At 53.4% G+C, this 55,840-nt stretch carries 64 protein-coding genes (2 of these 64 only partly in view); 44 read left to right on the forward strand and 20 right to left on the reverse strand.

Going from position 1 to position 55,840, the window contains the following annotated elements; all coding sequences use genetic code 11:
- The 10 genes from ruvX to BW941_RS13185 all read left to right on the forward strand — a co-directional run.
- Positions 1 to 366, forward strand: the 3' portion of a protein-coding gene (gene ruvX, locus BW941_RS13140; RefSeq protein WP_076516793.1) for a Holliday junction resolvase RuvX. It extends 93 nt beyond the left edge of the window; 366 of the gene's 459 nt are visible here — the last part of the coding sequence; the start codon falls outside the window, past its left edge; it ends in the stop codon at positions 364 to 366.
- Entirely contained in the window at positions 366 to 860 is a 495-nt protein-coding gene (gene pyrR / locus BW941_RS13145; protein WP_076516795.1) for a bifunctional pyr operon transcriptional regulator/uracil phosphoribosyltransferase PyrR, read from the forward strand. Before ruvX ends, pyrR begins: the two co-directional genes overlap by 1 nt.
- Before the next feature lie 13 nt (positions 861 to 873).
- Entirely contained in the window at positions 874 to 1,863 is a 990-nt protein-coding gene (locus BW941_RS13150; RefSeq protein ID WP_076516797.1) for an aspartate carbamoyltransferase catalytic subunit, read from the forward strand.
- Positions 1,863 to 3,128: a dihydroorotase gene (locus tag BW941_RS13155; protein WP_076516799.1), complete on the forward strand. Its 1,266-nt coding sequence runs from the start codon at positions 1,863 to 1,865 to the stop codon at positions 3,126 to 3,128. The genes BW941_RS13150 and BW941_RS13155 overlap by 1 nt, the downstream gene beginning before the upstream one ends.
- 78 nt (positions 3,129 to 3,206) lie before the next feature.
- Positions 3,207 to 5,987 carry a class I adenylate cyclase gene (locus BW941_RS13160; RefSeq protein WP_076516801.1) on the forward strand — a complete coding sequence of 927 codons (2,781 nt, stop codon included), beginning with the start codon at positions 3,207 to 3,209 and terminating at the stop codon, positions 5,985 to 5,987.
- A gap of 51 nt (positions 5,988 to 6,038) precedes the next feature.
- Positions 6,039 to 6,152, forward strand: coding sequence for an LPS translocon maturation chaperone LptM (lptM, locus tag BW941_RS13165; RefSeq protein ID WP_414716211.1), 114 nt, complete (start codon positions 6,039 to 6,041; stop codon positions 6,150 to 6,152).
- A 4-nt stretch (positions 6,153 to 6,156) separates the two neighbouring features.
- On the forward strand, positions 6,157 to 7,407 hold the full coding sequence (gene lysA / locus BW941_RS13170; RefSeq protein ID WP_076516803.1) for a diaminopimelate decarboxylase: 1,251 nt from the start codon (positions 6,157 to 6,159) through the stop codon (positions 7,405 to 7,407).
- Positions 7,408 to 7,433: 26 nt separating this feature from the next.
- Positions 7,434 to 8,264 (forward strand): diaminopimelate epimerase, encoded by an 831-nt coding sequence (dapF, locus tag BW941_RS13175; RefSeq protein ID WP_076516805.1) that lies wholly within the window; start codon positions 7,434 to 7,436, stop codon positions 8,262 to 8,264.
- 20 nt (positions 8,265 to 8,284) lie between these two features.
- On the forward strand, positions 8,285 to 8,956 hold the full coding sequence (locus BW941_RS13180; RefSeq protein WP_068442994.1) for a DUF484 family protein: 672 nt from the start codon (positions 8,285 to 8,287) through the stop codon (positions 8,954 to 8,956).
- Between the two features lie 2 nt (positions 8,957 to 8,958).
- Positions 8,959 to 9,666 (forward strand): HAD family hydrolase, encoded by a 708-nt coding sequence (locus tag BW941_RS13185; protein ID WP_076516807.1) that lies wholly within the window; start codon positions 8,959 to 8,961, stop codon positions 9,664 to 9,666.
- Here the strand turns inward: BW941_RS13185 and BW941_RS13190 are convergent.
- The 3 genes from BW941_RS13190 to BW941_RS13200 all read right to left on the reverse strand — a co-directional run bounded on the left by BW941_RS13190 (position 9,614) and on the right by BW941_RS13200 (position 11,352).
- Positions 9,614 to 10,303 carry a DUF3047 domain-containing protein gene (locus BW941_RS13190; protein ID WP_076516809.1) on the reverse strand — a complete coding sequence of 230 codons (690 nt, stop codon included), beginning with the start codon at positions 10,301 to 10,303 and terminating at the stop codon, positions 9,614 to 9,616. The genes BW941_RS13185 and BW941_RS13190 overlap by 53 nt on opposite strands.
- A 127-nt stretch (positions 10,304 to 10,430) precedes the next feature.
- Positions 10,431 to 10,706: a hypothetical protein gene (locus BW941_RS13195; RefSeq protein ID WP_076516811.1), complete on the reverse strand. Its 276-nt coding sequence runs from the start codon at positions 10,704 to 10,706 to the stop codon at positions 10,431 to 10,433.
- A 244-nt stretch (positions 10,707 to 10,950) separates the two neighbouring features.
- On the reverse strand, positions 10,951 to 11,352 hold the full coding sequence (locus BW941_RS13200) for a c-type cytochrome (protein ID WP_076516955.1): 402 nt from the start codon (positions 11,350 to 11,352) through the stop codon (positions 10,951 to 10,953).
- 232 nt (positions 11,353 to 11,584) lie between these two features.
- On the opposite strand from BW941_RS13200, the gene BW941_RS13205 reads away from it, so the two are divergent.
- The 4 genes from BW941_RS13205 to BW941_RS13220 are packed head-to-tail and all read left to right on the forward strand — an operon-like array spanning position 11,585 to position 14,673.
- Positions 11,585 to 11,764, forward strand: a complete 180-nt coding sequence (locus tag BW941_RS13205) for a YnbE family lipoprotein (protein WP_068440156.1) — start codon at positions 11,585 to 11,587, stop codon at positions 11,762 to 11,764.
- 14 nt (positions 11,765 to 11,778) lie between these two features.
- A complete protein-coding gene (locus BW941_RS13210) occupies positions 11,779 to 12,105 on the forward strand; it encodes a YdbL family probable chaperone protein (protein ID WP_076516813.1) in 327 nt (108 codons plus the stop codon).
- Between the two features lie 31 nt (positions 12,106 to 12,136).
- A complete protein-coding gene (locus BW941_RS13215; RefSeq protein ID WP_068440161.1) occupies positions 12,137 to 12,733 on the forward strand; it encodes a LemA family protein in 597 nt (198 codons plus the stop codon).
- 14 nt (positions 12,734 to 12,747) lie between these two features.
- Positions 12,748 to 14,673 (forward strand): M48 family metallopeptidase, encoded by a 1,926-nt coding sequence (locus tag BW941_RS13220; protein WP_076516815.1) that lies wholly within the window; start codon positions 12,748 to 12,750, stop codon positions 14,671 to 14,673.
- 30 nt (positions 14,674 to 14,703) lie between these two features.
- Here BW941_RS13220 and BW941_RS13225 read toward each other — a convergent pair whose 3' ends face one another.
- Both BW941_RS13225 and BW941_RS13230 read right to left on the reverse strand, forming a co-directional pair.
- The gene (locus BW941_RS13225; protein WP_076516817.1) at positions 14,704 to 17,202 is read right to left on the reverse strand and encodes an ABC transporter permease; all 2,499 of its coding nucleotides are present in this window, start codon (positions 17,200 to 17,202) and stop codon (positions 14,704 to 14,706) included.
- A complete protein-coding gene (locus BW941_RS13230) occupies positions 17,202 to 17,891 on the reverse strand; it encodes an ABC transporter ATP-binding protein (RefSeq protein WP_076516819.1) in 690 nt (229 codons plus the stop codon). Before BW941_RS13230 ends, BW941_RS13225 begins: the two co-directional genes overlap by 1 nt.
- On the opposite strand from BW941_RS13230, the gene BW941_RS13235 reads away from it, so the two are divergent.
- A complete protein-coding gene (locus BW941_RS13235; RefSeq protein ID WP_245820106.1) occupies positions 17,878 to 18,561 on the forward strand; it encodes an arylesterase in 684 nt (227 codons plus the stop codon). The two genes, BW941_RS13230 and BW941_RS13235, sit on opposite strands and share 14 nt — an antisense overlap.
- Here BW941_RS13235 and BW941_RS13240 read toward each other — a convergent pair.
- The 3 genes from BW941_RS13240 to BW941_RS13250 all read right to left on the reverse strand — a co-directional run bounded on the left by BW941_RS13240 (position 18,533) and on the right by BW941_RS13250 (position 20,943).
- On the reverse strand, positions 18,533 to 19,072 hold the full coding sequence (locus BW941_RS13240) for a lipocalin family protein (RefSeq protein WP_076516822.1): 540 nt from the start codon (positions 19,070 to 19,072) through the stop codon (positions 18,533 to 18,535). The two genes, BW941_RS13235 and BW941_RS13240, sit on opposite strands and share 29 nt — an antisense overlap.
- A gap of 87 nt (positions 19,073 to 19,159) precedes the next feature.
- Positions 19,160 to 19,756 (reverse strand): response regulator transcription factor, encoded by a 597-nt coding sequence (locus BW941_RS13245; protein WP_084188952.1) that lies wholly within the window; start codon positions 19,754 to 19,756, stop codon positions 19,160 to 19,162.
- On the reverse strand, positions 19,753 to 20,943 hold the full coding sequence (locus BW941_RS13250; RefSeq protein WP_084188954.1) for a sensor histidine kinase: 1,191 nt from the start codon (positions 20,941 to 20,943) through the stop codon (positions 19,753 to 19,755). The genes BW941_RS13245 and BW941_RS13250 overlap by 4 nt, the downstream gene beginning before the upstream one ends.
- Before the next feature lie 248 nt (positions 20,944 to 21,191).
- On the opposite strand from BW941_RS13250, the gene BW941_RS13255 reads away from it, so the two are divergent.
- On the forward strand, positions 21,192 to 22,274 hold the full coding sequence (locus BW941_RS13255; RefSeq protein WP_076516826.1) for an OmpA family protein: 1,083 nt from the start codon (positions 21,192 to 21,194) through the stop codon (positions 22,272 to 22,274).
- A 76-nt stretch (positions 22,275 to 22,350) separates the two neighbouring features.
- On the opposite strand, the gene BW941_RS13260 is transcribed toward BW941_RS13255, so the two are convergent.
- Entirely contained in the window at positions 22,351 to 22,602 is a 252-nt protein-coding gene (locus BW941_RS13260) for a DUF1145 domain-containing protein (RefSeq protein ID WP_068440183.1), read from the reverse strand.
- A gap of 178 nt (positions 22,603 to 22,780) precedes the next feature.
- On the opposite strand from BW941_RS13260, the gene ubiE reads away from it, so the two are divergent.
- From ubiE to tatC, 8 genes are all read left to right on the forward strand, one after another.
- Positions 22,781 to 23,530 (forward strand): bifunctional demethylmenaquinone methyltransferase/2-methoxy-6-polyprenyl-1,4-benzoquinol methylase UbiE, encoded by a 750-nt coding sequence (gene ubiE, locus BW941_RS13265; RefSeq protein WP_076516828.1) that lies wholly within the window; start codon positions 22,781 to 22,783, stop codon positions 23,528 to 23,530.
- Complete coding sequence (locus tag BW941_RS13270) at positions 23,530 to 24,156, forward strand: ubiquinone biosynthesis accessory factor UbiJ (RefSeq protein WP_076516830.1); 627 nt, start codon at positions 23,530 to 23,532, stop codon at positions 24,154 to 24,156. Before ubiE ends, BW941_RS13270 begins: the two co-directional genes overlap by 1 nt.
- Before the next feature lie 2 nt (positions 24,157 to 24,158).
- Positions 24,159 to 25,811 (forward strand): ubiquinone biosynthesis regulatory protein kinase UbiB, encoded by a 1,653-nt coding sequence (gene ubiB / locus BW941_RS13275; RefSeq protein ID WP_076516832.1) that lies wholly within the window; start codon positions 24,159 to 24,161, stop codon positions 25,809 to 25,811.
- 92 nt (positions 25,812 to 25,903) lie between these two features.
- On the forward strand, positions 25,904 to 26,281 hold the full coding sequence (gene hisI, locus BW941_RS13280) for a phosphoribosyl-AMP cyclohydrolase (protein ID WP_217693605.1): 378 nt from the start codon (positions 25,904 to 25,906) through the stop codon (positions 26,279 to 26,281).
- Positions 26,282 to 26,288: 7 nt separating this feature from the next.
- Positions 26,289 to 26,621, forward strand: coding sequence for a phosphoribosyl-ATP diphosphatase (locus tag BW941_RS13285; RefSeq protein WP_076516836.1), 333 nt, complete (start codon positions 26,289 to 26,291; stop codon positions 26,619 to 26,621).
- Positions 26,622 to 26,633: 12 nt separating this feature from the next.
- Positions 26,634 to 26,897, forward strand: coding sequence for a Sec-independent protein translocase subunit TatA (gene tatA, locus BW941_RS13290; RefSeq protein ID WP_068440200.1), 264 nt, complete (start codon positions 26,634 to 26,636; stop codon positions 26,895 to 26,897).
- Positions 26,897 to 27,280 (forward strand): Sec-independent protein translocase protein TatB, encoded by a 384-nt coding sequence (gene tatB, locus BW941_RS13295; protein WP_076516838.1) that lies wholly within the window; start codon positions 26,897 to 26,899, stop codon positions 27,278 to 27,280. Before tatA ends, tatB begins: the two co-directional genes overlap by 1 nt.
- Entirely contained in the window at positions 27,277 to 28,017 is a 741-nt protein-coding gene (gene tatC, locus BW941_RS13300) for a twin-arginine translocase subunit TatC (RefSeq protein WP_076516840.1), read from the forward strand. Before tatB ends, tatC begins: the two co-directional genes overlap by 4 nt.
- Positions 28,018 to 28,028: 11 nt before the next feature.
- Here tatC and BW941_RS13305 read toward each other — a convergent pair whose 3' ends face one another.
- From BW941_RS13305 to BW941_RS13325, 5 genes are read right to left on the reverse strand one after another with little or no spacing between them, the layout of a single operon-like run.
- The gene (locus BW941_RS13305; RefSeq protein ID WP_076516842.1) at positions 28,029 to 28,922 is read right to left on the reverse strand and encodes a prenyltransferase; all 894 of its coding nucleotides are present in this window, start codon (positions 28,920 to 28,922) and stop codon (positions 28,029 to 28,031) included.
- A gap of 17 nt (positions 28,923 to 28,939) precedes the next feature.
- Positions 28,940 to 29,278 (reverse strand): hypothetical protein, encoded by a 339-nt coding sequence (locus tag BW941_RS13310; RefSeq protein ID WP_076516844.1) that lies wholly within the window; start codon positions 29,276 to 29,278, stop codon positions 28,940 to 28,942.
- A 12-nt stretch (positions 29,279 to 29,290) separates the two neighbouring features.
- Entirely contained in the window at positions 29,291 to 30,085 is a 795-nt protein-coding gene (locus BW941_RS13315; RefSeq protein WP_076516846.1) for a S1/P1 nuclease, read from the reverse strand.
- Positions 30,086 to 30,110: 25 nt separating this feature from the next.
- Complete coding sequence (locus BW941_RS13320; RefSeq protein WP_076516848.1) at positions 30,111 to 31,172, reverse strand: DUF3080 family protein; 1,062 nt, start codon at positions 31,170 to 31,172, stop codon at positions 30,111 to 30,113.
- Positions 31,169 to 31,828, reverse strand: coding sequence for a TetR/AcrR family transcriptional regulator (locus tag BW941_RS13325; protein WP_076516850.1), 660 nt, complete (start codon positions 31,826 to 31,828; stop codon positions 31,169 to 31,171). Before BW941_RS13325 ends, BW941_RS13320 begins: the two co-directional genes overlap by 4 nt.
- Before the next feature lie 151 nt (positions 31,829 to 31,979).
- On the opposite strand from BW941_RS13325, the gene BW941_RS13330 reads away from it, so the two are divergent.
- The 15 genes from BW941_RS13330 (at position 31,980) to ggt (ending at position 47,086) form a co-directional block, all read left to right on the forward strand.
- Positions 31,980 to 33,422, forward strand: a complete 1,443-nt coding sequence (locus BW941_RS13330) for a coniferyl aldehyde dehydrogenase (RefSeq protein WP_076516852.1) — start codon at positions 31,980 to 31,982, stop codon at positions 33,420 to 33,422.
- Between the two features lie 10 nt (positions 33,423 to 33,432).
- Positions 33,433 to 33,990, forward strand: coding sequence for a twin-arginine translocation signal domain-containing protein (locus tag BW941_RS13335; protein WP_076516854.1), 558 nt, complete (start codon positions 33,433 to 33,435; stop codon positions 33,988 to 33,990).
- A 28-nt stretch (positions 33,991 to 34,018) separates the two neighbouring features.
- Positions 34,019 to 35,641 carry a GMC family oxidoreductase gene (locus BW941_RS13340; protein WP_217693604.1) on the forward strand — a complete coding sequence of 541 codons (1,623 nt, stop codon included), beginning with the start codon at positions 34,019 to 34,021 and terminating at the stop codon, positions 35,639 to 35,641.
- Positions 35,642 to 35,746: 105 nt separating this feature from the next.
- Positions 35,747 to 36,328, forward strand: a complete 582-nt coding sequence (locus BW941_RS13345; protein WP_076516856.1) for a hypothetical protein — start codon at positions 35,747 to 35,749, stop codon at positions 36,326 to 36,328.
- A gap of 139 nt (positions 36,329 to 36,467) precedes the next feature.
- The gene (locus BW941_RS13350; RefSeq protein WP_076516858.1) at positions 36,468 to 37,655 is read left to right on the forward strand and encodes a hypothetical protein; all 1,188 of its coding nucleotides are present in this window, start codon (positions 36,468 to 36,470) and stop codon (positions 37,653 to 37,655) included.
- The gene (locus BW941_RS13355; RefSeq protein WP_076516860.1) at positions 37,655 to 38,695 is read left to right on the forward strand and encodes a hypothetical protein; all 1,041 of its coding nucleotides are present in this window, start codon (positions 37,655 to 37,657) and stop codon (positions 38,693 to 38,695) included. Before BW941_RS13350 ends, BW941_RS13355 begins: the two co-directional genes overlap by 1 nt.
- Positions 38,695 to 39,714, forward strand: a complete 1,020-nt coding sequence (locus BW941_RS13360) for a hypothetical protein (protein WP_076516862.1) — start codon at positions 38,695 to 38,697, stop codon at positions 39,712 to 39,714. Before BW941_RS13355 ends, BW941_RS13360 begins: the two co-directional genes overlap by 1 nt.
- Positions 39,715 to 39,952: 238 nt before the next feature.
- Complete coding sequence (locus BW941_RS13365) at positions 39,953 to 41,341, forward strand: succinylglutamate desuccinylase/aspartoacylase family protein (RefSeq protein ID WP_245820107.1); 1,389 nt, start codon at positions 39,953 to 39,955, stop codon at positions 41,339 to 41,341.
- Between the two features lie 119 nt (positions 41,342 to 41,460).
- On the forward strand, positions 41,461 to 41,685 hold the full coding sequence (locus BW941_RS13370; protein WP_068436954.1) for a DUF4266 domain-containing protein: 225 nt from the start codon (positions 41,461 to 41,463) through the stop codon (positions 41,683 to 41,685).
- Positions 41,676 to 42,845 carry a DUF3570 domain-containing protein gene (locus BW941_RS13375; RefSeq protein ID WP_076516864.1) on the forward strand — a complete coding sequence of 390 codons (1,170 nt, stop codon included), beginning with the start codon at positions 41,676 to 41,678 and terminating at the stop codon, positions 42,843 to 42,845. The genes BW941_RS13370 and BW941_RS13375 overlap by 10 nt, the downstream gene beginning before the upstream one ends.
- A complete protein-coding gene (locus tag BW941_RS13380) occupies positions 42,842 to 43,297 on the forward strand; it encodes a TlpA family protein disulfide reductase (protein WP_076516866.1) in 456 nt (151 codons plus the stop codon). Before BW941_RS13375 ends, BW941_RS13380 begins: the two co-directional genes overlap by 4 nt.
- 4 nt (positions 43,298 to 43,301) lie before the next feature.
- Complete coding sequence (locus BW941_RS13385; RefSeq protein WP_175607913.1) at positions 43,302 to 44,366, forward strand: FAD:protein FMN transferase; 1,065 nt, start codon at positions 43,302 to 43,304, stop codon at positions 44,364 to 44,366.
- A 142-nt stretch (positions 44,367 to 44,508) separates the two neighbouring features.
- Complete coding sequence (gene coaD, locus BW941_RS13390) at positions 44,509 to 44,991, forward strand: pantetheine-phosphate adenylyltransferase (RefSeq protein ID WP_068436960.1); 483 nt, start codon at positions 44,509 to 44,511, stop codon at positions 44,989 to 44,991.
- Between the two features lie 52 nt (positions 44,992 to 45,043).
- Complete coding sequence (locus BW941_RS13395) at positions 45,044 to 45,301, forward strand: YfhL family 4Fe-4S dicluster ferredoxin (RefSeq protein ID WP_068435219.1); 258 nt, start codon at positions 45,044 to 45,046, stop codon at positions 45,299 to 45,301.
- Positions 45,302 to 45,373: 72 nt separating this feature from the next.
- Positions 45,374 to 47,086 carry a gamma-glutamyltransferase gene (ggt, locus tag BW941_RS13400; protein ID WP_076516869.1) on the forward strand — a complete coding sequence of 571 codons (1,713 nt, stop codon included), beginning with the start codon at positions 45,374 to 45,376 and terminating at the stop codon, positions 47,084 to 47,086.
- 24 nt (positions 47,087 to 47,110) lie between these two features.
- On the opposite strand, the gene BW941_RS13405 is transcribed toward ggt, so the two are convergent.
- Positions 47,111 to 48,700: an alkaline phosphatase D family protein gene (locus BW941_RS13405; RefSeq protein WP_076516872.1), complete on the reverse strand. Its 1,590-nt coding sequence runs from the start codon at positions 48,698 to 48,700 to the stop codon at positions 47,111 to 47,113.
- A 92-nt stretch (positions 48,701 to 48,792) separates the two neighbouring features.
- Between BW941_RS13405 and BW941_RS13410 the strand changes: the two genes are divergently transcribed.
- Together BW941_RS13410 and BW941_RS13415 are read left to right on the forward strand one after the other, a co-directional pair.
- The gene (locus BW941_RS13410) at positions 48,793 to 49,551 is read left to right on the forward strand and encodes an ElyC/SanA/YdcF family protein (RefSeq protein ID WP_084188966.1); all 759 of its coding nucleotides are present in this window, start codon (positions 48,793 to 48,795) and stop codon (positions 49,549 to 49,551) included.
- 100 nt (positions 49,552 to 49,651) lie between these two features.
- Positions 49,652 to 50,083 (forward strand): OsmC family protein, encoded by a 432-nt coding sequence (locus BW941_RS13415; RefSeq protein ID WP_076516965.1) that lies wholly within the window; start codon positions 49,652 to 49,654, stop codon positions 50,081 to 50,083.
- 32 nt (positions 50,084 to 50,115) lie between these two features.
- On the opposite strand, the gene BW941_RS13420 is transcribed toward BW941_RS13415, so the two are convergent.
- From BW941_RS13420 to radC, 5 genes are all read right to left on the reverse strand, one after another.
- On the reverse strand, positions 50,116 to 50,631 hold the full coding sequence (locus BW941_RS13420; protein ID WP_076516874.1) for a 3'-5' exonuclease: 516 nt from the start codon (positions 50,629 to 50,631) through the stop codon (positions 50,116 to 50,118).
- A 152-nt stretch (positions 50,632 to 50,783) separates the two neighbouring features.
- Positions 50,784 to 51,593 carry a bifunctional DNA-formamidopyrimidine glycosylase/DNA-(apurinic or apyrimidinic site) lyase gene (gene mutM / locus BW941_RS13425; protein WP_076516876.1) on the reverse strand — a complete coding sequence of 270 codons (810 nt, stop codon included), beginning with the start codon at positions 51,591 to 51,593 and terminating at the stop codon, positions 50,784 to 50,786.
- 120 nt (positions 51,594 to 51,713) lie between these two features.
- Positions 51,714 to 51,872 (reverse strand): 50S ribosomal protein L33, encoded by a 159-nt coding sequence (rpmG, locus tag BW941_RS13430; RefSeq protein WP_068438531.1) that lies wholly within the window; start codon positions 51,870 to 51,872, stop codon positions 51,714 to 51,716.
- Between the two features lie 11 nt (positions 51,873 to 51,883).
- A complete protein-coding gene (rpmB, locus tag BW941_RS13435; protein ID WP_068438718.1) occupies positions 51,884 to 52,120 on the reverse strand; it encodes a 50S ribosomal protein L28 in 237 nt (78 codons plus the stop codon).
- Between the two features lie 200 nt (positions 52,121 to 52,320).
- Positions 52,321 to 52,995 (reverse strand): RadC family protein, encoded by a 675-nt coding sequence (gene radC / locus BW941_RS13440; RefSeq protein ID WP_076516878.1) that lies wholly within the window; start codon positions 52,993 to 52,995, stop codon positions 52,321 to 52,323.
- Positions 52,996 to 53,079: 84 nt separating this feature from the next.
- Between radC and coaBC the strand changes: the two genes are divergently transcribed.
- The 3 genes from coaBC to BW941_RS13455 form a co-directional block, all read left to right on the forward strand.
- Positions 53,080 to 54,288: a bifunctional phosphopantothenoylcysteine decarboxylase/phosphopantothenate--cysteine ligase CoaBC gene (gene coaBC, locus BW941_RS13445; RefSeq protein WP_076516967.1), complete on the forward strand. Its 1,209-nt coding sequence runs from the start codon at positions 53,080 to 53,082 to the stop codon at positions 54,286 to 54,288.
- Positions 54,289 to 54,345: 57 nt separating this feature from the next.
- A complete protein-coding gene (gene dut, locus BW941_RS13450; protein WP_139325849.1) occupies positions 54,346 to 54,801 on the forward strand; it encodes a dUTP diphosphatase in 456 nt (151 codons plus the stop codon).
- Between the two features lie 67 nt (positions 54,802 to 54,868).
- Positions 54,869 to 55,840, forward strand: partial view of a phosphomannomutase/phosphoglucomutase gene (locus BW941_RS13455; protein ID WP_076516884.1) — the 5' portion only. The gene runs 1,527 nt beyond the window's last position; 972 of the gene's 2,499 nt are visible here — the first part of the coding sequence; it begins with the start codon at positions 54,869 to 54,871; the stop codon falls past the right edge of the window.

Raw genomic sequence — 55,840 nt, forward strand, 5'->3', positions numbered from 1 at the left:
CTGACCGACAGTGCCAATGCGCTCGAACCGATCAAAGCGAAAGACGGAGTGCCCGACTGGGACGCGCTGGAACGCATCATTACTGAATGGCAACCTGACGCCTTTGTCACTGGCCTGCCACTGAATATGGACGGCACCCCTTCAGAAATGAGTCGAAGAGCGGCAAAATTTTCCCGCCGTCTGGAAGGACGTTTCCATCGTCCTTCGTACACTCAGGACGAGCGCCTGACCAGTTACGAAGCAAAAGGTATGGTCATCGAAGAATCCGGACACCAGAACTTCGGTGATTACTCGGTAGACGGCCTTGCTGCCTGCCTGATTCTGGAAAGCTGGATGTCAGAACACCCGAAAGCAGGAGAGCAATGATGAATCTGCCGGATATAGAACAAATCACTCAAGACCTTGCTGAGCAGGTCACGGAGCTAATGAACGAACGCCAACTCGATGATCCATTACTGGTTGGCATCCGAACAGGTGGTGTCTGGGTAGCCGAGCGCCTCAACGACACGCTGAAATGTACCGACGATGTCGCCTCGCTCGATATCAGCTTCTACCGTGATGACTTCACCCGCCACGGCCTGCACCCGAAAGTTCAGGGGTCAGAGTTGCCGGATTCGATTGAAGACCGACACATCATTCTCATCGACGACGTCATTATGAGCGGTCGCACCATACGCGCAGCCATGAATGAGCTTTTTGATTATGGCCGCCCAGCCAGTATTACCCTGGTATGCCTGCTGGATATTGGCCGACGCGAATTACCGATTCAGCCAGACCTCTGTGGAGCAACTCTGGCATTAAACGATGGCCAGCTGGTCAAGCTGACCGGCCCGCGCCCCTTAGTTCTGACTCTGGCCTGAACAGGAACACCACATGACTGATCCCAACACAGTCCAGCTCACCGAAGACGGACGCCTGAAGCACTTTCTGACGACCGAAGGCCTGAGCCGCGAGCTACTTACCGAGATACTGGACACCGCCGATTCCTTTATCAGTACACAGGAACGTGCCGTAAAAACCGTTCCGTTGCTGCGCGGTAAAACCGTTGTGAACCTGTTTTTCGAAAACAGCACCCGGACCCGTTCAACGTTTGAACTCGCAGCAAAACGTCTGTCTGCCGATATCCTCAATCTCGATATCGCGCGCTCGGCGACTTCTAAGGGTGAAACTTTGATGGACACCCTCTGGAACCTCGAGGCTATGTACAGCGACATGTTCGTCGTTCGTCACTCAGACTCAGGGGCTGCGCATTTTATTGCCGAACAGGTAACGCCGAACGTCGCCATTATCAATGCCGGTGACGGGCGCCACGCGCACCCGACTCAGGCCATGCTTGATATGCTCACCATCCGCCGCCACAAAGGCGATATCGAGGGCAAAATCGTCGCCATCGTCGGTGATATTCTGCACTCACGGGTTGCCCGCTCGCAGATTCATGCGCTGCGCACATTAGGGGCCGCAGAAGTCCGGGTCATTGGCCCGGGAACACTTCTGCCTTCGGATATCGAAAGCATGGGCGCTGTTCCTTATTACGACATGAGAGCCGGCCTTGCCGACTGCGACGTTGTGATCATGCTGCGCTTGCAGAAAGAACGTATGCAAAATGCACTCCTGCCGTCAGAAGGTGAATTTTTCAAACTCTACGGTCTGACGAAAGAAAAACTGGCATTCGCCAAGCCGGATGCCATCGTGATGCACCCGGGCCCGATCAACCGAGGTGTTGAAATTGAATCCGCCGTCGCCGACGGCGACCAGTCCGTCATCCTGAATCAGGTCAGCTACGGCATTGCCGTTCGTATGGCCGTGATGGCGATGGCCATGAGCGGCCAGCAAACACCCGTGAACAGTGAGGAGCCTGCCTGATGAGATATCTGCATATTGCGAATGCGCGGGTAATCAATCCTCAGACCCAGACAGATGAGATCACCGATGTCTTTGTCGCTGATGGCCGCATCGCGACACTCGGTCGCCGACCGGATGCCGGTGAGATTGAACACACAATCGACGCCACGGGTCAGTGGCTGATCCCGGGGCTGATCGACCTGGGCGGCCATTTGCCAGAGCCCGGTTACAGCCAGAAAGGCAGCATTGCCAGCGAAACAGAAGCAGCCGCCCGCGGTGGCTTCACTCATATCTGCAGCTTACCGGACACTAAACCCGTCGCGGACACCTCCGCCGTGGTCAAACTGATTCTGGAAAAAGCCAGTAAAGCCGGTTTCAGCCGCGTACTGCCGCTGGGCGCCATGACACAAGATCTGGCCGGCGAGCAACTGGCCAGCATGTACACATTGTCAGAAGCTGGCGCTGTTGCTATGAGCAATGCCCGCCGTCCGGTCAGAAACAGCTATGTACTGCGCCGCCTGATGGAATACGCAGCGACGTACGATATTCCTCTCTTCCTCAATGCCAATGATCTCAGCCTGTCCGATGGCGGCTGCATGCACGAAGGCCCTGTGGCGACCCGCATGGGCTTGCCGGGGATACCTGAAACGGCAGAAACCATCGCCCTCGCGCAGATTCTTCTCCTGGTAGAGCAGACCGGCGTACGCGCTCATATCAGCCAGATTACCTGCCGCCGCAGTGTCAGCATGCTGCAGCAAGCACTGGAAAACGGTTTACGCGTTACCGCAGACACGCCTCTGGCCAATCTGCTCTATACCCACGAAGCAGTCACCGGCTACGATAGCCTGTACAACGTGCAGCCGCCGTTACGCAGTGAGCGGGACCGCGAGGCATTGGTGCAGGCCGTAGCACGTGGTGAACTGGCCATCAGCTCAAACCATAGTCCTCATGAAATTGCCGCTAAAAAAGCGCCGTTTTCAGATGCTGAGCCGGGCATGAGCCAGTATGACGCCTTCCTGCCGCAAGCCATGACGCTTGTCAGCCGTGAAGAGCTAACAGTCGAACAGCTTGTACGTGCTCTGTCCGCTACACCGGCCAATGTTCTCGGGCTGTCACAATCCCTGACGGAAGGGGCGGATTTTAATGCCGTCCTGTACGACCCACGAGACGAGTACACACTCACTGCATCAGAAATGGCCTCCGGAGGCCACAACCACCCCCTTCTGAACCGAACTGTCGCGGGTAAAGTCGCGCAGGTATTTCTGGAAGGCTGCCGTATCTGCTGATTCTGACAGAAACAGTAAAACGGCGAAAAACGCCGGGCCATCTATACTGAAACACACACCCACTTTGTGCAGTAAGTGATGAACCCGGCCAACTCTATTCCGGACCAGAGCACTCTGAATCGCTGGCGTCAGAACTTTCTCGACCTCAACGCTCAGAAGCTGGCGTCCGCGCGAGAACAACTCTCTCCCCGACAGCAGGCCGTGCTGGATGTTCTGCCGCTCCTGCTGCACTGCAATGGTTCCCGCTTACCCGGCTATGTCGCGCCTCACACTCCGTGCGGAATCACAGGTTACACTCCGACACTTGAGCACCATTCAGCATTGCACCAGTTTGCCCGTGGCGCTCAGATCCCCAGAGACCCCGGGCAACGCTGCATTGAAGGCGTATTCCTCATGGGTAGCCTGGGTAGTGTTGCCCAAAGCCGCAACAGCGACCTTGATGTGTGGTTATGTCACGACGAATTAATGACAGATCATCAGGTCAGCGCACTTCAGGAAAAGTGCACACGTATTGAAAAGTGGGCCGATGCACAAGGCACGGAAGTCCACTTCTTTCTGATGAACCTTAAAGACTTCCGCGACGGTCAGAGCCAGTCGGCCGACGGTGAAGACTGTGGCAGCAGCCAGCATCTGCTGTTGTTGGATGAGTTCTACCGCAGCGCCCTCTGGCTCGCAGGAAAAACCCCACGCTGGTGGTTAACGCCCGAAGCACTGGAATATCAGGCCGACAGCTACTGGGCGAAACTCACAGAAAACCATCTCATCGATGTCGCCGACTGGCTGGATGTCGGCAGCCTGCCAACCATACCCGCCGGTGAGTTCGTCGGCGCCGGGCTATGGCAACTCAATAAGGGGCTCAGCAATCCATACAAATCTCTGCTGAAACTCCTTCTGAATCGCGAATATGCCTCGGCATACCCGGACATCCGGCCTCTGGCCTGGGATTTCCGTAAACAGGTTCAGGAGGGAAACGCCGACCTCTTAAATACCGACCCCTACCTTCTTATGTTGCGCCGGCTTGAGTCTCACCTGAGCGAAGACGAGGGCGATCTGCGTGATCTCATGCGCAGGGCCTTCTACTTCAAATCAGGCGTTCAGTTGACGCGACTGGTAGGCAACCAGCGCCAACAGCGCCGGGTGAAAGCGCTTGAAGAACAGATCAAAGAATGGGGATGGACCTACACTTACCTGGACGAGCTGGACAGTCGCCAAAGCTGGCCAGCACGTAAGGTCATGAATGAGCGTAATGCACTGGTAACGCAGATGCTGAACAGCTATCGGGCGCTCGCGACCTTCTCGCAGGAACACGCACAATCCCTGCACATTAAAGAACGCGACCTCAGGGTACTCGGCAATCAACTGTTTGCTGCGTTCAGGGCCGAGCCGGGGAAGATCATCGACATCAACCCTAAAATCCGCAGCGACATGGAAGAGGAGAAACTCACCCTCAACCTCAAAGAAGGCATCTGGCAACTGATACCAGGCAGCTGGCGCCCCGGAGACGACAGCGCCGTACTGATGCAGACGCCTTCGATCATCGAAGCCCTGGTATTTGCCCGGCGTAACGGCATGCTCACCAGTCACTCCCATGTCGCACTGTATCCGGCGCATAACCCAGTGACCCAATACGAGCTCAGATCTCTGCTGCAGGACATTATGGAAATCCCCCTGCCGGGCAAAAAGAGCATCGACTTCACCAGTGACCAGACGCCTCTGCGCTGGCATTTATTCGTCAATCCGGGCGTTAATCCGCAGCAGTCACTGTCACGGCGAGGCATGCAGAAAATAAGCAACCGTGACGATGCTCTGGGCTTCAGCTCGAGTCGCGAGAACCTGGTTCAGTCGGTCGAGCTTCTCACCATCACCAGCTGGGGAGAATGGCAGATCAGTTACTACTCTGGCGCTGATACCGTACACGAGGCAATGCTGCAGGTACTCAATTTCCGCAGTAAAGCAGATACCCAGACCTGGCCAGAATGGCGTATTCACTGTCATTGCCAGGTTCGATCGGTGGCGATTCAGAAACGCCTTGAGCAATTGCTTAGCGACCTGATTGATCACCTGTCACAGACTAAACCTGCGCCTTATCTGCTCCAGACAGGGGACAGCTTTCATCTCATTGAATACCGCCGCAGAGAGGTCGTCAGTCACCACGCTGAGAATCTCAAAGCGCTGATAAAGCTCCTCGCTCGTCCGCGTCCCCGCTTCCGCCGATGGCACCTCGACCGTCATGCTTTGCCCAGCAGCCCTCTGCGTCTGATCCTGGAACAGGGCGAAGGCGACCAATGGCACGTCTGGTACTGGCGCCAGAAAGGTAAAGTTTTTCTTTATGTGATGGACCAGTACGGATCATTGCATTATCAGGAGCAAAGTGGCTCGGATATTCGTTCGACCCTGGTGCCTTTACTGAGGTTCATCCGCCGACTGAATCAACGCTGGGCTGATGAGTTGCAACAAGAGCGCTGGCCCCTGCACCTGAGCGAACTGCTGCTCGATGGCGAAACCCTGTCTTTCAGTGCGGAACGTCGCCGTATCCCCGTGGAAGCCCGTGAGCCTGCAACCATTGAAGTCAGCGCTCAATCGCACACAAAATCGGCTCTGGAAATATCCGTCAATGGCGTCACGCTGTCACAAGCCACGTCAGGCACTCAGTTATTGCAGGAGGCACGGCAAGCGATCATTGCTGCACGTGCCCACGACCATGCCCAACCTGTCTGGTTAAGCGATATAACTATCGATGACAACCGCCACCTGACCCGCCATCTGCAATTCAGGCAACGGCTGGAGCACCTGTTAAACCATCCGTCATCCGCCCCCTCTTCCCCGGCCCGCAAAGGACGCGCTCAGGCGCAGACATAGCACACCATTGCCCGTATAATGCGTGGCATTCTGTGGGAGGTAGCTATGAACCTGAAAACCATCGCCTGTGTGTCTCTGATGTTGCTGTTCGCAATTGGTATCAGTGCCTGTGGTCAGAAAGGTCCGCTCTATCTTCCAGACTCCGAACAAGAACAAGAGCAGTAAGCCCATGTCAGCATTTTTATACCAGAACGGCAGCCTGCATGCCGAAAACGTCTCTCTGACCGCACTGGCCAAAGAACACGGCACGCCCCTGTACGTCTACTCGCGCAGTGCCTTCGAACAAGCCTACCTTGCCTATACTGTTGCTCTGGGTGAGTGGCCTCATCTGGTGTGCTTCGCAGTCAAAACGAACTCTAATCTGGGTGTTCTGAACACACTGGCACGACTGGGCGCTGGTTTTGATATCGTCAGCATCGGTGAACTGGAGCGTGTTATCGCGGCAGGCGGTGATCCATCGAAAGTCGTTTTCTCCGGTGTTGGCAAGCAAGCTCATGAAATGCAGCGTGCGCTCGAAGTTGGCGTTCACTGTTTTAATGTCGAATCTGAAGCCGAACTTGAACGTCTGAGCGCCGTGGCATCAGAACTGGGAAAAACAGCACCGGTATCCCTGCGTGTGAATCCTGACGTTGATGCGCAGACCCACCCGTACATTTCTACCGGCCTGAAAGACAACAAGTTCGGTATCGATATTAATGACGCCGTACGCATTTACGAAAAAGCCGCAGGCCTGCCGGGCCTGAACGTAAAGGGCGTCGATTGCCATATCGGCAGCCAGCTCACTGAAATTGATCCATTCCTTGATGCACTCGACCGCGTCCTTGCACTGGTCGACGAACTCAGCGGGCGTGGCATCACCATCGAACACCTCGACCTCGGTGGTGGTCTCGGCGTGCGTTATCAGGATGAACAGCCTGCTACTCCGGCAGAGTACATTGCCGCGGTAAAAGAGCGTCTGGGCGATCGCACCTTCAAACTGATTTTTGAGCCGGGCCGTTCTATTGCCGCCAACGCCGGGGTCTTCCTGACTCAGGTCGAATTCCTGAAGCTCAACGAGCACAAGAACTTCGCCATCATCGACGGCGCAATGAACGACCTGATCCGACCTGCCCTCTACAGCGCATGGCAGGCTATTGTTCCGGTATCCGAAACCTCTGCTGAGCCAGAACGTACATACGACCTCGTCGGCCCTGTCTGCGAAACCGGAGATTTCCTCGGTAAAGATCGCCCATTGAAAATTGCTGCCGGAGACCTGCTCGCGGTAATGTCGGCAGGTGCTTACGGGTTTGTCATGGCATCAAACTACAACAGCCGTGGCCGTGCCGCTGAGATTATGGTCGACGGTGATAAGGCGTTTGTCGTCCGTGAACGCGAAACCGTCGCGTCATTGTTTGCTGGCGAAAGCTGCTTACCCGATTAATATCAAACCGGATAAAGAGACAGTATATGTGGCTCAAATTCAGCAAGATGCATGGTATCGGTAACGACTTCGTTGTCGTTGACCTGATTACGCAGAGTGCGAACATTCGCCCGGAGCGTGTTGCCGAACTGTCGGACCGTAACTTTGGTATCGGCTTCGACCAGCTGCTGGTCGTTGAAAAGCCAACCCGTCCGGATGTCGATTTTCAATACCGGATTTTCAATGCCGACGGCAGTGAGGTCGAAAACTGTGGCAACGGAGCACGTTGTTTTGCCCGTTTCGTATACGACCAGAACCTGACAGGCAAGCGCGATATTCGTGTTGAGACAGCCAGCGGCATCATGGAGCTGCACCTGACCGACGACCGACAGGTCATGGTCGATATGGGTAAACCTGAGCTGACCCCGGAGAAAATCCCGTTTATTGCCGATGGTTTTGCTACAGAGTACACCATTGATGTGCCTGACGTCGGTATTATCAACCTGGGTGCAGTCTCTATGGGTAACCCACATGCCGTGATCCGCGTCGACGACGTCGATACCGCTCCGGTCGAAACCTGGGGCCCGGCGGTGGAGTCATGTAAAGAATTCCCGAACCGCGTCAATGTCGGTTTTATGCAGATTGTGAATCCGCATCATATTCGCCTGCGGGTGTTCGAACGCGGCTCAGGTGAAACCCTGGCGTGTGGTACCGGCGCCTGCGCCGCGGTAGTTTCAGGCCAGCTTCGCGGCTGGTTAAATCAGGGCGTCAAAGTCAGCCTGCCGGGCGGTGATCTGTTCATCGACTGGGACGGCGAAGGCGCAGTGAAAATGACAGGCCCGGCTGAACGGGTGTTCGAAGGTAAAGTAAACCTCTGACCTCTAAGGAACAGACAGACATGAGCCAGACCCCGCGACTGACCGAAGCCGACGTAATCGCATACATGGAAGACCATCCCGACTTCTTTATCGGGAAGGACGACCTGCTCGCAGGCATGCGGATTCCACACAACAGCGGTCCGGCTACCAGCCTTGTTGAACGTCAGCTTGCCGTGCACCGTGAACGCAACGTTGAGCTGAGACAGCGCCTGTCTGACCTGCTTGAAAACGCGCGCCGCAACGACCAGCTGTTCGAAAAGAGCAAACGGCTGGTACTGGCTCTGGTCGAGGCCACGACCTGGGTAGACGTTCAGGCTGCTCTGGATGACTCTCTGCGTAAAGATTTTTCGGTCGATGCCTGGGCCATGCTGCACTTTACTGAGCGTCAGCTTGAGCCACCGTTGATTGCGATTCACAGCAGTGAAGTACAACGCTCAGTGCACCGCCTGTTTAAAGGGCACAGAGCCATTTGCGGACAACTGCCGGAAGCCGATATTGCTCAACTTCTGGGCGTCGATGAATCCGCCTGCCGCTCCGTCGCTGCAGCGCACATCCGCGGCAAAGACAACCTCGGCATACTGACGGTCGCCAGTGAAGATCCGGGTTATTATCGTAGCTCTGTGGACACCCTGTTCCTCGACTTCATTGCCGACGTGTTGGCGCTGCGACTACCGCAGATTCCGGTCAGCTGAGCATGACCTTTGGGCTCATCACTTTCGACCTGGACCACACACTCTGGGACCCGACCAATGCACTGATCGCAGCAGAACGCGCAATGTTCAACTGGATCAGTGAGCACTCTCCAGTGACCGCTGAATTTTATCCGCCGGAAAAATTTCACGCCTACAAGAAAGATCTGGCGGCAGCCTACCCTGAGCTGACAGGCAAAGTGTCCGAATTTCGTTTTCAATTACTGCGCCGTATCTTCCTGCAGTCTGGCCACGACTCTGATAGCGCCCGACGCATGGCACAGGATGCCTTTGCAGCCTTCTATCAGGCGCGCAGCACCGACTTAATACTGTTTGAAAGTGTTGCTGAAGTAATGGCAGAGCTGAAAGCGTCCTACCCTCTGATTGCTCTGACGAACGGCAATGCTGATCTGGATATCGCAGGACATTCACATCTCTTTGATCGTCACCTGAAAGCCGATGACTACGAAGCCAAACCATCACCGGATATGTTCGAGGCTGCACTTGAGCACGCAGGTGTTGAGTCTCAACAGGCACTGCACATTGGTGATCACCCGGAGCAGGACGTCGCGGCAGCTCAGGCGGTAGGTATGAAAACTCTCTGGTTTAATGATAAGCAGGCTGACTGGCCATTAGCGGATTGTCAGCCCGATGGAGAATTCAGTCACTGGTCGCAACTGGTTCAAGCGATAAAGGCTCTGGAAGGTAGTTGACCGTCAGTTCACTGATGTAACCTCCACTGCGGACCTTGCGCCCATCCGGCTCGCCTATGCCTGCTTCAATGCGGGTGACTGATATATCCTCAGGTACATCCTCAGCCAACCTGCCGAGATCCTGCTTCAGATCACGCTCGACAGAATACCAGCGACGCGGCGCTTGCTGAGCACCGCTGACTACCCAGACGTATTCATTCTCTTCGATCATTTCACGATGTGTCGTGCGCTCAGCCGGGTTCCACACATAATGCAGGCGATAGGTCTGATCGGCTTCTGTGCTCGAGAAGTCCACTGTCACGCGCATCAGCGCCGCACTTGTTTCTTCATCAAACTTATCCAGTGACCACTGCCAGCTTAGCTGGGGCCTCGCCCCTTCACTGACAAATGGACGACTTAACAGAGCACGCCCCATCCGGCTTTCCAGACGCACGATTTCACCCTGGATAACATCATAGTGAGGTTCGATAGAGCAATGGCGGCAGTCTTTGTTCCAATCGTCGATGGATTTTGCGGAAAGCAGTACATCAGCAGACGTGGTGTTGCTGTATAGCCACAGAGCGGCGAATACGAACAGGGCCAGTGCAGCGGGTAATGCGTGTAAACGGCGGCGGTATTTTCTGGAATGACTGGTCATGTTTCTGCATCCTTGCGAATCAACTTGCCAGCCTATTTTAGCACTTGCTCAGAAAACGACCAGTCACATAGAAAGAATTATCCGTTCTATGCGACTGGTATGGCAAGCTCCTAGCAAACGAGCCGATTCAGATGGGACGGCTACCGTAGTTGGTCTGAGGCTTGCGTGGAGGATCTCCCATAACGTCGGCTGCGACTTCCTGAATGCGGCCGCCACGAGCCAGAAAGGCTTCCACATCTGACGCCATAGCCTCACGGAGCGCTTCGCGAGCAGCCTGAGAGCCATACTCAATATCATCATCTGAGGCGGCGGCCTCTTTTGTTCCGGTTTCCTGCTCGCCAGATTCCTCGTGCGAATCCTGTTCGTTAAACTCATCTTCGTGCAGATCGTCATCATGTGCCATAAGACATCCCTCTTTAGCGGTGTTCATTTGTTGGGAATACTTATAGACAAGACAGGCGTGGCTTCCAGCAACGCTAACCATTGGTAACAAAAAAAAACATCAAAGCCAGATTTCAGTCACTGCCAGAGAATCCTGATTGTAATATTCCCGACGAACAGGCTTTCAGCAATCACATAGTCTGGTGGAAACTTCAGGCATAAAAAAACCCGCCGAAGCGGGTTTCTCTTGAGACAGACTACGACGATTAACGTCCAGCCATGTACTTGATCGCGTTCAGGATTTCATCATCAGAACACGTTGCACAGTTGCCCTTAGGAGGCATCGCGTTAATACCGTTGATGGCATTGTGCAGAGTCTCCTCCAATCCTTTCGCCAGGCGGTCATCCCAAGCGGCCTTATCGCCTTTCTTAGGTGCACCCAGTACACCGGCACCGTGACAGGCGGTACAGGCAGTGTTGTAAACTTCTTCACCCGTGCGAGGCTCACCAGCAACCACTGCAACGCCACCACACTCAGCGCCTACACACACTTCACCGACCGGAGCGATACGCTCGCGGATTTTCTCAATCTGAGCGTCGCTCTCGGCGTATGCCTGAGCCATGACCAGAGTGGCGGCCGCCAGAATCAATGCTTTCAGTTGCTTCACGAAGATGTCCTCATCCAGTGCCAATCAGGCTTGTCATATTTTTAGTGCACGCATTATAGCTACAAATTGTCCGGGTTTGAACGACTGGACATGATTCAACGCAAGTATTCTGCCTCTGTACCTCCTGAACACCCTCGTTTTTCGTGATTCTTATACCAAACCTTACGTCAGCCCGTTCCCACATCATGCCCCGTGAGATAGAGTAAGCCTGAGACAGGTAAGGACTCTGATCATGAAAAACCCTCTATTGATTCTGCTTTTGCTGGCGCCTCTGACGGCCTGCACGCTCAAGGTTGCGGCCCCGGAAAAGCCGATCACCATAAATCTCAACGTCAAGATTGAGCACGAAGTCCGGGTAAAGGTCGAAAAGGACCTCGAGCAACTGTTTGAATCCGAAGACGATCTGTTCTGAACAAGGAGAAGACGATGAAACTCAGCACAATTACAACCTTCGTCGCCGGCCTGTTGTTCAGTGTTGCTGCACTGGCCCTGGAACTGGACGATGCAAAAAACATGGGCCTTGTCGGTGAACAACCTAATGGTTACCTTGGCCTCGTCAGTGCCAGCAGTCCTGAAGCAGCCGCCCTGGTCGTCGATATCAACGCCAAGCGTAAAGCCCGCTATCAGGAAATCGCGAACAAGCAGAACACGCAACTGGTCAACATTGAGCGAATCGCCGGTGAAAAACTGATTGAAAAGGCTCAGGGCGACGGCGAATTTTACATGGACGGTTCAGGTCAGTGGCAGCGATAACGCTCTGATCCGAACACACGGAGAACGGACAATGACAACAACAGGCATCATTCTGCTGGCAGTAATCGCCGGGCTTATTCTTTTACTGGTCAGTGTGTACAACAAGCTGGTCGCACTGAAAAACCGCTTTCAGAACAGCTTCGCTCAGATCGATGTGCAACTTAAGCGTCGCTACGATCTGATTCCTAACCTGGTTGAAACTGCAAAAGAGTATATCCGTCACGAAAGGGATACTCTGGAAGCTGTAATCAGCGCTCGCAACGAAGCCGCCGCCGGCCTCAAAGCGATTGGTGGTAATCCTGCGAACAGTGGTGGCATGGCTCAGTTAATGGGGGCTGAAGGCGCACTGGCTGGCGCACTCGGCCGCCTGAATGTCGTGATGGAAGCATACCCAGAGCTGAAGGCAAACGAGAATATGATGCAGCTCACCGAAGAACTGAGCAGTACCGAAAACCGCATTGCCTTCGCCCGTCAGGCGTATAACGACTCGGTAATGGACTACAACACGTATCGCCAGAGTTTCCCTGCTATCGTACTGGCCGGCGCTTTCGGACACAGAGAAGACGCCACCCTGCTGGAATTTGAAAATCGCGAAGTTCTCGAAGACGCACCCAAGATCAGCTTCTGAGACCCGCGTAACGTATGAACTTCTTTCGCCATCAGGAAGAGGCGCGCCGTAACACCGGGCGCCTCATTCTGTTATTCAGCCTCGCCGTCATTGCCGTTGTCCTGACAGTTAACCTGCTGTTTATTGCCGGTATTCACTTCGCAACCTATTCATCAACCGAGGGCTCACGGGCGTTTGAGATTTATGATGGCGAGCATTGGGCTGTCGTCAGCTTTACGACGATGGCCGTGATCCTGATTTCGAGCTTTTTCAGGCAGCTATCGCTCAGCAAAGGAAGTGATGTGGCAGATTCTCTGGGTGCCACACTTCTGGACCCCGGCAGTCGCGAAGCAGATGAAAGGCGACTCCTGAATGTCGTTGAAGAAATGGCCATTGCCTCGGGCATGCCCGTCCCGGATGTATACGTCATGGAAGACTCCGGCATCAACGCCTTTGCCGCAGGCTACCAGCCCAGCGATGCCGTTATTGGTGTCACACGAGGCGCAATATCGGCACTGACACGCGATCAGCTTCAGGGGGTTATCGCCCACGAATTCAGTCATATTTTCAACGGCGATATGCGTATGAATATGCGCCTCACCGGCATCATCTATGGCATCGTATTTATCGGTGAGATCGGCCGTATGATTGTCCGCGGCTCACACAACCGCGGTTTTACGACACGTCGCACAGACCCACGGGCTGCCGCCTTCGGGTTTGCACTGATGGCGATTGGCTACGGCGGCGAATTTTTCGGCCGCATGATCAAGTCAGCGGTCAGTCGCCAGCGTGAGTTTCTTGCGGATGCATCCGCTGTGCAATTTACCCGTAACCCTGATGGTATCAGTGGCGCTCTCAAAGTCATCGGTTATGGCGCGGGTTCCCGCGTTGGTTCACCGTCGGCGCTGGAGGTATCGCACTTCTTTTTTGGTCCGGTCATGCGCTTTCGCCGCGCCATGTTTGCAACGCACCCACCGCTGGATGAACGTATTCAGAAAATTCAGCCGGGCTGGGACGGGCATTATCTGCAGCCACGAATGCAGCATATCGAAGTTCGGGACTTTGCCTACAACGACAGCGATGCCATCAGCGGCTTCTCTGCAGGACAGGGCGAGGCACCTGAAAACGTCGATAGTTCAGATACTGCAGTGGCTCACGCTGATACAGGATATGAAGCGATACCTTACGAAGCACGCGGTGAGGAATTCCTCAGAAGTGAAATCGCGATCATTAACGCGATGTCTGCAGAGGCTCTGGTGTTTGCGTTGCTGATGAGTGGCTCGACCGAAGAGACGGCGCGTGAGCAGCAGAATATGATTCAGCAAAGGCATGGCAGCGACACCTTCCGCGAAGCCCTGCGCTACCTGAATGAAGCCAGACGCTCAGACAAAGAAGTGCGCCTTGAACTGGTCGAGCGGGCAATGCCGGCACTGCGTCGTATGTCCCTCAGGCAGTACCGCACGATGAATCAGACCCTGGTCAGCATGATTCAGCTGGATAATAAGATCGACCTGTTCGAGTGGTGTCTGTACCGACTGATTCTGCAATACCTCGGACGCCACTTCGGCACCCTCCCGGCTTTCCGTCAGAAGCGTAAGTCTGCCCACGCACTCGCCGATGATATTGCTGTTGTACTCGCGTACGTTGCCCATGCCGGAACGAAAAATTATCAGGCTGCGGTGCTTGCGTTCGAAGCGGGAATTACATCAGAACAATTACTGATGCGGGACTGCAACCCGGAACACGCGCCGCACAAAAGCCTGAAACCGCTTAATAAAGCATTGAGTGCTCTGATCGCAAGCGCACCGGAAGTTCGGGAGCGGGTCATGCGCGCCATTTCAGTGTGTGTGCATCACGACGGCAAAATCACGATGGAAGAGCGCGATATGATCCGCACCCTGGGCGCTATTCTGGAAACTCCGCTCGGTATGTTCGAGAACCCGGCTGAGTTGATCGACTGAGCTGATGTACTCAAGTCAGACAGCTCCAGCTCAGCCTTCCCGCAATACGGTCAGCGGCGGAACCCGACTTACTCTGCGCAGCATCAAGCTGCCCGGAATCGCCAACCCAAGCGCCGTTGCCGGCGGCAACCAGAGCCACGCCCAGCCAAGACTGCTGTAGGGAATATCCAACAGGCCAATATACAAACCCGCCGTCACTAACTCCGCACCGATTAAGGCAAGCACCGCTGAAAGCACACCCAAGAGTGCGAACTCAACCCACTGTGCCTGACGCAGCTGTTTCCGCGCTGCACCTAAGGTCCGCAGCACAGCCCCTTCAGTCAGTCGCTCGCGTGTCGATGTCAGCAACACGGATAACATCACCAGAACAGCGCCCAGCAATACAAACACCAGAATTAGCTCGACTGCGGTCGTCAGTCGTTGCAGCAAAGTCTGCACCTGCGAAAGAATCGCGCGGGTATCAATAAAGGTGATACCCGGGTATTTCCGGATCAGAGAAACCAGTGCGCCTTCATGCTCATCGGCAAGGTGGAAGCTGGTCATGTAGCCCATAGGTAACTCTTCCGTCAGGTCAGGCGAAAGCATCATGAAAAAGTTCGGTGTCATGGCCGTCCAGTCGAGACGACGGAGACTGGTAATTTCGGCATCAAGGTCGACGCCAGCCGCACGGAAAGTCAGCACATCCCCTAAACCCAGCCCCAGGCGCTCGGCCAGCTCGTGTTCAACGGAGACTTGCCCCGGGCCTGCGGCAGTCTGTGCCCAGTCACCACCGACGACTTCGTTATTGTCAGGCAGAGTTTCAGCCGTGGATGTAATCAGGTCACGGTTGATGGAGCGATCTTCGGCAATCTCCATCTCACTGACCGCGGTACCGTTCACTTTTACCAGACGCATGGGAATCATAGGGTACAAAGCCTGCGTCTCAATAGTATGATTCGTCAGTGACTCGGAGAATGCATCACGCTCGAAAGGCTGGATGTTCAGGGCAAAAATGTTCGGCGCATTGTCAGGCATACTGCGTTGCCAGTCGGCCAGAAGATCCGTGCGCAACATACCGATAATCAACATCACCATCAGGGTCATCGCGAACGCCAGTAGCTGCCCGGCTGTTGCGGTGTGACTGCGGCTCAGGTGCTGCCAGGCAAATCTAAGACTGAGCGGAAGTCTTCGGTTCCGCAACAGGCGCCCGGCAAGCCTCAGGCCGCCTCGCAATAACAGAAGTAAAATCAGTAACGTCGCAGCGCCGCCTATCATCAGGCCGCTGCTGAGCATGACATCCTGCGTCAGAAGAGAAAGCAGAATTGTCAGAGAGCCCAGCGCCAGCGCATAAATAAGCCAGCCCTTGAGCGGTACTGGCACAAGGTCCCGTCGCAGCACCCGGAGCGGACTGATTGAAGACAAGGGCAACAGGTGCGGTACGCCAAAACCAAACAGCCCCAGTAGACCGGCGCTGAGCCCAAGCGCCCACGCACTCGGAGTTGCTGGCGGCAGGCCTTCCGGTATCAGACCAGACAGCACCTGTAATAACCCTAGCTGCAGAATGTAGGCGAATAAGGCACCCAACAGGGTCGCTGCGCCTCCGAGAAGCAGAAGCTGGGCCAGAAAAATGCGAAGCACTGAGGCCCGCGGCAGGCCAAAGGTTCGCATCAAAGCACTGATATCAAAGTGACGCTCAGCATAACGGCGAGCACTGACCGCAACCGCAACACACGAGAGAACGACGGCAAGAATGGCCGCAAGACCAAGATAGCGGCGCGCGCGATCAAGCGAAGCCGCCATCTGCCGGTTTCCATCACCCAGGGATTCAAAAGACTGGTTGGCTTTCAGCTCGACCGAACTCTGAAACTGCTCCAGCAGACCGCCATCACCGCTTAGCATCAGCCGGTAGCGCACACGACTGCCGGGCCCCAACATAGGGCTACCCTCCAGCTCACTCCAGTGCACCATGATGCGTGGTGACAAGGTATAAAAGTTACCTCCCCGATCACTCTCCTTCTCAATAAGGCCGGTGATCCGGTAAGTTTTGCCTCCCAGATCGGCTTCATCGCCCAGGCCGATATTCAACAACGACAGCAGGCGCGCTTCGACCCATGCTTCCCCCGGCTCTGGCCCAGACGACCGCAAGGATACAACTTCATCATCAATGCCCCGGACCAGAAGCTCGCCACGCAGGGGATAGCCATCATCGACCGCCTTTACCGCCGATAACGTCATCTGTTCACCGGCAACAACGACACTGGGGAACGTCAGAGTACGGGCTCGCTCCAGACCAAGTTCATCGGCCTCCACCAGCCACTCCTCTTCGAGCGGCGTGGTCGAACGAACCCGGAGGTCTGCACCGAGCATGTCATTGGCACTGGACTGCATGGCCAGATCCAATCGCTGACTGAATATGGCAATCGCTGTGGTGACAGTCACAGCCAGTACCAGTGCCAGAAATATCAGCGTGAGCTCGCCACTACGCAACTCACGGCTCATCAACCTTAACGCCAGCCGAAGCTCTGTAAATCTGCCTGCGGTATTCGTCATCAGGCAATTTCCTCCAGCACACCGTCCGTCATTTTCAGGCGCCGGTCACAGCGCTGCGCCAGACGGTCGTCGTGTGTAACAAGCACCAGAGTGGTGGAAGACTCTTCGTTAAGCCGGAACAATAGGGACTCAACCTGTTCGCCCGTCGCACGGTCCAGGTTGCCAGTGGGCTCATCCGCAAACAGAATTTCGGGCTGCCCGGCGAAGGCACGGGCCAATGCCACACGCTGCTGCTCACCACCCGACAACTGGCTTGGATAATGCGCAAGCCGATCAGCCAACCCCACGGAATGAAGCAGTCCGGTTGCTTCTTTATCAGCATTTTTCTTGCCGACGATCTCAAGCGGCAGCATCACATTCTCGAGCGCGGTCAGCCCCTGAAGCAGATGAAAATTCTGGAACACGAAAGCGACACCACCGGCGCGAATGGCCGCACGCTGGTCTTCATCCAGCCCTCTCATAGGTTGCTCGAGCAGAGTGACTTCCCCCTCTGAAGGCAAATCGAGGCCCGCAAGAATACCCAGTAATGTCGACTTCCCACTGCCTGATGCACCGACAATGGCCACACTTTCCCCACGCTTGATATGCAACGAAACACCCTTCAGGATGGTCAGAGGTTCTTCGCCACTGCGAACTGTTTTCACTAAGTGATCGGCACTGAGAGAGGTAATATCTGTGTTGTCCGGCATACCGAAGCGTTTCCTGAAAGTTAAATCGTTAATGTCAGTGTTTATCACTCTGGCGATATTTGTCTGTTCTGTCGCCCAGGCAGAAGAACAGACACAGCAACCACCAAAGCTGCTGATTGTTGGCGACAGTATCAGTGCGGGGTTTGGCGTCCCGGTAGAAAAACAATGGCCTCTGCTATTAGAGCAGAAACTGCAGAACCGGTTTCCGCAACTCACTGTTGTCGTCGCTGCAATTAGCGGCGATACCACCTCTGGCGGTCGCAGCCGCTTACCCGCCTTATTAGAGCGCCATCAACCTGACGTCACTTTGCTAGCACTCGGCGGCAACGACGCATTGAGAGGTTCACCACTCTCGCTGGTCAGAAATAATCTGACGGCCATGATTGAGGCCACACAGGAATCAGGCTCAGAGGTTGTTCTGGCTGGCATGCAGATCCCACCTAATTATGGGCCAGCATACACAGAGGGCTTCAGAACTCTGTATATAGAACTGTCAGGAAGTTACAACACAGGTCTGGTGCCTTTCCTGCTGGAGGGCGTGGCAACAGTAGATGGCATGATGCAGGACGATGGCATTCATCCCACAACAGAGGCGCAACCGGCACTGGCCGATAATGTTGCGCCCGAAGTGATTAAGCTGATTACTCCTCAGGCAATGCCTGCGGAGTAATAACAAGCTCGCTCGTATCCACGCCCAGTGCTTCCAGTTCGCCAAGAATCATTGAGTATGTGTTCTCGCTCATCTCCGGCGAGCGACTCAGTATAAACAGGGTGTATTCAAAGGGATCAGTGACCGCCGCATACTCGTAACCCGCCTCATCCAGAACAACGATCAGATAGTTCGGGTATGGCAGGTCTGGCGCTCCGGGGAACACAACTTTGAGCTTGGAGTTCGTCTCTTCATCCCAGATAGTCGCGTTACCCGTGATCTGGTTCAGTTCGCCGTCCAGATTGTCCTGATATCCCTTATTCAGCACTTCGACCGAGCCATCCTCGAGCAGAGTATATTCTGCGGTTACCCCAACCAACCCCTCGTTAAACGAGACTTCATTGGCGGCGATCTGGTACCAGAGCCCCATATAGCGCGGGATATCAACAAAAGGGACAGTTTCAACAATACGACAGGCTGACAGAGATAAAGCTGTCAGAGTAAGCAGTATGAGACGGGTGAGGTGCTGCATGGTTATCTCCTGAGTCTGTGTGCATAATCAATATATACAAAAGCTATACACAAACAATACAGAAGACAAGACACAGTTCAAGTCAGATCAGGAAATACCGCGCTCCCGCAGTGCCGCAATCGCCTGAGCACGATTTGCCACTTCAAGCTTACTGAAAAGATTGGACGTATAGTTCTTCACTGTCCCCAGACTCAAGCAACACTGATCTGCGATTTGCTGATTCGTCATGCCCGCAACCAGACAGCGTGCGACCTCGAATTCCCGCACGCTCAGGTCCCAGTCCTGAGGGTGATGGCTCAAGGCCGGAAATACCTGCTCACCGGTGGCCACCGCCTGCAGCGCCGAGACCAGCTCAGTGATTTCCACACTCTTTGCCAACCAGCCTGAAGCGCCATTGCGACGGGCCTCACGACTTAACGCCGCATCCGCGAAAGTCGAAAGAAAGACCACTGGAGTGCGCAGTGCTGGCTTCAGAGACTTGAGGGTTTCTATGCCGTCCTGACCGGGCATATGGAAATCAAGCAATACCAGGTCACACCCGGAAGGGTGCTCGCCTAACCAGTCTTTCAATGACTGCCCTGACTCAAAAGTAGCAACGACCTTAAACGCCCCCGACATCTCCAGCAGGGTTGCTACGCCCTGCTGAACCAACGCCTGATCATCAACCAGAACGAGCTTCATCATACGCTGGCCTCCGGCAGAGTGATGTTCCAGGTCAGCTCATTGTCATCGGACATTGCTACCAAAAAGCGTCCATCCATCGCGGCTATCCTCTCCTCAACACCAGAGAGTCCGTTGCCATAACTGAATTCCCCTGTGTATTCCGCAAGATCCCGGAGCGTTAACTCTATATTGCCATTACTGTAACAACTGCGGATTTCGACTTCGCGCCCCTCAGAGTGTTTCATCACATTGGTCAGAAACTCACGCACCACTGACAGCAGAGTTTCACAACACTGAGGGTCGGAGATCTTCACCTTCTCATCCCACAAAGTCGTGACTTGAAGCGTTGTAGCCTGATCAACCAGATCGGTTAAAGCATCATAGAAATGAGCGGAAGGCACCTGACGTAACCCCGATACAATGTCATCCAGAACAGCGAACATCTTCCTGCTGGCATCCCGCGAGCGTTCCAGAGGCGCGACAATATCATCAGACAACTCTAAGCGGCCGGCCTGCTGCTCGAGAATCTGAAGATTCATATGCAGAGTCGCGAGCTCGTGCCCCATATTATCGTGCAGGTTATGACGGATATTACGCCTTTCCAGCATCCGTTCAGATTCGGCTATCTGAGCCTGTGCCATGCGCAGCTCATCACCCATAACCCGCAAACGCCTGACCTCACTGATCTCAACTACGATACTCAGGCCAAAGCTCCACAAGACCAGCTGCATAAGCATGCACAAACAGAAAATAAGCCATTGATCCTGTGGGAACTGCATCGCAAACAACACGGCGACCAACATATTGAAGCTGAGTGAATATTTGGGTGAAAAACGGACAACAAGAGACGCCGAGTTCACCACCATCAACACCGCGTAGGGCGCACTTTCGGAAGGTACCTCAGCAACGCCCATCAGAAGAATGGAGCTCAGATGTGACCCCACCAGATACAACCAGAACCGCCAGTCGCGATTATCGACGCGCCAGGCGAGGTTGTTCATCAGCAACTCCCGGGTGCCCAGAAATGCCAGAGCACAGAAGCAGAAAACGCTGGTCGCCATCAGTGAAGTAGCCAGCATTCTTTGCTCCGGAGGACACACCGACAAAACTATGTAGGCAGCGATTGCCCAGGCAATGATACCTAGCGTGATGATGATACCTGCGCGCAGAATATAGGGTATCCGCAGAGGCAGAGTGACGGAGTCCATGTGAGAAATACCAGTTGTTATCGTTATGGCGCTCAGAGTATTTCATCCTCACCGGGTCAGCAAATGATGAGAATCAGAAACCATGCTGTCAGTGATTAAGCCTTTGCTAATAAGTACGAATAAAGTACCACTTTTGTGATCTATTTCCTTGATAACTGCCTGCCAAGTGTATGACTGACGCGTTGCCGCTGTAGCTTTGGATTGCAAGCTTAGGTAAAGTTCGGAGGCTATCGATTGGGGGATTGATTATGAAACGTTCATTACTTAGCGCAGCCATTCTGACCGCGACCTCTGCGTCAGTTATGGCTCAGGATTTACCTTATTACTTCACGGTGGGCGCCGCGCACACTGAAAACGAAATCAGCGTTGATCACTTCGGCGATCACATGAAGCACAGTTACACCAACGAACTCTCTCTGGGTTACATGCTCAAAGACAACCTCGCTCTTGAGGGTAGCTTTGTTATTCCATCCGTCATCCAGGACGATTCGCGCGCAGATATCGAGCAGTTCCGTTTCAGCAGTCTGTATTTCCTGTCTGACGACGCCCTGAAACCTTACCTGACCGCAGGTCTGGGTTTTGAGGAGATGCGTACAGACGGTGGCAGCGCTTCAAACGCTCTGGCTTCTCTGGGTGCTGGTGTGCAGTACGATTCTTCGGAGCGTATATTTGCGCGCGCTGAAATCCGCTATGACGACATGATCAACGAATATCCAGAACACATGAATTACGTCATCGAAGTGGGTTACCGTTTCGGTTCTGCTGCGGTCGCTGCGGCTTCAACTGCGGCAGCGGGTAGCACAGTAGCCAGCAACAATATGGCTGACGACAGCCAGCTGACCGCTGAACAGGTCAACGAGCTTCCAGCGACAGCGGCCGGCATCCCAGCCAAATCCGCTTTTGAAGACAGTGACAATGATGGCGTCGCTGACAGCGTTGATCAGTGTGCAAATACCGGTAAGGTGGCCATGGTTGACAGCAATGGTTGTGACCTGATCAAAACCGTCGAAGCTCTGCTGCGCTTCCCGCTGAACAAAGCTGGTATGCCGGGCAAAGCGACTGCTTACCTGGATCAGATTGCCGCTCAGGCGAAAGAAGATAAAGATCTGAAGATCATCGTAAAAGGTCATGCTGACGAGACTGGCAGTGATGAATTCAATCAGTTCATCTCTATGGAACGTGCGAAAACCATTGGTAACTATCTGATGGCTCGTGGCGTAAGCAAAGATTCGATTGAACTGAGAGCGCTGAGTGATTCTCAGCCGATTGCTGATAACACCACCGAAGAAGGCCGCCAGCTCAACCGTCGCGTTGAACTGACCGTCGAATAACGGTTTGTAGCATATTATCAGGGAGGCTCAGGCCTCCCTTTTTTTGATCTGCGCTTTGTGTTCTGGGCCAGCCAGCTCAGGACTTAGGCATAAAACGCTGAAGATGGAACATTCCAAAAATAAACACCTGAATAGCGTCCAGACGCACGTTGGTGCTCTTCTTGCGGAAAGCTACCCAGAAAAGCAGCACCTCCAGTACGTGAATACCCGCGACGATCAGGCCGATGGTCGGCAGGTAACCGAGCAAGCCGTCCCAACCCTGCACCCAGGCAGTAATCGCCAGTACCCAGAATAAAAATGTTGCTGCTTTCATAGCTACGGTATTCATTTATTGCTCCAGCTAAGTCTTAGTTAACTTCTGACCAGAAGTCAGAAAGGTATGATGACGCAGATTGCCTGATGCCATTTCAGTTGCACAGGTGCGGTTGTGCCACCTTACGTTGCCAATGAAAGCAGACATTCGTACGCCGGCTGGTTAGAATGTCGATCCAGATTGGGAGGTAGGCATGTCCGACAACAAAACAACTCATTTCGGCTACGAGACCGTTTCGGTCGACGAAAAAGCTGGAAAAGTGGCTGATGTATTTCATTCTGTCGCTGCGAAATACGATGTAATGAACGACCTGATGTCATTCGGCGTCCACCGCCTCTGGAAGCGCATCACCATTGACATGAGTGGTGCCCGCCCAGGCAATCAGATTCTTGATCTCGCCGGTGGCACCGGTGACCTGACGCGTAAGTTTTCGCGCATCGTCGGCCCACAGGGCAAGGTGGTACTCGCTGATATCAACTCATCCATGCTGAATGTCGGCCGCGACCGCCTGACCGATCAGGGGTACGTGGGTAATATCGAATACGTTCAGGCAAACGCCGAGTGCCTGCCGTTTGAAGACAACAGCTTTGATGTAATCACCATGGCCTTCGGCCTGCGTAACGTCACCGACAAAGACAAAGCACTGCGCTCCATGGCGCGTGTACTCAAGCCAGGCGGCCGTCTTCTCATCCTCGAATTTTCCAAGCCGACGAACCCGGTAATGAGCAAGGCCTACGACCTGTATTCGTTCAGCGCCCTGCCTTTTATGGGCAAGCTTGTTGCGAACGACTCTGAAAGTTACAAGTATCTCGCTGAATCCATTCGTATGCATCCGGATCAGGAAACGCTGAAAGGGATGATGGAAGAGGCGGGCCTCGTGCGCTGTAGCTACAACAACATGACCAGTGGCGTTGTAGCTCTACACCGGGGAATCAAACCCTGATGCTATCGGCGGTACTCAGTCAGGCGATGTGCCTGCCCGTTGAAGGGCTTATTAATCGTGCACTTCGCCAGGACGCAGCAACACTTTCGCGACTGGCTCGTCAGGAAGGTCGTATGGCCGCCGTCGATATTGAGGGCCTGGGTCGCTTTAATATTCGCCTGCTGCGTGATGGTATCGCTCTGAGTATGACGTCCGACTCTGACACTGAGGTGGTACTGAGTGGCAAGCTGGCAGATTTTCTTGAGCTGGCCCGCGCCGACGATAAAGCACACGAACTGATCAACAGCGATATCGATATGGATGGCGATACCGAGCTCGCACTCTATCTGACCCGTACCGTACAGGCGTTAGACATTGATTGGGAAGCCGCCATACAGCCGCTGACAGGCAGCCTGGTCGCCCACCAGATCGGTAAGGGGTTACGTGGCCTCAGGCGCTGGGGCCGTGACACCGGGTCAACCTACCGCACCGCCGCAAAAGAATACCTCGAAGATGAGCTGAAGGTAGTAACACCGTCAGCCATGCTCGATGACTTTGCAACACAGACAGATGATCTGCGCCTGATGATGGATCGTGTAGAAGCCCGGATTGCCGGTCTGGAAAACAAGAAAAAGACTGAGGACTGAGCGTGGGTAACCTCTGGCGACTCTGGAAAATACTCTTCATATTTACCCGCTACCGGCTGGATGCTCTTGTTCCAACCGACCAGCTACCACTCAAAATCCGCATTCTGCTGTGGCTGGCCCCATGGCGCCTGAGCCCGGTGCCGAGCAAACTCAGCCGCGGCGCACGCTTACGCCTTGCGCTGGAAGCATTGGGTCCTATTTTCGTTAAATTCGGCCAGATTCTATCCACCCGCCCGGATCTGATCCCGGAAGACATTGTCGCAGAACTGAAAAACCTGCAGGACAACGTTGCACCTTTCCCTACTGAGACCGCACTCAAGCTGATCGAAGAACAACTTGGCCAGCCCATCAGCGAGATGTTCGCCGAGTTCTCCGAAAAGCCGCTCGCGGCCGCGTCCATTGCACAAGTGTATGCCGCACGCCTCTTTGGCGAGAATTCAGAAGCCGGTAAAGAAGTCGTGGTTAAGGTCGTCCGTCCGGGTATCGAGGACACCATTGAGCGCGACCTGCAGTTGCTGGAGTTTATGGCTGTACTGCTGGTTAAGTACTCCGCTGAAGGCCGTCGTTTAAAGCCTGTTGAAGTCGTTGAAGACTACCGTCACACCATTTACGGTGAACTGAACCTCCAGATTGAGGCGTCTAACGCAACTCAATTACGTCGTAATTTCTCAGAATCCGAGCTGCTGTACATGCCAGAGGTTTACTGGGAATACACGCGTAACAAAGTGATGGTCAGCGAACGCATCTACGGTATTCCTGTTGCTAACATCGACGAGCTGTACGTCCAGAATACCAATATGAAATTACTCGCCGAGCGCGGCGTAGAGATTTTCTTCACTCAGGTATTCCGCGACAGTTTTTTCCATGCCGACATGCATCCGGGCAATATTTTTGTTTCGCGCGAAAACCCATCAAGCCCGCAATATATCGCCATCGACTGCGGTATCGTTGGCAGCCTCACCGACGAAGATCTGCACTATCTGGCGATGAACCTGATGGCCTTCTTTAATCAGGACTATCATCAGGTCGCACAGCTGCACGTAGACTCTGGCTGGGTACCGCCAACGACAAAAGTTCATGAGTTCGCCGCATCGATTCGCAGTGTCTGTGAGCCTATATTCGAGAAGCCTCTGTCAGAGATTTCATTCGGGCAGGTACTGATTCAGCTGTTCGCGACCGCCAGACGCTTCAATATGGAAGTTCAGCCGCAGCTGGTACTCCTGCAGAAAACCCTGTTGAACATTGAAGGGCTGGGCCGACAGCTGTACCCAGACCTTGATCTATGGACAACGGCCAAACCTTACCTTGAACGCTGGATGCGTGAGCGCTTTGGTCCTAAAGCCGCCTGGAAAGAGTTCAAGCGCCAGCTACCGGGCTGGGTAGAGAAAGCGCCGCAGATCCCTAACCTGATGCACGGTGCCCTGACCCGCCTCAACCATCTCGATGAAAATCAGTTGAGAATGCAGGAACAGCTGACGTTGCTGAACGCCGCACTCGAAGCCCAGCGTATACAAAAGCGTCACCAGACTCTGGGGATCATGACAACCATTACTGGCGGCTTGCTGTGGTGGCAGTCTTACGCATTAGCACTGCCAGAAATTGCAGGATTAAGTATCGGCGCCGCCGGCCTGATATGGCTGGTACTGAAGAGCTGATACAGGAATCACGGGCGCAGATTTGGCATTAGGCACAGTCGGCGCTCTACGGTATCCTTCGCGTTTCAGAACAGATGAAACAGGGTTGAATGATGAACTGGCTTGATAAAGTGAAGTGGGATAACGATGGATTAGTACCGGCCATTGCCCAGGATCATGCCACCGGCCGTATCCTGATGATGGCCTGGATGAATCGTGAAGCCCTCGAACTGACCGCAAAAGAGCAGCGCGCGATTTATTACTCGCGCTCGCGTCAGAAGCTCTGGCGCAAAGGTGAATCATCTGGCCACGTACAGAAGCTTCACGAACTGCGCCTCGACTGTGACAGCGACGTTATCGTCATGCAGGTTGAGCAGATTGGCGGTATTGCCTGCCACACCGGACGTGAAAGCTGCTTTTACAAGGTGTACGAAAATAACGACTGGGTCGACGTAGATCCCGTCCTGAAAGACCCAAGTGACATATACTGAGATTCTTATGAGCGATATTCTTCAGCAGTTAGGTGATATTCTGGAAGAACGCAAAGGTGCAGAGGCTGACTCCTCTTATGTCGCCAGCCTGTACCACAAAGGCCTGAACAAAATTCTGGAAAAGGTGGGTGAAGAAGCCACCGAAACCATACTGGCAGCAAAAGATGCTGAGACCAGTGGTGACAATAAAGAGGTCATTTACGAAACGGCCGACCTTTGGTTCCATAGCCTGGTCGCACTGGCGAAACTGGGCGAGCGCCCTGAAGCGGTCATTAACGAACTGGCGCGCCGGTTCAACATGTCAGGCTTAGAAGAAAAAGCCTCTCGTACAAAGAAATAACGGAGAATAACTATGCTTGGCGGTATCAGTATCTGGCAACTCCTGATCATTCTGGCGATCGTCATTATGATTTTCGGCACCAAGAAGCTACGTAATATGGGCGGCGACCTGGGTGGCGCGGTTCGTGGTTTCAAGAATGCAATGAATGAAAAGCCTGACGAAAAAGACGTGTCCGAGGACGATAAAAAGCCGGAATCGCTGACCAGCCAGTCGGCTGAGAAAGCTCCGGAAAAAGACGCAGAATTCAGCAAGACCAAGGATCAGGATAAAGCCTGATGTTTGATATGGGCTTCATGGAGCTGATGGTAATCGGCGTCCTTGCATTGCTGGTACTTGGCCCGGAGCGGCTGCCGAAAGCAGCCCGCACGATGGGGCTGATTATTGGTCGTGTGCGTCGCTCTGTCAGCAACTTTCAGGAAGATCTGGAAAGACAAGCCCGCACCGAAGAGCTGAAAGCCAAGCTTCGTGATCCAGCGGCAACCTTTCTTGATGAAGACATTCTGAATCCAGCGTCCATGAGAAAGCCAAACGTGACTCAGGAAGCATCGCAGGAAAAAGAGCCTGCATCGACTGAAACTGCGTCTGAACAGCTGACTGACCAGGCGGCCGAAAAAGCACCTGAGCTTTCGAAGAAGCCATCTGAAGAAAAACCTCAATGACCGATCAAGAACAGCCTCTTATTGCCCATCTGGTTGAGTTGCGCAACCGCCTCCTGCGTGCGGTGCTCCTCGTTCTGGTGATTTTTGCGGGCTTGTTCTATTTCGCCAACGATCTCTACCTGATCCTGGTTGAGCCGCTGTCGGTACTGATGCCGGTCGAAGGGCAGATGATCGCCACGGGTGTTGCATCGCCCTTTCTTGTGCCTTTCAAGCTGACCTTTGTACTTGCCGTTCTGGCTGCTGTGCCCTTTATACTGCACCAGATCTGGGCTTTTATTTCCCCCGGGCTTTACCAGCACGAAAAGAAGTTTGCGATCCCTCTGCTGCTGTCGAGTATTCTGCTTTTCTACGCAGGCATTGCATTTGCGTATTTTGTGGTACTGCCACTGGTGTTTGGTTTCTTTACCGGGATCGGGCCGGAAGGCATTTCATTTATGCCCGATATCAGCAATATTCTCGATTTTTCACTGAAGATTTTCTTTGCCTTTGGTATCGCCTTTGAGATTCCGGTCGCCACCTTTCTGATGGTGCTCAGCGGCATGACTACTGTGGAGTCTCTCAGTGGTAAACGGCCTTATATTTTTCTTGGCTGTTTCGTCGTGGGGATGCTGGTAACACCACCGGATGTTATTTCACAGACTATTCTGGCACTGCCGATGTATCTGCTATTCGAGGCGGGAGTTCTTGCTTCACGCTTGATTCGCCCACAGGAAGCAGAAGCCTCCGAGGCTGAATAAAAGAGTCAGCGCTAGCGGCTCAACAGCAGCGCCAGTGACAACACCACGGGGGTCAGTAATGTCGCCACCACATTCATACCCAAAGCGTCTGGTGACGCTGAAATATTCTCACGTTCCTGATTCAGAGCTGTCAGCGTCTTCAATGTAAGCGCCCATGGGATGAGTGCCAGCAACACCCATTGTGGCCACACACCTGACATAGCCGCCATCACAATTAACCCGGCGACTGAAAAGGTCATGATATTAAAAGCCCGAATTCCCGCAGAAACGCCATACCGAATCAACAAATGCTCTCGACCATGTGCTTTATCGGCTTCGATATCAGGAAACTGATTGGCCAGCAGCAAGTTATTTACCATCAGAAAGACCACTGCCGCGCCAAAAGCCACGCAAACCGGCTGCTCAAGTCCTGCGACAATAGCCGTCCCTACCACCATCAAAACACCGAACCCCAACCCTGGAGCAAACAAACAAAGGTACGGTAAACGATTAATGACCGAGGTATAAAACCACACCAGAAGCACCCCTATACCGCCCAACAGCCACAAGGCGGGGTACGCTAATGACAGATAAACACCGATGATTACAACGCACAACAATGACAGGACAGCTCCGGCCAGTACCCAACCTGCCGCCTGCGGGTGCTCGGGCAAACCTCCGCTTCCGCCGCTGAACGGCGTGCGGTCGGTGACAAGATCGAGGCCGCTTTTAAAGTCCTGATATTCATTGAGCATATTGACAGATATATGCGCGAGCAAAGCACCAAGTACAACCCAGATCAGATCAGGATTTAATTGAGGAGAGTATCCTGAGGCAGCAAACCCCATCAGCAGGCAAACGGGGGTCAGGATCAGAAAAGGGGGGCGGGTCGTTTTAAGTGTCGTTGTAAAAGTTGATGCATCCATGCCGCTGTCTCTGTGCTTTACCGCATCGGTGGCAAATCCGATATCAGGCTACTTTCTGTTAAGGCTGGGCTGTCTACCAGGGTTTCGGTGTGACACTGCCAACCTGCGTTTCTGCGACGCAGCACAATCTCCTGCGCTTTACGCTCACAAAATCCTTCTGCTGTTTTTGCATTCCAGACCACCCGTTTTTCATCCGGTGTCGTAAAGTGCACTTCACACGGCAAGCTCCATCCTTGTGGATATACCACCTGAATCGCGTGCCATACCTCTCCACTCTCGCAGACAGTACGTTCTTCTTCTGCCGCCATTGCGAATGACGTCAGAAAACATAAAGGGAGTATTCTTATTATGTTCATATTCTTCCCTGATTAACCTGCAGCGCTGACAGGGGCCAACTGATCCAGCAATTTCGCTAGCCGACGGGCAGCAAGATGCAGTCTCGACCGGACCCAATGACGATCAGCAGCGATATCATCGTCTTCGAAACGGGCACCTTTCCTGTAATTCCGATAGATCTCCCGGGTCTTTTCCAGCGACTCATTGGCCCAGTCTTCCGGACTACCCTCGCGCAGAAATTCCACAGAAAAAGACGCGATAAGATTGCTGTCTTCCGTTAAAGTTCCCGACAGGCCAGGAACATCTCTATCCCAGAACGCATGGAGATTAGTACGCTCGCCCCGATAATATATCCGCGTCTGATTGCCGCCACGGTCATCTGAGTAGCTGACGTGCAATGGCTGATGTACGTCGCCGACAAAATGCCCGAGAAACGCCAATGCTTGCCAGTCGGAATCTGGGTCTCGCTGTAAACGCTTCTGCATTGCGCGTATTTCCTCTGTTACGCACCCCTTACCTGGACAATGGGCCCGGTGCACCGAGGTATCTTTGCGCGCAACATTGATGTAGTGCCACACCGACGTGTGCTTATAGTCGTCTATCTTTCTTACCCGGTCAGGCCAGCCGCATAATTGCGCGAATGAACGAGCCTCCCGCGACTGCCGAACCAACCCGGAAATCATTTTCTGCGTTTCAGGTGCCGCATACTGATAAGCCAGATCGCACACCACCGCATGACTGGAGTAACTGAACGCCTGAGCACCTGAGGCGAACACCATCATAAACAAAACGGCGAATACTGCGCGCTGCATGCTGTTTATCTTCATAGGCCTATTCTGGGTCAGCTTAGCGTTATTGTGAACCGGGCATCATGGCACATTGAGCCAGAATGTCCTGCCACTTTGTAACATGTCTGTGGTGGGCATTGAGCATAGCGGCCCGCTCTTCCTCCAGAACATTTATGACATCCACATGCCATTCATCGACAACACCGGTTGGGGCAAGAGAAGAAATGACACTCAGATAACCGATAAGCTCAGCACCGAAGCGGTCAGTTTTACTCAGATAGGGTTGAAGCACACCGGCGTAATACTTATGGAAGACATTCTGCAGAATCTCGGCCTGAGGAGTCCGGCGGCCCGCCGGACACAGCGGACGGTCGCCAAGGCGCTGCTCAAGAAGTCGTGCTCCCTTGATGCTCACATCCATAAGTGCTCGATTGGTTAAACGCCAGCGCCCGATGGCCGCTGTCGCTAACATCTGTTGCTGATGAGACTCCATCACTGCCGATTCGTATTTCCACTCGCCTGACTGCCACTGTTGTCCCTGCTGTACGACATACGCGAGAGCCTGGGTTGCCGCCAGTAATGTCGTCTGATCTTCCGCTGAGGATTCTGCCATCGGGATCAGTCCTTCTGAGCGGGATAGAAAAGCCTGCCACTCCTCAGACGAGAACCAGGCATTCCACCAATACGTCATTCTGGCATCGTATTTCTGCTGCAGAAGGCGACGTAACTTCTCAGCAAGCTCGGGATCATCCTTCCCCAGAACGTCGATGCACTCCGGCGCACTTAGCATCAGGTCACGTTGTAGATGAAGTCTCTGACTGGGCGCTGCCAGCTTACCGAGAGAGCTGTTGTTAGCCCCTAGAACACGTCCCAACTCACACGAGGAGAGTGAGAGAAAGTCGAGAAGATTAATGCTTAACTGGGGCTCGTTGACTGACAACTGGCGACGCCCGGGCAAGTCGACGAGCACTGCCTGAAGTGCCTCACCATCAGACTCCGGAGATTCAACCTGTAGTGCACGACCGAGGCGTTCGAGATAATCATCGAGTGCGGCTTGCTCACCTTCTGAGCAGCCACAAAGCGCGACCGCAATAACCAGGGTGAGAACAAGACGCAGCGACTTCACCGGCGCTGCATCCAGTCCGGGCGTGGGATAAATGCCCGCTGCAGTGCAAGTACATCGTCCCGATGATCTGGAGTAAGATAGGGACGTTCAAGACTGAACACCTGATAGATTCCGCCCTGCAACATATCCTGCGTGATCACACTCTCATCCCCCGACAACAGATTGCACTGCAGAAACGAAAACCATGAGGTGACGACAATCCAGGTATTCAACGCCAGATCCTGACAGTCCTGTTCATCGGCCGACAGTATTCCGGCCCCACTAAGTGCCAGAAAGATGTTCTCGATCTGCCTCAGGCAGTGACTGAAAAAACCACGATAGCGCTCATGAAGCTCAGGGTCTGCACTCAGCAGGTGCTCCATATCCCGGTGCATAAAACGATAGGCCCAGAGCTCATTAAAAACATCCGTGAGATAGCGCAGCTTATCCTGAGTTTCGATGACGCGCCCTTCAGGCAGCGCCAGTATCTCCAGAACTCTCTGCTCGTAACGATCGAACAAATTGGCGATGATCGCCTGCTTGTTGCGAAAGTGATAATAGAGATTGCCCGGCGAAATCCCGAGCCGCGAGGCAATATGATTGGTTGTAACGGCCCGCTCACCATTCTCATTAAACATCTCTAAGGCCACATCAATGATGCGTTCGCGGGTGCCCATAACATCGCTCCAGAATAATCATGTCTCTATTTTAACCTGAGTAAAGGTATATACGGACAATCTTCTTGTCCACGCGCATCACCTCTTGACGAATTAGAGTAATAACTCTAATAATAGAATCTGTCTGTTTATTAACCACCCGGAGGCACTCATGGTTGCCACAGTTTCTACCCTGCATTCGCCCGCTCAGGAGATCGAGCGCCTTCATGCCCTGCACCATAAGCAAATGGAGGCATTCCGCGCGGACCCTATGCCGGACGCCGCTGCGCGAATCGAAAAGTTACGGAAACTGAAAACAGCCCTGGTGCAACAGCAGGACTCTCTCGTCAAAGCAGTAAACGAAGACTTCAGCTGCCGCGCCGAGGGAGACACCCTGATTGCAGAAATCATGACGACCGTGCAGGCACTCAACTACATGGTTAAGAACGTCCGCAAGTGGATGCGCCCATCAGGTCGTCACGTCAATATGCTGTTCGCTCCGGCATCGAATGAAGTTGTTTATCAGCCTCTCGGTGTCATCGGCATCATGGTGCCCTGGAACTATCCGATTCAGCTGGCGCTGGTACCAATTGCAACCGCACTCGCTGCCGGCAACCGTGCCATGGTCAAAATGTCTGAGTTTACTCCAGCAACAAACCGCGCTCTGAAAGACATGCTGGCTTCGGTATTCGACGAAGATGAAGTGGCTATCATCGAGGGAGAAGTTGATGTTTCCAGCGCTTTTTCAGAGGTACCCTGGAACCACCTGATCTTCACTGGCTCCACCGCTGTCGGCAAACACGTCATGGCCGCCGCCGCTAAAAACCTGACCCCGGTGACGCTTGAGCTGGGCGGAAAATCACCGGCTCTGATTGCCCCTGACGCCAACCTTGAGCACGCTGCTGAGCGCATCTGCTTCGGTAAATCACTGAACGCTGGTCAGACCTGTATCGCACCGGATTATGTTCTGGTGCCAGAAGGTAAGGAAAAAGAGTTCATTGGTCGCTATCACCAGGCATTCACCAAAATGTACCCGACCATGAAAGATAATGATGACTACACAGCCATCATTAACGACCATCAGTACCAGCGTCTGTTCTCCTGGTTGAAAGATGCCGACGAAAAAGGCGCCAAAATCACCCAGATAAATCCGCGCGATGAGAACTTTTCTGACTGTCGGAAAATGCCACCACATCTCATCGAAAACGGTACCGATGACATGACCGTCATGCAGGAAGAGCTGTTCGGCCCCATCCTGCCTATCGTCACATACCGCAGTTTTGATGACGCTCTGGCCTACATCACTGACCGGGACAGACCTCTCGCGCTGTACCTGTTCAGTTATAATCGCGATACTGAAAAGAAAGTGCTTGAGCAGACCCACGCCGGTGGCGTTGCAGTCAATGACACCCTGATGCATATCGCGCAGGATGACATGCCTTTTGGAGGTATTGGCCCCTCGGGTATGGGCCATTACCATGGGAAGGAAGGCTTTGTGACGTTATCCAAAGCTAAAGCGGTGCACCGCAAAGGGCGGATCAATAGCGGTAAAGTGATCTATCCGCCTTACGGCACTCGTCTGCACAATCTGGTTTATAAACTCTTCATCCGGTAAGGGGAAAAGAATGAAAACATCCCGCCGTGGATTTCTGCAGCTTGGTGCCATGGGCACCGCTGCACTGACAATCGGTTCAGGAGCAGCCATGTTGACCGGCTGCTCGTCACAGCAGACTCCGGCAGAGGGGTTTAAGACACTGCGTGAAGTGGATGTCTATTTTCTTGGTGCTCTTGCACCCGCTGTTCTGACCACCAAAGGCTACCCCGGTGCTCTCGGCAAAGACGCGCGCCAACGACTACTGGAATCACTGGACACTCTGATGACGACTCTTCAGGGTCACGCTCTGAGTCAGTTGCAGATGGCGTTTGACCTGATGGGTTCACCGGTCACTCGTGTTGCTGTTGGCGCGCCGCTGCATCCATGGCAGGAAGCCACCGTTGAAGAAGCCAATGCGTTTCTCGAGAGCTGGCGTGACTCCTGGCTGCCGATCAAACGTATGGGGTATCAGGGTCTGTGTAAGCTAATCACGATCTGCTGGTATTCGCAGCCAGAGAACTATGAAATCAGCGGCTATCCGGGACCACCAGTGAAAGTGCCGTACCCATACCCTGCCACTGGCGAATAACACGACAGAATCCGATAGAGAGAACACGATGAAACGTACACCACACATTCCAATGGTTGCGGGTATCCCTGATCCGATTCTGGAGGGTATCGCAGGCGGCTGGAACGTTCAGGATGCAGCCGACGTTACCGATGGCGGCGTCATTAATGCAGATGTTGTCATTATTGGCACAGGTGCAGGCGGTGGCACTACCGCAGAAATTCTTGCTGAAGCCGGCCTCAATGTACTGATGCTGGAAGAAGGCCCGCTGAAAAGCACCAATGACTTTAAGATGGATGAGCGTGAGGCCTATCACGATCTCTATCAAGAAAGCGCCGGGCGTATGAGCAAAGACGGCTCAATGTCGATCCTTCAAGGTCGCTGCGTCGGTGGTACAACAGTCATCAACTGGACTTCAAGCTTTCATACGCCAGAACAGACTCTCGAACACTGGGCAAATGAATTCAAACTCGAAGGCGCCAGCAAAGAAGAGATGACGCCATGGTTTGAACGTATGGAAGAGCGTCTGCAGATTGCGCCCTGGCCAGTACCACCTAACCCGAACAACGCTGTTCTGAGCCGTGGTGCCGAAGCCCTGAATCTCGAATGGCACGTTATTCCGCGTAACGTCTCCGGGTGCTGGAACCTGGGTTACTGCGGTACTGGTTGCCCGACGAATGCAAAACAGTCCATGCTGGTTACCACCATTCCGGGTGCACTGAATAAGCAATCTGGCCTTATTTATAACGCTCGTGCAGAGCGCCTGATCATTGAAGGCAAAAAAGTTCTGGGCGTTGAAGTGACGGCCCTGAACAGCGACTACAAACCGAACGGCAATACGTTTTCGGTGAAAGCACCTCACGTCGTGATGTCCTGTGGTGGTATCAACGGCCCTGCACTGCTGTTGCGTTCAGATGCTCCGGACCCGAAGAAGCGCGTTGGTAAGCGTACCTTCTTCCACCCGGTGGCCTTTAACTTCGCTCAGTTCGACGAGCTGATCGACCCGTATTACGGCGCACCACAGTCTATTTACAGTGACCACTACCAGTGGCTTAACGTCACTGGTCCTGCAGGCTACAAGCTTGAAGCAACGCCTCTGCATCCGGGCCTGGCAGCGGTACTCTTCCTGGGTCACGGCGGTCGTCATTATGAAGACATGGGCAATCTGCCCAACACCAACCTGCTGCTGGCACTGATCCGTGACGGCTTCGATGAAGAGAGCCCAGGCGCGAGCATCGAACTGGCCAGCGATGGTTCTCCGATTGTGGATTACCCGGTTAACGATTACATCTGGGATGCATTCCAGCGTGCCATGATCTCAATGGCTGAAATTCAGTTTGCTGCGGGTGCGAAACGCGTTCGTCCTTCACATCTGGATGCCCCCTGGTACGAAACCGTTGAAGAAGCACGCGAAGGCATCAACAACCTGGATAATCGCTCAAACGCATTCACCGTAGGGAGTGCGCACGTTATGGGCGGTATGACCATGGGTGAAGACCTTGATAAGTGCGTCGTCGACAGTAACGGTAAATACCATTACCTCGACAACCTCTACGTGATTGATGGTTCAGTATTCCCGACCAGTATCGGTGCAAACCCACAGCTGTCGGTTTACGGCTTCGCCTGTAAGTTTGCCAACCAATTGGCGGAGAAAATTAAAGGCACTGCGTAACGAATTTTGTGGTGGGCACTGCCCACCACAAAATCCCTTCATCACATCAGTTGGTAAATACCACCTGCCCCAGAATTGCTCCGAGATTTAACAAGGATTGTTAAAATGAAACACGAAACAATATTTAAAGAAATCAGTGATACATATCCTGAGCATTTACGCACCCTCTTTACAGCCGTAATCACAGAGAATCCCGAGCTAGACATTTACCACATTGGGCTTACTCTTGACGGTGACGTTCAATCCTGCGTACTGACATTTTCTTCAGAGCAAAACCTCGAACACCCTCATCTACGCTGGTCAATCTGGGGCGATACTCCTCACCTGGAAGATCCGAGATATAACGCGCTGATTCGCCCTATTCAAGATCCACTGGAGCGGCTCTACGACTGCCTCGACGAACAAGAAAACGGCGGGGATATCACAGAATATTGCGACTATCTGAGAGAAATTCATGAAGACTGCTGGGAGTTAATCAGTAAAACCGTCAAAGAAGCACTGGACTGTGATGCACTAAGATCATATTTAGATGGAGCATCGTGCATTTTTTCAGTTTCAATGATTGATGACGAAGACTGTCTTTGGATCCGCAGCGTGAGAACAATTCACGGGGAAGAAGCCGCACAACGCTTTTCCGCAGAACTTGCCGAAGCGCAAAGAGCCGCAAAGGAGTATTACGGCTTTTAAACGCTTCAGATTCGCCCCCTCCGATTAAGGAATTAAGCTACTGCTGAAGCGATGACCAGACACAAAACGCCAGTTTGTCTCATACTTTCATCTGGCTCATAATGCGGCCTTTCAGGATACACTGCCAAAAGGATCTTTCATGTCACAGCTACTCGCCGGCCACAATGCTGGCTTTCGTGTTCGCGCGCAGAACGAAATAATCGAAGACCAATTTACGAAGCTTAGCGACGCTGCCAAAGAAGGCGATAACTATTGGGCCGTGCAAGCGATCAATACCCTGCGCTCGCTGGCCTCCGGCTACAACGGTGATAACGTCTATGTCTCGGTCGACAACCGTTACGCCGATGGCCGGACTCTGTTTAAAATCGTGATGCCGGGGTGTGAAGCCTACGTACGCCATGAATCGAATGGCGAGCTGTTGATTCTGAAGATTCAGGCCAGTGATGACTATGCGCAGATGCAGAACGATGGTAAGAAGCCGGGTTATTTTGAGCTCGAGTACAACGAAAGAGGACAACTTGCTCCAGAGCCCAAGCAAACCATCACAAAGACTCGGGACAGAAAGACCGTTGTTATCTGTGGCGGACAGCCTACCATTAACGAAGCTCGGCAAGCGGCGATTCATTATGTCAAAGCAATGAAAATTGCCGATGCGGAAGATGTTTGCTTTGTTCATACACCCAGTGATAGCAACTCATTCCGGGGGAATCGCCGGATTAATTCCCGCAAAGCGGATAAAGACCCAGCAATGAGGGAGTCCGCCCTTATCGTCCGCGACCTGATGCTCAGCGCTCAGGGTATAGGTAAGGTTAAGTGGATAACTCAGGGGGCTGGCTCCGGCATTACGTATCAGGCTTTAACGATGAAGGGCGGACAGGAGCTTAATATGAAAGGCCACTGGTTATATCTCGCAGGCGCGACCACCAGCGCCCCGGCCCTTGAACAACAAGCGGTAACCCTCGGATTTACGACCGACCGGGATAATAAATATTACGACAGCCTGAACCCAGACCAACTGATAGGCTCTGGAAGATTACAAGGCGGCAATATATTAACGGCCTGGCGACGTTTACGTTCCGGCCGTGATACTGAATACACTCCGCTGAAATTTGGCGTCGATGCAGGGAAAGAAGCCTTAATGATGAACTCGACCTTTAATTCGGTATCCGCCGTGCAAAAGGCTCTGGTTGTGGCAGGGGCGGCAACGGGCCTTGCCAGTGGCGCTACTGCTATCGCAGGCCTAGGCATAGCTTTACTTGGTGTGGGCGGTATCGCGTTTCATAGCTTCTTCCCCGAGGAATATCACAACAGTAAGGACAAATTCTGATGTTCTACTTCCCGATCAAACTGCGTGAACGCCGCGGGCCAACACCGACCAAAGGTCCGGATTTCAGCAAGGCCAAGCCGCTGCGTATCAATATCGCCGGGACGGAAATTTCGCTGCGAGCACCTAAAAACAGCTCACCGATTGACTATGCGTACCCAAGGCAAGAAGCCGCCCCTTACTACGACCTGCCCGATGCACCTGATAATACACCTCACAAGGATAAGTGGTATTGCGACCTGAGCGACGAAGAGCGCAAAGAACGGGATTATTACGAGCAGACCAAGCTCCCACGGTTGCGGATTAATAATGATGGCGCTCCTGGATGGAATATTCAGGTACTGACTGGGCGCGCCTGGGACTTTTATGGTCCCTGGTTTAGCGGAACTCTGGCAACTGTGCATATGACAATTTTCCTGAACCGCCGGATGGAGCAACCGATAGGGTCGTATTTTAACCCCCGGGTTTTCGAGTTAGCTCTAATGGACGTGATTTCTGAAGGATATGGCATGCACAATAAGGCGCGGGTTTGGCGGGTACCGGTCGACTGGCAGCCGTCCACCCAGTCAACGCTCCCTATGGTGAGCTACAAGGCAGAAAGAAAGAGAGAAATCAGAGGGGTCCCCCATGAAGTCGAGGATGAATATGAGATTGTATTTCCTGTTACCGACGATATTTTAGCCAGAGCTAATTTGACATTCATGCGCAAGCATCGCTGGCGCCCTGATGGCAGTGACTTCGAAGACATCGAAAAATGGACCTCTTCCGAGCCCATGCGCACCTTAATCAGACAGATTATAGACTCGGTTGAGGTGAAGCTGTCGCCGGAATCTCAGGCACAGTTGGAACGTGCTCAAGCCGGGCTGACAGATACCGCGCTGACTAAAGACTTCGCGCCGATTGATATCGAAGCCTACCTGAAAAATAAAGCAGAAATGTCTGAAGCCGAAGCTGCAAAGCAACAAGCCGCCGCAGAAACGACTGAGAAAGAGATTCAGCCTGAGAATCTGAGCAGTATTGAGCATGGCTCTGACAAATTCTGATGTTCTACATTCCTCTCAAGCTGCGTGAACGCAGCGGGCCAACACCGACCAAAGGCCCGGATTTCAGCAAGGCAAGGCCACTGCGTATCAATATCGCTGGGACGGAAATCTCGCTGCGAGCACCTAAAACCCGAGCAAAACAAAACCTCCTGCGTCCACGCCAGGAAGCAGCGCCATACTACGACCTGCCCGATGCACCGGATAACACCCCCTACAAAAATCAGTGGTATTCGGATCTGACCGACGAAGAGCAAAAAGAACGCGATATTTACGAACGGAACCAGCCACCGCGCCTACGTATCGATGACAACGGCGCACCAGGGTGGTTCGTCCAGGTATTAACCGGGCGCGCCTGGGATTTTTATGGCCCCTGGTTTAGCGGAGCCTTGGCAACCGTGCATATGACGATATTCCTTAATCGCCGGATAGAGCAACCGCTAGGGTCGTATTTTAACCCTAGGGTTTTCGAGTTAGCGCTGATGGATGTTATTGCTGAAGGATATGGAATGCATAATATGGCACGAGTCTGGCGAGTGCCGGTCGACTGGCAGCCGTCTACCCAGTCACCACTCCCTATGGTGAGTTATAAGGCAGAACGAAAGAGAGAGGTCAGAGGGGTTTCTCATGACGTCGAGGATGAATATGAGGTTGCCTTCCCTGTTACCGAGAATATTTTAGCCCGAGTTAACTTAGAATTTAGACGAGTTCACCGCCGTACAGCTGACAACAGCACCGTTGAAGACATCGAAAAATGGACATCTTCCGAGCCCATGCGCACCTTAATCAGACAGATTATCGACTCGGTTGAGGTGAAGCTGTCGCCGGAATCTCAGGCACAGTTGGAACGTGCTCAAGCCGGGCTGACAGATACCGCGCTGACTAAAGACTTCGCTCCGATTGATATTGAAGCCTACCTGAAAAATAAAGCAGAGATGGCTGAAGCCGAAGCGGCTAGACAGCAAACAAATACAGGGACGCATACCAAGAAGGTTCAATCTGAACCACCCCAAGATACATGAAGCGTGATGTTGGATGTCGGGCCATCAGAGCGGCTCAGCCGCTCTTTTTCTTTCTTCAAATATCTTCCTTTCTGAGCAATTCACAAATACACGCTCTGAACGAACCTTATACGGACACCATGGTCTAGACTCAGAACATTCGACAAACTGAGTTGTAGTTATGTTTTCTCCTGAGAAATCGTATTTCTCAATCGCTCCGTGCTTTTCATTCACATGCTTTTCATTCAGGCGCTCTCGATTGAAGTACTTTGCTTTAATCACAGCGTTCCTGCTTGCTACTCCCTGTGCAGTTGCGGTTGCTTCAAAGGAGCAACCTTCCAGTACCCCACCAGCTCCGCAAAGCACCGATCAGGAAAGAACGGACCTCGAAACAACAGACGTGGAAAAAACAGCATCGCCCGATCCGCAAGTGACAGGGTCTGACTCCACCGAACGTGATACGAAAGAGCCTGAAACCACCGAAGCCCCACCGCCAGAAAGCCAACAAGGCGTCGAAACAGCCCCGGTCGTCGAGAACCTGAGCCTTCTCAACGCCAGCATTCCTCCCGGACAGTTTCAGACTTTGTACTGGAGCCCCGGACAGTCGTTTGCCAGTATCGACACCCCGGTGCCGGTGCTGGTTGCGCATGGGAAAAATCCTGGGCCCAGGGTATGCCTGACGGCCGCGATACATGGCGATGAACTGAATGGCATCGAGATGGTGCGGCGTCTGATGTACCAACTCGAACCGGTAAAAATGAATGGCACTGTCATTGGCGTTCCGATTGTTAATCTCGATGGTTTCCGTCGCGCCAGCCGCTACCTGTCTGACCGTCGGGACCTGAACCGTTACTTTCCGGGCAGCGAAAACGGCAGCGCGGCCTCGCGTATCGCCTACTCATTTTTCAATAAGATTATCCGCGGTAACTGCGACTTTCTCGTCGATCTTCATACAGGCTCATTGAAGCGCACTAACCTTCCGCAGATCCGCGCCGACCTCAGCAATGAAACCGTCTTCGAATTCAGCCGCCATCTGGGCGGCATTACTGTGCTGCATGGCCGTGGCAGTGAAGGGACTCTGCGACGTGCCGCGACCGATCTCGGCATTCCTGCGATCACGCTGGAATCCGGTGGGCCAAACAGTCTGGATGAAAGCTCTGTCGACGGCGGTGTCAAAGCGCTTGAAACATTACTGCAGAATCTCGACATCCAGCCTACGGTGCGCTTCTGGGGAACGCCTCAGCCAGTTTTCTATCACTCTGAGTGGGTAAGATCCGATCAGGGCGGGATACTCATGTCTGATGTTGAACTGGGTGACACGGTTCGCGAGGGCGATGTGCTGGGTCGTGTTGTTGATCCGGTATCCAATACGGGCAGCGATATCGTTTCTCCTCTGTCCGGAAAAATTATCGGCATGGCCTTCAATCAGGTCGTACAGACGGGTTTTGCTGCCTATCACATCGGCGAAGCCAAGACCCCGGAAGAGGCTAAAGAAGAAGCGCAGGAAGAACTGAAAGAAGAAAGTCAGGAATCAGGTTCGGTTCAGTCGTACCCCGATGACCCGGAAACAGCGCCCGCCCCGGAAGACACCGAAGCAAGCATGAAAAAAATCAGCGACTCAGAGGGCGGATCTGAGAACGCTGAGTAATCAGTAATGTAGGAAATGAAGCGTCCAGCTGAGTATTTCATGTTGGTATGACGAGACTGTCATAAAGCGTCCTGCAATAGCTGTTACTATACCTGCATTGCAGATCTGGTACGCACAGCATGAATACTAAATATCTGGGCTGCGGCATTCTGACTTTACTAGTTGTATCCGCATCGGCCTGTACCCCAGTACGCTTTAACGAGCGAGAGCGCCTGTCTCAGCCGGATATGGCGTTCGACAGCACGCCGCTGAAGAGCGAAATCGAAGCCGATGTATACAGTGCCCGCGAAGGCGCATCCGGCGTATTTACCGGCGGTGGTGGTGGAGGTTGCGGGTGTTACTGACACGTCTGATCACAGCTATTCGCCCTGCTTTTCTCCTGCGTATACTGGCTGTGACTTATGCCATTGTTGTAGCGACAGCCGCGCAGGCGGCCGCCCCCACAGCAGATGAACTCGACAGCATCTTTGCCGCCCGGGGGATTGTTTACCAGCAGGAAGATGATGGTGGTTCAGGGGGGAACCCGACCATCGAAGAAGATGCGACCATCTATGAAGGCATCCTATTATTTCAGCAACGACTGAATGAAAATAACGCCGCCAGTTTCAAAGCCGTGGGGGATCTGGTCACCGCTGCCTCCTACGATGACGCCCGCGATAAAGCAGAAACAGTCTCAGGCGCGACCGGCTATAACCCCGGGCGCTTCAATCTCGAAGGGCGTTGGAAGTATCGCAGCGACAGCCGCACGGGTTTTACTCTGCATACCAGTTACGGTCAGGAATACGCTTACCGCAGCACCGGTTACGGGTTTGGTATTTCACAGTCATTGAACGAAGAGTCGACCCAACTGAGTGCAGACTTTCAATTCTATGATGATACGGTTCGCATGATCCGCTACGACGGCAGCAAAGAAACCGACGAACCGCGCGATACTGCCACCGGGGCCTTCAGCCTGACTCAGACGCTGTCACCGGTATCGCTGATGAACCTGTCCTGGGTCTACAGCCGCCAGCGCGGTATGTTAGCCACCTCATTTAATTCAGTACTCTTCGATAACGGAGAGCGTGACTTTGAAGTCCTTCCTGATGAACGCGTCCGCAATACAGTCTCCGTTCGTTATAAACACGCCATCGGTGAAGACTCCGTACAGCTGGGCCTCAGTCATTATCAGGACAGCTGGGAGCTGGATGGTCAGGCATTCGAAGCTCGCTATTTCTATCGATTGAATGACGGGCAACTGACACTGGAACCTAGCTATCGGTTTTACACACAAACGGCCACAGAATATTTTTCAGAACAATTCAGTGCACCGCAGAATTACCAGACCAGCGACTCTGACCTCGGACATTTTGATGGCCACAGCGCCGGACTGGTTCTGTCCTACCGGAAAGCAGGCTGGCTCACCAAAGAACCATCAAATTACGATATCGGCTTTAATATGTATCGCCGTTCAGATGACCTGAATTTTTACTGGCTGACACTAGGTTGGTACACCGCATTATGAAATTAATTTCTTTATTCTTATTCGCTTTTTCAGCGCTATTATTTTCAATCGCATCGTTCGCAGGAAACTACAGAACGCTGAACAACGACGCCTACTCCATAGATTTTAATCAGCCCGAAAAACCGGTTGTGTTAATTGTCTGGGCGTCCTGGTGCGGCTACTGCATGGAAGAAATTCCACACCTGAAAAAGGAATTAAAAGACCACCCAGAATTTACCTGGCTTGGTCTTAATGTGAATAAAAATCCAGAAGATGGTCGCCAGGTAGAAGTAGAGCGCGCACTCCCTTGGCCATCCCTGAGTGACCCGGACCTGATCATCGGAGATCAGTTCAAAGTGCGGGGCACGCCGACTCTGATTGTACTCAACAGCAAAGGAGATGCGGTGTATCGCGGTCGACGGACTGACGACGACTTTAAAGCCGCTCTCGATACTCTGTCGGCAGAGCAATAATTCCGTGGTCTTTAGACTCAGACAACTCTGCGCCAGTTGCATTTTACTGGCTGGCCTGAGCCTCTTTGTTAACCCGTTACATGCCGCTGAGCGCATCAGTGGTACTGCAGAAAATCAGACAACGCCTTCGGTCAACAGGTCCACCAGCCTGATGACGACCACGGTCGATTTTCAGATTCTTCTGACCAGCGATAGCCACTCCGCTACAGCGGCCAATGTGGCAATAGACAGCGCTATCGATGAAATCAAACGCGTCACGCAGGTATTCTCTGAATGGGAACCCAAAAGCGAAATCAGTGCGGTAAATAAGGCGGCGGGCGAGAAAGCCGTTCCGGTATCACCCGAAGTATTTCGATTAATCAGCGAAGCTCTGCGCATATCGGAGCTGAGTAACGGAAAATTTGATATCACCTTCAAAAGCGCGGGCAAGCTCTGGGACTTTCGAAAACAGACTATCCCTGAAGCGGCCGAATTAAAGCGCGCGGCCGCTTCCATCGATTATCAGCACGTCGTCTTAGATGAAGAAAAACAGACTGTTTTTCTGACGGTGGCAGGAACCCAGATCGGCCTCGGAGGCATTGCCAAAGGCTATGCGATTGATCGCGCGGTGCAGGTTATCCGTAATGCCGGATTCGATGTGTTCTATATCAATGCGGGCGGTGATCTGTACGCCAGTTCGGGAGCCTCTATTAAAGACAATGCCAAGAACAGTGCCAAGCGCTGGAAAGTCGGCATACAACATCCAGACAACCCAGAAAGTCTGATCGCCGTGCTGCCTGTCGCCAACGGTGCAGTCGCAACCTCCGGGGACTACGAGCGCTACTTTGAGAAAAACGGCACTCGCTACCATCACATTATCGACCCGGATACTGGCTATCCTGCCAATCTGAGTCGTAGCGTCACCGTGCTGACCTCGCGAGCCTACCTCGCTGATGCATTGGCGACTGCCGTGTTTGTGCTGGGCCCAGCAAAGGGCGTTACGCTGATAGAGAATGTGCCTGAGGCTGAGGTGCTGATCATCGACAAACACGGGGAGATTGTCAGTACACTCCCGCATGCCTCGCCTTGAGTCTATTGTCTTAATATAAGGTGCAAGCAAAGCAGCGGAGTTATATGGCTATAGTGCCGCATGATGTGACGTGTCCTGCCATTTGCCCAGACCCCACCCATCTATTACTATTCGCGCAGATATCACCCATAAGGCTGATTTTATGAATACAGTTGTATACCCGGGCACCTTTGACCCTATCACCAACGGTCACACTGATCTGATTGAACGTGCAGCCCGCATGTTTGATCACATTATCGTCGCCGTTGCAGCAAGCCCAAAGAAGCGTCCTCTGCTGGATCTCGAAACGCGCGTAGACCTGGCTCAGAGCGTACTGGGCCACCTGCATAACGTTGAAGTTGTCGGGTTCAGCAACCTGCTTGCAGACTTCGTCAAGGAAAAGCGCGGCAACATCATTCTGCGCGGCTTGCGTGCAGTTTCGGACTTCGAATACGAATTCCAGCTCGCTAACATGAATCGCGTACTGGCACCGAACGTCGAAAGCTTGTTTCTGACACCTGCAGAGCAATATTCCTATGTGTCGTCGACGATCGTGCGCGAGGTGTCAGCTCTGGGAGGTGATATCAGTACGCTGGTTCATCCAACCGTCGCTAACACTCTGAAAAAATACCAGACTGAGGCATAATACGCCTCAGTAACCGTATTTCCTGAGCCGTATTCCCTGATGGAGGTTAGTCATGGCCTTGATAATTACTGATGAGTGCATCAACTGTGATGTATGTGAGCCAGAGTGTCCGAATGAAGCGATCACTCCGGGAGAAGAAATTTACGAAATCGATCCGGCAAAATGCACCGAGTGTGTAGGTCACTACGACGAGCCTCAGTGCCAGCTCGTATGCCCGGTCGACTGCATCCCACAGGATGACGACAACATGGAAACTCAGGAAGAGCTCGAAGCCAAGTACGAGCGCCTGACGGGCAAGAAAATCGCCTGATTCCGCCCGCGCCGGTTGCACCCGGCGCTTGCGAGTAAGACACTAGAGCCTCCTGTCACCGGAGGCTTTTTTATGCGCCGCACCTGGCTTGCTGGAGTTTTCGCCACCAGCGCTCTCATTTTCACTGTTACTACTGCTGTCACTGGCTGTGCTCAGAAAGATACTCAGCCTGATTCATTCTCAGGCACAGTGGCCGTAGCAAGTGCTCATCCTTTGGCCACAGAGGCAGGCCTTGAGGTTCTGGCCGATGGTGGCAATGCCTTTGATGCTGCCATAGCTGTTGCGGCCAGTCTCGGCGTTGTCGAACCCTATAGCGCAGGTATAGGCGGTGGCGGCTTCTGGCTGCTATACGATGCTGACCAGAAGCAATATCGCTTTATCGATGCACGCGAGACAGCGCCACAGTCTTTTCACCGGGATTACTACCTGGATGAAAACGGAGAAGTCGACAGAGACAAAGCCGTAAATGGCGCGACCGCGGGCGGTATCCCCGGGCAGCCAGCAGCATTCGCTTATATTGCTGAGCATTACGGTAAGTTACCACTCACACGCTCCCTCGCCGACGCCATCACTCAGGCAAGCGAAGGCTTTCCTGTCGATCCGCATTATCAGAAGTTGATGAGCTACCGACTCGACGCTGTTCAACGCTACCCATCCAGTGCCTCTGTTTTTCTGAATGATGGCCGTATTCCCGACGTCGGTTTTACACTCAAGCAGCCTGACCTTGCGAACACCCTCAGTAGCATCGCCAACCTGGGTTTTGATGGTTTCTACCGCGGCCCACTGGCGGTGACCATGGTCGACGAGGTCAATAAAGCGGGCGGCGACTGGACTTTGAACGACCTCGCTGCTTACGAAGTGAAAGAACGTGAGCCAGTCAAAGTGACGCTGGGCGGCACTCAGTTAATCAGTGCGCCACCGCCCTCTTCTGGCGGTATCGCGATTGCCCAGATGCTGAAAATGCTTGAGCCGTTTGACTGGCAAAGCATGAGTGAAGCCGATCAGGTACACCTGCTCACCGAAGTCATGCGTCGCGCGTATCGTGATCGTGCTGAATTTCTCGGTGACCCGGACTTTGTTGATGTCCCAATGAAAAAACTCACCAGTGATGAGCGTAATAAAGAATGGGCAGCCGGTATCGATATGAATCAGGCGACGCCGAGCACCGAATTAAATGGCCCTAAAAATATTCAGGAAGGTTTCCACACAACGCACTTATCTGTCGTTGATTCAGAAGGAAACCGTGTATCAGCAACCCTGAGTATTAACCTGCCGTTTGGTTCTGCCTACACGATTCCGGGTACCGGCGTACTACTTAATAACGAGATGGATGATTTTTCTGCCAAGCCGGGCGAACCAAACGCCTATGGTCTGGTTGGCAATGAAGCAAATGCGATTGCTCCGGGTAAGCGCCCACTGTCATCCATGTCACCTTCGATGCTGGAATCTGAAGACAGCATTGCCGTATTAGGAACACCGGGTGGCAGCCGTATTATCAGTATGGTCTTCCTCGGTGCGCTGGAATACCTGCAAGGGAAACCCGTCGAAGACTGGGTCGCACGTCCGCGCATTCATCACCAGTACCTGCCCGATGTTATTCAGCACGAACCAGGCGTGATCTCTGAAGAAGCCATGACCGAGTTGCAGAAGCGCGGTCATTCTTTCCGGGATGTCGGCCGTGAATACGGCAATATGCAGGCCATCCTGATCGATAAGGAAAGCGGCGAAGTCACCGCCGCTTCAGACCCACGCGGCATTGGCAGCGCGAGAGTCATCACTCAGTAAGTTGCTATGCTGTAAGGCTGATAGTCAGGCTGGTTGATAAACACGTTTCAACCGGCCCTGACCGTCTTCACAGGCGTAACTGATGCCGCATTCAACGACCTTGCTGCGTTCAGTCACTGTGGGCACGTAATACCAGTCTGACTGAACTTTAAAGCGATCCACAGTTAGCAGAATAAAACCGTGGGTCTGCACTTCCGCGTATTTAATATGCGGGCTACCGGCCATGATGGTGTTCTCCGCACTGTTGGCAATCACCTTCGGAAACCCCGGAGAGGTCACCGAGGGCGTGACAAATTCAACGGCCAGAGATCCCTCTCCGGTATAGCGGTTATAGTTGCTCCAGCTGTAGGGGTCATCAGAAATGTCCGACGCAAAGGAGGCATGCAGGTCGCCTGTCAGCACCACCATATTTTTTACTTTCTGGCTGCGCACAACCTCAAGCAGGCGGTTTCGCGTTGCTGCGTAGCCGTCCCAGCTATCGAGCCAGAATGACGCCGCCGCACCGCTACCAAGAAGATTTTCCAGATTCAGATAATATCGTTGAGCCATCATGACCTGCTGCCCGAGTATCTTCCATTGTGCTGAGCTGCTGACCAGTTGATCGTGCAGCCAGGCTTCCTGCTCAAAGCCGAGCAGCGAGCGGTTTTCATCCATTGCCGTCTGCTGCTTACCTGAACCAGAAGGCTGCTCATCACGCCCTTCGACGCGGGTATCCAGCATCAGCAGATCGAGCAGGTCACCGTATTGAATCCGACGATAAATACTGCCCGAGCGATTTTCTCTGACCGGCATCCATTCAAAATACGCCTGTTTTGCGGCCGCTTTACGCGCAGACCAGTCGCCCTCTGTGTCATCGTGATTGGAAGCACCGTCACGCCAGGCGTTATCGGTAAACTCGTGATCATCCCAGACGCAGATAAAGGGGTGTTGCTGGTGTACTGCTGCAAGATCCGGGTCCAGTTTATAGAGCGCATGGCGACGACGATAATCAGACAATGAAACGGTCTCGTGAGCAGGCGCCAGTGCACGCTCACTCCGCAGACTGTCTTCGCCGTATTCGTCCTGACCATACTCATACATATAGTCGCCCAGATGAATGACTGCATTCAGATCGCTGCGCTCAGCCAACACCCGATAGACATTAAAATAGCCATGTGGATAACTGGAGCAGGAAACCACCGCAAAGCGCGCAGCGTCCGGGCTCCCGGCATCAGCAGTCCGTGTACGACCAACCGGAGATGTCTCCCCCATGGCCAGAAAGCGGTAAAAATAGGAGGTACCTGAACTTAACCCGGTCACGTCCACTTTCACGGTATAGTCACGATATGCCCCCGTGCGCACCACACCACTGGCAACAATGTCAGAAAAGCCATCATCGGTGGCCAACTGCCAGATCACATCAACATCCATCGGGCTGACAGGAGAAAAGTGGGACCAGAGCAGTACAGAGTCAGTCGTAGGATCACCACTGGCAACGCCATAGTTAAAGAAACCCGCAGCCGGAAGCTCCGGCTCGGAAGGTATCTGACTCATTGCCAGCGCCCCCGGTGCCACACTGACTCCAGCAAGACTCGCGGTACCTGTACGCAGAAATGAACGACGCGTGACGGACATAATGACTACTCCTCGAAAATCAGCCCGGTATACTGAAGTGCAAAGATGTCAGTAACATGAAGCCCCATAGCCAGCCCCGATAAGAGCCGTCGATGGAATCTCAGAGCATTACGTTTATTCTCAAAAAACTGGTCGGTATGACACTGATGCCAGTGCCTCTAAGTCTGCTGCTTATTTTACTGGGACTGTGGTGGTTTTCTCGTGCACCGGTTAAATCCCGGCTGGCATTTTTCAGCGCATTTCTACTACTCGCAGTCAGTGCATTTAATCCGGTGGCTGACCGGCTAATTGCACCCCATGAAAGTTATTATCCGGTGTTTGATATCGAGCAGTCTGTTGATGCTGTGGTGGTTCTCGGGAGTGCCAGTCATATTGCCCCACCAGACAGCCCGGCTTTTATGAGTCTCGGTAGCTCAGCCATGTACCGCTTATCGGAAGGCTTACGTATTCTGCGCGCTAACCCTGACGCAATTCTTATCGTTACCGGCTACGCTGGCTTCAGCGCAGCCCAACCTCATGCAGAAATTCTGCAACAGGCCGCCATTGATCGCGGGGTAGACCCGTTACGTATTTTTGCTTTCCCGACCGCGCGTGACACCGAAAATGAAGCTTCGCTGACCGAGCCATTATTGAGAGATAAGCGCTTCGCCCTGGTGACCGAAGCGGCACACCTTAAACGTGCAACCGTATTTTTTGAGCGGGAAGGCCTGAACCCATTACCGGCACCCGCCATGTTCGTCGGCGCCCACCACAGCGACTGGAGACTGGATTCATCAGGTCTCTATAAGACTGAACGGGCTTTTTACGAAACGATGGGCAGGGCATGGCAGTGGTTAAAGTCTTTTCTTTAACTCCCATACTATGAAGTGTTTGGCCTCACCAGAAAGAAGGCAGGAACTTTAACGCCCGGTCCCCTCTCCCAATATGTGTCACTATTTATTGGGAGTCAGTATGAGCATCATCAAAAAAGCTTCAGCGATTTATCATTCACTCGGTAAAAAAGCGAAAGCCAGCGTGTCGACCGAGTCCGGTGCACTGAAAGATCAGCCTTACGGTTTTAATACCCGATTCGAAGATAAGCCCGGAACCAACCCGGAAGAATTAATCGCCGCGGCTCACGCCAGTTGCTTCACTATGGCGCTGTCGTTTGCTCTTGAGGGTGAAGGTTATTCCAGCGGTCAGCTGAAAACCGAGGCCGATGTTTCACTCGATAAAGACGGCGACGGTTTCACCGTGACGAAGTCCGCCCTGAGTCTGGCAGCACAGGTGGATGACATTGACGGTGACGAGTTCGAGCGTATCGCCCAGACAGCCAAAGCGAACTGTCCGATTTCTAAACTACTGGATACTGAAATCACGCTCGAATACACACTGAATCAATAATTCAGGTGTCAGTGAGATAGCGGCCGGCTTTCTTAGCCTGCCGCTTCTGCCGTCAGCTCTGCCAGAGTGTGGCGGTAAGTCTCCTGAATCAACCAGGCGTCGTTACTGGCACGGTGGCGTGGAATGTTAGCTTCCCGCGTTAATCTGGCCTTGGTCTCATCCCACAGCAGAATTTGAGGTTCGGTCATAATGACTTCGATCGGACTGAGCTGAAACTGCATATCAATACCGGCGGCTTCAAACAAACGGATCAACCAGGGCTTATCAACCACCCAACCATCGCTGTACACCGTCTTCCCGCTCAACATCGCATTAAGCTCAGTCGCAACCTGATGAATATGGCTGCCATGACGCGCCAGCATCTCACGGGAGATATTGTGAACCCCCTGAGCAGACGCATCCCAGTGCGTCCAGTGTTCCGCCGGAACAATCAGGGAGCAGAAGCGGGAGCCATCGCCCAGCGCCAGGCCAACTTCAATGGGGTAACTGTCCGGGCCAAAGCCAGACGCTTCAATATCCATGATGAATGGGGTCGAGATCCTTGGCATTCGTTGCCTCCCGCAGCATGCTTGTTGTTTTTGTAAAGGCGATGTCGCCTGTTATCTGCACTGACTCAAAACGTAGCTTAGTAACTAGTACAGTAAAAACCAGTACAGTAAGAAAATAGTACAAGCAGATACGTATCGCGCGCTTTTTTGGATTAACGCTGACATTTTGGGCAGTAGACGGTTGCCCGCTGCCCCTGGCGGATCTCTTTCAGTGTGGTGGCGCAGTTTTTACACTCTTCTCCGCCTCGCCCGTAAACATAGAGCTGCTGGGCGAAGTAGCCGGGCTTGCCATCCCCGCCAACGAAGTCCCGAAGAGTCGTCCCACCTTGCTCAATTGCAGCCCCTAATACCTGACGTATTGTCTGCGTCAGCCTCTGGTAACGGGCCTTACTGATCTTTCCTGCCGGGGTCTGCGGGCGAATACCCGCCAGAAACAAGCTCTCGTTCGCGTAAATATTGCCAACACCGACGACAACGCGCCCATCCATAATGAACGTTTTGACAGCCTGCGACTTACCACGGCTCTTCTGAAACAGATGAGAATCATCAAAGTCGTCCGACAGAGGCTCAGGACCGAGATGACTCAGATGCTCAGAGGTCTCTCCCGGCGCGACCCAGAGCAGCGCGCCGAAGCGCCTCGGGTCGTGATAGCGCAGTACGCGGCCATTGCTCAGATGCCAGTCGATGTGATCGTGCTTCATAGCCGGCGCCGAAGGATCAACTAAGCGCAGAGATCCGGACATGCCAAGATGCCAGATCGCCGTGCCCACGGCGGTTTTCACCAGAATATACTTCGACCGACGGGTCAGGCTGTCCACCGTATGTCCGACCAGCTGCTGCACCTCATCCTCAACGGGCCAACGCAACCTGGGCTGGCGCACATCGATGCGGGTAATGGTCTGTCCCTTCAGGTACGGACTGATGCCGCGCAGGGTAGTTTCAACTTCCGGTAGTTCTGGCATACAACAACAATGACATAAGTGGATTACATGGATGAACGCCTAGTTTACCGCATACCGACAGGTAAATTGCAGGCATAAAAAAACCCGGCCGGAGCCGGGTTCTTTCAGAAGTCAGATCAATTACTTGATCTTAGCTTCTTTGTACGCAACGTGCTTACGAACTACAGGATCAAATTTCTTGATCTCGAATTTCTCAGGCATGGTGCGCTTGTTTTTGTCAGTAGTATAGAAGTGACCGGTACCGGCACTTGATACAAGACGGATCTTATCGCGTGGCATAACAGGTCTCCTTAGACTTTTTCGCCGCGTGCACGCAGCTCTGCCAGTACTACATCGATACCTTTCTTATCGATGATACGCATACCCTTAGTAGAGATACGCAGACGTACGAAACGGTTTTCGCTTTCAACCCAGAAGCGGTGGCTCTGCAGGTTCGGCAGAAAACGACGCTTGGTTTTGATCTGTGAGTGGGAAACGTTGTTCCCGGAAACAGGACCTTTTCCTGTAACTTGGCAAACCTTAGACATGGTTCCTCGCCCCGATTTTGTGTGTATCGAACAATTTGAATTCGTTACCAACCGTGGGCGTTAGCTCATCACTTTATGATGACCGTAGACGGCCCTGGCTGAAAAGAGTTGCGCTTTATACCAAAACGCAGACACCCCCGCAAGCAAAAGTGTATTTTTTACACAACAGGTCAAGACACATAATCGAGCCTCAACCCCCGCTAGAGCCAGCCGCGCTGGGCGAAAGAGACCGTATGACCATCACCAACCACCAGATGATCCAGAACCCGGATATCCATCAATCCCAGAGCTTGCTGAAGTCGCTCTGTGATTGACCGGTCTGCCCCGCTCGGCTCAGCCACACCGGATGGATGGTTGTGCGCCAGTATCACCGCCGCCGCACCTTCTGCCAGTGCCTGCTTCACAACTTCTCTTGGATAGACTGCTGCCGCATCAATCGTTCCGCGGAATAACTCACGGTAGCGAATGACGCGGTTCTGATTATCCAGAAAGAGACAGGCGAAGACTTCGTAGTCACGATCCCTGAGCTGCGCCTGCAGATAACGTTCGGTGTCCTGGGGGCTGCTCAGAGCGTCACCGCGCTGCATCCCCTGCGCCAGGTGCCGACGCGCCATTTCCAGCACCGCCTGCAACTGGGCAAACTTCGCCGATCCCAGCCCCAACGGCTGACAGAAGTCTGTCTGACTGGCCGTTAGTAAGGGTCGCAGACCACCAAAGTCGCTCAAAAGGTCGCGCGCAAGATCCACCGCACTCTTCCCCTTAACGCCCGTGCGCAGGAAGATCGCCAGCAGCTCGGCATCTGACAATGCAGCAGGGCCGCACTCAAGTAATTTTTCGCGTGGACGCTCGCTCGCCGGCCAGTCCGTAATCGCCATCCCTACCTCCTTGTAGGTGTAATTGGAGTATGGCTGTACGATATACTGAATTTTTTTTCAGGTCAGGCTGTTTCTACCATGCAAATGCAACAACTCTGCAATCGTCGAATCCTGCTGGGTATCAGTGGTGGCATCGCCGCCTACAAAAGTGCAGAACTGGTAAGGGAACTGAAAAAAGCCGGAGCCGATGTCCGGGTCATCATGACCGACGGCGCGCGCGAATTTATCACGCCGCTCACCATGCAGGCGTTGTCAGGCAATCCGGTTCATTATGCTCTGCTGGACCCTGAAGCAGAGGCCGGTATGGGTCACATCGAACTGGCCAAGTGGGCTGACCTGCTGTTGATTGCTCCGGCCAGTGCCAATCTGATTGCACGACTGTCACAAGGCATGGGCAATGATCTTCTGACGACCGTGTGCCTTGCGACAGACGCACCGCTCTGCATTGCTCCGGCGATGAACCAGGCGATGTGGCGCGACCCGGTGACTCAAGCCAATATGAAGCGCCTGCAGGATGCCCACAAAGATAACCTGACCGTGATCGGCCCCGACGCGGGCGAACAGGCCTGTGGCGACGTTGGCCCCGGCCGCATGATGGAGCCGGCGCTGATCGCAGAAGCTGTTGCCAATAAATTCGAATCGGGTGCGCTGGCCGGTGTCAGCGTGGTAATCACCGCCGGTCCGACCCGGGAAGCGATCGACCCGGTCCGGTACATCACGAATCACAGCTCAGGCAAAATGGGATATGCCCTCGCAGAAGCCGCGCGCGATGCCGGTGCCCGGGTCACTCTGATCAGTGGACCTGTGACATTGGATGCGCCTGACAGAATCAAGGTCGTGCGGGTAAACAGCGCTATGGATATGCTACAGGCTGCAGAGTCTGAACTTGAGCACTGCGAAATTTTCATCGCTTCTGCGGCCGTGGCAGATTACCGCCCCGCCGAGGTTGCCGACCAGAAAGTCAAAAAGTCCGCTGACGAAATGTCGATTCAGCTGGTTAAGAATCCGGATATCGTCGCCACGGTTGCAGCGCATACACCACACCCTTTTACCGTGGGTTTTGCTGCTGAAACGCAGGACGTCGAACACTACGCACGGGGTAAGCTGGCACGTAAAAACCTCGATATGATTGTTGCCAATGATGTGTCACGAAGCGACATTGGTTTTAATAGCGATAACAATGCGGTAAACGTCTATTGGCCGGAGGGGCAATGCCAGTTCGATGTCATGAACAAACAGATCCTCGCCCGCGAATTGATAGGGCTCGTCGCCGATCACTTCCGACCAGATTAATCGCAATAACGAATGTAAAAACTGACTGCTGAACAAATAACTGCCGAAGGAAACATAATGCAAAAGCTGCAGGTAAAAATTCTCGACCCACGAATTGGTAACGATATTCCACTGCCAGAGTACGCCACGGGTGGCTCTGCTGGTCTCGACCTGCGCGCCTGTATGGACGAAGCGATCACCCTCAATCCGGGTGATACCGTTCTGATTAAAACCGGACTGTCAGTCTACATCGAAGACCCCGCACTGGCGGGCATCATTCTGCCGCGCTCGGGGCTCGGGCATAAACACGGCATTGTTCTGGGTAACCTCGTTGGTCTGATTGATTCTGACTACCAGGGTGAGCTGATGGTCAGTTGCTGGAACCGCGGTAAAGAGCCCTTCACTGTCGAAGTCGGGGAGCGCATTGCCCAGTTCGTTCTCGTTCCTGTAATACAGGCGGCCTTCGAAGTCGTGGAGGAGTTTCAGGAAACAGAACGTGGCAGCGGCGGCTTCGGACACTCCGGACGCGGTTAAACCTGCTATAAAGCAGGGGGAAGAATAATAAATTACCACGCAGCCTGAGTGGCTCAGGGAGAGCAATATGCCAGCGCCTCGCAAGAAGGCTCTTACCATCGTGACGTACAGCCGGATTGCGATCTGGCTGGCACTGCTGTTTATCGCCAGCGGCTATGCGTTGCAAAGCGTACAGATAAACCTGCTGACACAGTCCGATGTCGACTCCGCTTTTTCTGAGGCCGTCGCCTCTCAGGCAGCACTTGCATTGAAAACACGCCTGACAGACACCAAGCGACTGCAACTCGCGGCGAGCAGCCACGAAGCCACTCTCGATTCATTACAGACCGGTAACCGCACCTGGCTGAGCGACCTGAAAAGCTTGCTGCCCGGTACTGAAGACATCCGTCTGCTGACACCTTCCCAGTCGCAGAACCTGCAGACCGAGTTCAGCTTCGCCGTACAGGATCTGGTCAATCGCACGCTGCGTGGCGACGATATGAAGCTGGAAGCGGTTAACATCAATGGGGAGCAAAGCTTTTTCTGGGCCAGCCCGGTACCCGCTACCGGTACACCGCAGGGTGTTCTGCTTGTACGTTACGGGCGCGACTGGCTGAACGCATTCCGCTCGTCGGTATCCGGCGACCTTGGCCAGATTCAGGTAATGCAGAAACTGACCCCGCAAGAAAGTTCGGGGATCGAAGTGTTCAGCGCCGGGGCCACGCCCGTCAAAAGTGCGAGGCCAGTCACCCGCCCGATCAATGACTACTGGTTTCTGACTTATACACCTTCTGATCACCGCCCGGTCGTGTCACTCCTTGATTTATCCTTCCCGTGGATTCTTTCACTGGTGGCGACACTGAGCGCGTTATTTATTTTACTGTTTATCCAGAAACGTATTCTGCAGAAAAACCATCGACATTTTCAGCAGTTCCTTGAGCGTTTTTTCAAAGAAGAAATTCGAGAAAATCCAGGCTTCAGCCTGCAATTGTTTAACGATCTTGCCGATGATGTCCGCCTTGCCAGTGAACAGGTATTTGATCGTCTTAGCAGTGCTGAA

Origin of the sequence: Thalassolituus maritimus, from assembly GCF_900156675.1 — a bacterium.
In the GTDB taxonomy this organism is placed as follows: domain Bacteria; phylum Pseudomonadota; class Gammaproteobacteria; order Pseudomonadales; family Oceanobacteraceae; genus Thalassolituus; species Thalassolituus maritimus.

Bases quoted from the DNA above. Each gene is read 5' to 3' on its own strand.
- BW941_RS13195 (WP_076516811.1), bottom strand. From the start codon at position 10,706: ATGGCACATGATGACGATCTGCACGAAGATGAGTTTAACGAACAGGAT.
- BW941_RS13330 (WP_076516852.1), top strand. From the start codon at position 31,980: ATGGTTGCCACAGTTTCTACCCTGCATTCGCCCGCTCAGGAGATCGAG.
- BW941_RS13395 (WP_068435219.1), top strand. From the start codon at position 45,044: ATGGCCTTGATAATTACTGATGAGTGCATCAACTGTGATGTATGTGAG.
- BW941_RS13285 (WP_076516836.1), top strand. From the start codon at position 26,289: ATGAGCGATATTCTTCAGCAGTTAGGTGATATTCTGGAAGAACGCAAA.
- coaBC (WP_076516967.1), top strand. From the start codon at position 53,080: ATGCAACAACTCTGCAATCGTCGAATCCTGCTGGGTATCAGTGGTGGC.
- BW941_RS13255 (WP_076516826.1), top strand. From the start codon at position 21,192: ATGAAACGTTCATTACTTAGCGCAGCCATTCTGACCGCGACCTCTGCG.
- BW941_RS13160 (WP_076516801.1), top strand. From the start codon at position 3,207: ATGAACCCGGCCAACTCTATTCCGGACCAGAGCACTCTGAATCGCTGG.
- BW941_RS13150 (WP_076516797.1), top strand. From the start codon at position 874: ATGACTGATCCCAACACAGTCCAGCTCACCGAAGACGGACGCCTGAAG.
- coaD (WP_068436960.1), top strand. From the start codon at position 44,509: ATGAATACAGTTGTATACCCGGGCACCTTTGACCCTATCACCAACGGT.
- BW941_RS13245 (WP_084188952.1), bottom strand. From the start codon at position 19,756: ATGATGAAGCTCGTTCTGGTTGATGATCAGGCGTTGGTTCAGCAGGGC.
- tatA (WP_068440200.1), top strand. From the start codon at position 26,634: ATGCTTGGCGGTATCAGTATCTGGCAACTCCTGATCATTCTGGCGATC.
- BW941_RS13380 (WP_076516866.1), top strand. From the start codon at position 42,842: ATGAAATTAATTTCTTTATTCTTATTCGCTTTTTCAGCGCTATTATTT.
- BW941_RS13250 (WP_084188954.1), bottom strand. From the start codon at position 20,943: ATGGACTCCGTCACTCTGCCTCTGCGGATACCCTATATTCTGCGCGCA.
- BW941_RS13260 (WP_068440183.1), bottom strand. From the start codon at position 22,602: ATGAATACCGTAGCTATGAAAGCAGCAACATTTTTATTCTGGGTACTG.
- rpmG (WP_068438531.1), bottom strand. From the start codon at position 51,872: ATGCCACGCGATAAGATCCGTCTTGTATCAAGTGCCGGTACCGGTCAC.
- BW941_RS13270 (WP_076516830.1), top strand. From the start codon at position 23,530: ATGCTATCGGCGGTACTCAGTCAGGCGATGTGCCTGCCCGTTGAAGGG.
- BW941_RS13220 (WP_076516815.1), top strand. From the start codon at position 12,748: ATGAACTTCTTTCGCCATCAGGAAGAGGCGCGCCGTAACACCGGGCGC.
- dapF (WP_076516805.1), top strand. From the start codon at position 7,434: ATGTGGCTCAAATTCAGCAAGATGCATGGTATCGGTAACGACTTCGTT.
- tatB (WP_076516838.1), top strand. From the start codon at position 26,897: ATGTTTGATATGGGCTTCATGGAGCTGATGGTAATCGGCGTCCTTGCA.
- mutM (WP_076516876.1), bottom strand. From the start codon at position 51,593: ATGCCAGAACTACCGGAAGTTGAAACTACCCTGCGCGGCATCAGTCCG.
- BW941_RS13340 (WP_217693604.1), top strand. From the start codon at position 34,019: ATGAAACGTACACCACACATTCCAATGGTTGCGGGTATCCCTGATCCG.
- BW941_RS13335 (WP_076516854.1), top strand. From the start codon at position 33,433: ATGAAAACATCCCGCCGTGGATTTCTGCAGCTTGGTGCCATGGGCACC.
- dut (WP_139325849.1), top strand. From the start codon at position 54,346: ATGCAAAAGCTGCAGGTAAAAATTCTCGACCCACGAATTGGTAACGAT.
- BW941_RS13310 (WP_076516844.1), bottom strand. From the start codon at position 29,278: ATGAACATAATAAGAATACTCCCTTTATGTTTTCTGACGTCATTCGCA.
- BW941_RS13350 (WP_076516858.1), top strand. From the start codon at position 36,468: ATGTCACAGCTACTCGCCGGCCACAATGCTGGCTTTCGTGTTCGCGCG.
- BW941_RS13305 (WP_076516842.1), bottom strand. From the start codon at position 28,922: ATGGATGCATCAACTTTTACAACGACACTTAAAACGACCCGCCCCCCT.
- BW941_RS13240 (WP_076516822.1), bottom strand. From the start codon at position 19,072: ATGCAGCACCTCACCCGTCTCATACTGCTTACTCTGACAGCTTTATCT.
- BW941_RS13210 (WP_076516813.1), top strand. From the start codon at position 11,779: ATGAAACTCAGCACAATTACAACCTTCGTCGCCGGCCTGTTGTTCAGT.
- pyrR (WP_076516795.1), top strand. From the start codon at position 366: ATGAATCTGCCGGATATAGAACAAATCACTCAAGACCTTGCTGAGCAG.
- BW941_RS13225 (WP_076516817.1), bottom strand. From the start codon at position 17,202: ATGACGAATACCGCAGGCAGATTTACAGAGCTTCGGCTGGCGTTAAGG.
- hisI (WP_217693605.1), top strand. From the start codon at position 25,904: ATGAACTGGCTTGATAAAGTGAAGTGGGATAACGATGGATTAGTACCG.
- BW941_RS13325 (WP_076516850.1), bottom strand. From the start codon at position 31,828: ATGGGCACCCGCGAACGCATCATTGATGTGGCCTTAGAGATGTTTAAT.
- BW941_RS13180 (WP_068442994.1), top strand. From the start codon at position 8,285: ATGAGCCAGACCCCGCGACTGACCGAAGCCGACGTAATCGCATACATG.
- BW941_RS13155 (WP_076516799.1), top strand. From the start codon at position 1,863: ATGAGATATCTGCATATTGCGAATGCGCGGGTAATCAATCCTCAGACC.
- tatC (WP_076516840.1), top strand. From the start codon at position 27,277: ATGACCGATCAAGAACAGCCTCTTATTGCCCATCTGGTTGAGTTGCGC.
- BW941_RS13215 (WP_068440161.1), top strand. From the start codon at position 12,137: ATGACAACAACAGGCATCATTCTGCTGGCAGTAATCGCCGGGCTTATT.
- BW941_RS13185 (WP_076516807.1), top strand. From the start codon at position 8,959: ATGACCTTTGGGCTCATCACTTTCGACCTGGACCACACACTCTGGGAC.
- BW941_RS13420 (WP_076516874.1), bottom strand. From the start codon at position 50,631: ATGCCAAGGATCTCGACCCCATTCATCATGGATATTGAAGCGTCTGGC.
- BW941_RS13410 (WP_084188966.1), top strand. From the start codon at position 48,793: ATGGAATCTCAGAGCATTACGTTTATTCTCAAAAAACTGGTCGGTATG.
- BW941_RS13345 (WP_076516856.1), top strand. From the start codon at position 35,747: ATGAAACACGAAACAATATTTAAAGAAATCAGTGATACATATCCTGAG.
- BW941_RS13370 (WP_068436954.1), top strand. From the start codon at position 41,461: ATGAATACTAAATATCTGGGCTGCGGCATTCTGACTTTACTAGTTGTA.
- BW941_RS13230 (WP_076516819.1), bottom strand. From the start codon at position 17,891: ATGCCGGACAACACAGATATTACCTCTCTCAGTGCCGATCACTTAGTG.
- ggt (WP_076516869.1), top strand. From the start codon at position 45,374: ATGCGCCGCACCTGGCTTGCTGGAGTTTTCGCCACCAGCGCTCTCATT.
- BW941_RS13415 (WP_076516965.1), top strand. From the start codon at position 49,652: ATGAGCATCATCAAAAAAGCTTCAGCGATTTATCATTCACTCGGTAAA.
- BW941_RS13315 (WP_076516846.1), bottom strand. From the start codon at position 30,085: ATGAAGATAAACAGCATGCAGCGCGCAGTATTCGCCGTTTTGTTTATG.
- rpmB (WP_068438718.1), bottom strand. From the start codon at position 52,120: ATGTCTAAGGTTTGCCAAGTTACAGGAAAAGGTCCTGTTTCCGGGAAC.
- BW941_RS13205 (WP_068440156.1), top strand. From the start codon at position 11,585: ATGAAAAACCCTCTATTGATTCTGCTTTTGCTGGCGCCTCTGACGGCC.
- BW941_RS13360 (WP_076516862.1), top strand. From the start codon at position 38,695: ATGTTCTACATTCCTCTCAAGCTGCGTGAACGCAGCGGGCCAACACCG.
- ubiE (WP_076516828.1), top strand. From the start codon at position 22,781: ATGTCCGACAACAAAACAACTCATTTCGGCTACGAGACCGTTTCGGTC.
- radC (WP_076516878.1), bottom strand. From the start codon at position 52,995: ATGGCGATTACGGACTGGCCGGCGAGCGAGCGTCCACGCGAAAAATTA.
- BW941_RS13405 (WP_076516872.1), bottom strand. From the start codon at position 48,700: ATGTCCGTCACGCGTCGTTCATTTCTGCGTACAGGTACCGCGAGTCTT.
- BW941_RS13355 (WP_076516860.1), top strand. From the start codon at position 37,655: ATGTTCTACTTCCCGATCAAACTGCGTGAACGCCGCGGGCCAACACCG.
- BW941_RS13190 (WP_076516809.1), bottom strand. From the start codon at position 10,303: ATGACCAGTCATTCCAGAAAATACCGCCGCCGTTTACACGCATTACCC.
- lysA (WP_076516803.1), top strand. From the start codon at position 6,157: ATGTCAGCATTTTTATACCAGAACGGCAGCCTGCATGCCGAAAACGTC.